Source organism: Paenibacillus sp. Y660, from assembly GCF_057221575.1.
The window spans coordinates 57672-108451 of record NZ_JBXBBJ010000017.1; the positions used below are offsets into that span (position 1 = coordinate 57672).

47 protein-coding genes, 1 pseudogene and 3 riboswitches (1 of these 51 only partly in view) are annotated in these 50780 nt (G+C 45.7%); of the genes and pseudogenes, 36 read left to right on the forward strand and 12 right to left on the reverse strand.

Annotated elements, in window-relative coordinates:
- Both AC2TDN_RS18435 and AC2TDN_RS18440 read right to left on the reverse strand, forming a co-directional pair.
- Positions 1-416, reverse strand: the 5' portion of a protein-coding gene (locus tag AC2TDN_RS18435) for an alpha/beta hydrolase (protein WP_484689631.1). 409 nt of this gene lie to the left of the window's left edge; 416 of the gene's 825 nt are visible here — the first part of the coding sequence; it begins with the start codon at positions 414-416; the stop codon falls past the left edge of the window.
- A gap of 108 nt (positions 417-524) precedes the next feature.
- Positions 525-1421, reverse strand: a complete 897-nt coding sequence (locus AC2TDN_RS18440; protein ID WP_484689633.1) for a YihY/virulence factor BrkB family protein — start codon at positions 1419-1421, stop codon at positions 525-527.
- Between the two features lie 139 nt (positions 1422-1560).
- On the opposite strand from AC2TDN_RS18440, the gene AC2TDN_RS18445 reads away from it, so the two are divergent.
- The 4 genes from AC2TDN_RS18445 (at position 1561) to AC2TDN_RS18460 (ending at position 5315) form a co-directional block, all read left to right on the forward strand.
- The gene (locus tag AC2TDN_RS18445) at positions 1561-1968 is read left to right on the forward strand and encodes a TerB family tellurite resistance protein (RefSeq protein WP_482065936.1); all 408 of its coding nucleotides are present in this window, start codon (positions 1561-1563) and stop codon (positions 1966-1968) included.
- Between the two features lie 3 nt (positions 1969-1971).
- Positions 1972-2889, forward strand: coding sequence for a helix-turn-helix transcriptional regulator (locus AC2TDN_RS18450; RefSeq protein WP_482065937.1), 918 nt, complete (start codon positions 1972-1974; stop codon positions 2887-2889).
- 69 nt (positions 2890-2958) lie between these two features.
- Positions 2959-4500, forward strand: a complete 1542-nt coding sequence (locus AC2TDN_RS18455; protein ID WP_484689634.1) for an MDR family MFS transporter — start codon at positions 2959-2961, stop codon at positions 4498-4500.
- A gap of 173 nt (positions 4501-4673) precedes the next feature.
- Positions 4674-5315, forward strand: a complete 642-nt coding sequence (locus AC2TDN_RS18460) for a Bax inhibitor-1/YccA family protein (protein ID WP_484689636.1) — start codon at positions 4674-4676, stop codon at positions 5313-5315.
- 98 nt (positions 5316-5413) lie between these two features.
- On the opposite strand, the gene AC2TDN_RS18465 is transcribed toward AC2TDN_RS18460, so the two are convergent.
- On the reverse strand, positions 5414-5626 hold the full coding sequence (locus AC2TDN_RS18465) for a hypothetical protein (RefSeq protein WP_482065940.1): 213 nt from the start codon (positions 5624-5626) through the stop codon (positions 5414-5416).
- Positions 5627-5785: 159 nt separating this feature from the next.
- Between AC2TDN_RS18465 and AC2TDN_RS18470 the strand changes: the two genes are divergently transcribed.
- Positions 5786-7618 carry an ABC transporter substrate-binding protein gene (locus AC2TDN_RS18470; RefSeq protein ID WP_484689638.1) on the forward strand — a complete coding sequence of 611 codons (1833 nt, stop codon included), beginning with the start codon at positions 5786-5788 and terminating at the stop codon, positions 7616-7618.
- A gap of 116 nt (positions 7619-7734) precedes the next feature.
- On the opposite strand, the gene AC2TDN_RS18475 is transcribed toward AC2TDN_RS18470, so the two are convergent.
- Entirely contained in the window at positions 7735-8742 is a 1008-nt protein-coding gene (locus tag AC2TDN_RS18475; RefSeq protein WP_482065942.1) for a LacI family DNA-binding transcriptional regulator, read from the reverse strand.
- 91 nt (positions 8743-8833) lie between these two features.
- Entirely contained in the window at positions 8834-10738 is a 1905-nt protein-coding gene (locus AC2TDN_RS18480; protein ID WP_484689641.1) for a glycosyl hydrolase family 8, read from the reverse strand.
- Between the two features lie 286 nt (positions 10739-11024).
- On the opposite strand from AC2TDN_RS18480, the gene AC2TDN_RS18485 reads away from it, so the two are divergent.
- The 3 genes from AC2TDN_RS18485 to AC2TDN_RS18495 are packed head-to-tail and all read left to right on the forward strand — an operon-like array spanning position 11025 to position 14824.
- Positions 11025-12536: a spore germination protein gene (locus AC2TDN_RS18485; RefSeq protein ID WP_484689643.1), complete on the forward strand. Its 1512-nt coding sequence runs from the start codon at positions 11025-11027 to the stop codon at positions 12534-12536.
- Positions 12537-12554: 18 nt separating this feature from the next.
- On the forward strand, positions 12555-13661 hold the full coding sequence (locus tag AC2TDN_RS18490) for a GerAB/ArcD/ProY family transporter (protein WP_482065945.1): 1107 nt from the start codon (positions 12555-12557) through the stop codon (positions 13659-13661).
- The gene (locus tag AC2TDN_RS18495; RefSeq protein ID WP_484689644.1) at positions 13658-14824 is read left to right on the forward strand and encodes a Ger(x)C family spore germination protein; all 1167 of its coding nucleotides are present in this window, start codon (positions 13658-13660) and stop codon (positions 14822-14824) included. The genes AC2TDN_RS18490 and AC2TDN_RS18495 overlap by 4 nt, the downstream gene beginning before the upstream one ends.
- 148 nt (positions 14825-14972) lie before the next feature.
- Here the strand turns inward: AC2TDN_RS18495 and AC2TDN_RS18500 are convergent, their stop codons facing one another.
- Positions 14973-15746 (reverse strand): alpha/beta fold hydrolase, encoded by a 774-nt coding sequence (locus AC2TDN_RS18500; protein WP_484689646.1) that lies wholly within the window; start codon positions 15744-15746, stop codon positions 14973-14975.
- A 22-nt stretch (positions 15747-15768) separates the two neighbouring features.
- The gene (locus tag AC2TDN_RS18505; RefSeq protein WP_484689648.1) at positions 15769-16719 is read right to left on the reverse strand and encodes a substrate-binding domain-containing protein; all 951 of its coding nucleotides are present in this window, start codon (positions 16717-16719) and stop codon (positions 15769-15771) included.
- Positions 16720-16880: 161 nt separating this feature from the next.
- Between AC2TDN_RS18505 and modA the strand changes: the two genes are divergently transcribed.
- The 21 genes from modA to AC2TDN_RS18610 all read left to right on the forward strand — a co-directional run bounded on the left by modA (position 16881) and on the right by AC2TDN_RS18610 (position 40128).
- A complete protein-coding gene (modA, locus tag AC2TDN_RS18510) occupies positions 16881-17726 on the forward strand; it encodes a molybdate ABC transporter substrate-binding protein (protein WP_484689649.1) in 846 nt (281 codons plus the stop codon).
- A gap of 327 nt (positions 17727-18053) precedes the next feature.
- Complete coding sequence (locus AC2TDN_RS18515; protein ID WP_484689651.1) at positions 18054-18923, forward strand: helix-turn-helix transcriptional regulator; 870 nt, start codon at positions 18054-18056, stop codon at positions 18921-18923.
- Positions 18924-19102: 179 nt separating this feature from the next.
- Positions 19103-20170, forward strand: a complete 1068-nt coding sequence (locus tag AC2TDN_RS18520) for a right-handed parallel beta-helix repeat-containing protein (protein WP_484689653.1) — start codon at positions 19103-19105, stop codon at positions 20168-20170.
- 311 nt (positions 20171-20481) lie between these two features.
- On the forward strand, positions 20482-21513 hold the full coding sequence (locus tag AC2TDN_RS18525; RefSeq protein WP_484689655.1) for an ABC transporter ATP-binding protein: 1032 nt from the start codon (positions 20482-20484) through the stop codon (positions 21511-21513).
- Complete coding sequence (locus AC2TDN_RS18530; protein ID WP_484689657.1) at positions 21488-22489, forward strand: ABC transporter ATP-binding protein; 1002 nt, start codon at positions 21488-21490, stop codon at positions 22487-22489. The genes AC2TDN_RS18525 and AC2TDN_RS18530 overlap by 26 nt, the downstream gene beginning before the upstream one ends.
- 29 nt (positions 22490-22518) lie before the next feature.
- A complete protein-coding gene (locus AC2TDN_RS18535; protein ID WP_484689658.1) occupies positions 22519-23469 on the forward strand; it encodes an ABC transporter permease in 951 nt (316 codons plus the stop codon).
- A gap of 97 nt (positions 23470-23566) precedes the next feature.
- On the forward strand, positions 23567-24406 hold the full coding sequence (opp4C, locus tag AC2TDN_RS18540; protein ID WP_484689659.1) for an oligopeptide ABC transporter permease: 840 nt from the start codon (positions 23567-23569) through the stop codon (positions 24404-24406).
- 62 nt (positions 24407-24468) lie between these two features.
- Complete coding sequence (locus tag AC2TDN_RS18545) at positions 24469-26133, forward strand: ABC transporter substrate-binding protein (RefSeq protein ID WP_484689661.1); 1665 nt, start codon at positions 24469-24471, stop codon at positions 26131-26133.
- A gap of 108 nt (positions 26134-26241) precedes the next feature.
- A complete protein-coding gene (locus AC2TDN_RS18550; RefSeq protein ID WP_484689663.1) occupies positions 26242-26415 on the forward strand; it encodes a lysine biosynthesis protein LysW in 174 nt (57 codons plus the stop codon).
- 11 nt (positions 26416-26426) lie between these two features.
- Positions 26427-27323, forward strand: a complete 897-nt coding sequence (locus tag AC2TDN_RS18555; protein WP_484689664.1) for a RimK family alpha-L-glutamate ligase — start codon at positions 26427-26429, stop codon at positions 27321-27323.
- A 19-nt stretch (positions 27324-27342) separates the two neighbouring features.
- Complete coding sequence (locus AC2TDN_RS18560) at positions 27343-28005, forward strand: degT/DnrJ/EryC1/StrS aminotransferase (RefSeq protein WP_482065959.1); 663 nt, start codon at positions 27343-27345, stop codon at positions 28003-28005.
- Positions 28002-29327 carry a DegT/DnrJ/EryC1/StrS aminotransferase family protein gene (locus AC2TDN_RS18565; protein WP_484689665.1) on the forward strand — a complete coding sequence of 442 codons (1326 nt, stop codon included), beginning with the start codon at positions 28002-28004 and terminating at the stop codon, positions 29325-29327. The genes AC2TDN_RS18560 and AC2TDN_RS18565 overlap by 4 nt, the downstream gene beginning before the upstream one ends.
- Positions 29324-30376, forward strand: a complete 1053-nt coding sequence (argC, locus tag AC2TDN_RS18570; protein WP_484689667.1) for an N-acetyl-gamma-glutamyl-phosphate reductase — start codon at positions 29324-29326, stop codon at positions 30374-30376. The genes AC2TDN_RS18565 and argC overlap by 4 nt, the downstream gene beginning before the upstream one ends.
- Positions 30376-32223: a M20/M25/M40 family metallo-hydrolase gene (locus tag AC2TDN_RS18575; protein WP_484689669.1), complete on the forward strand. Its 1848-nt coding sequence runs from the start codon at positions 30376-30378 to the stop codon at positions 32221-32223. The genes argC and AC2TDN_RS18575 overlap by 1 nt, the downstream gene beginning before the upstream one ends.
- Positions 32224-33033, forward strand: coding sequence for a 1-deoxy-D-xylulose-5-phosphate synthase N-terminal domain-containing protein (locus AC2TDN_RS18580; RefSeq protein WP_484689671.1), 810 nt, complete (start codon positions 32224-32226; stop codon positions 33031-33033).
- A complete protein-coding gene (locus tag AC2TDN_RS18585) occupies positions 33030-33965 on the forward strand; it encodes a transketolase family protein (protein WP_484689673.1) in 936 nt (311 codons plus the stop codon). The genes AC2TDN_RS18580 and AC2TDN_RS18585 overlap by 4 nt, the downstream gene beginning before the upstream one ends.
- Positions 33955-35169 carry an MFS transporter gene (locus AC2TDN_RS18590; RefSeq protein ID WP_484689674.1) on the forward strand — a complete coding sequence of 405 codons (1215 nt, stop codon included), beginning with the start codon at positions 33955-33957 and terminating at the stop codon, positions 35167-35169. The genes AC2TDN_RS18585 and AC2TDN_RS18590 overlap by 11 nt, the downstream gene beginning before the upstream one ends.
- A gap of 51 nt (positions 35170-35220) precedes the next feature.
- Positions 35221-36483 carry an ATP-grasp domain-containing protein gene (locus AC2TDN_RS18595; protein WP_484689675.1) on the forward strand — a complete coding sequence of 421 codons (1263 nt, stop codon included), beginning with the start codon at positions 35221-35223 and terminating at the stop codon, positions 36481-36483.
- 35 nt (positions 36484-36518) lie between these two features.
- Entirely contained in the window at positions 36519-37091 is a 573-nt protein-coding gene (locus AC2TDN_RS18600; protein WP_484689677.1) for a flavodoxin family protein, read from the forward strand.
- A gap of 440 nt (positions 37092-37531) precedes the next feature.
- Positions 37532-39010, forward strand: coding sequence for an Lsa family ABC-F type ribosomal protection protein (locus AC2TDN_RS18605; protein ID WP_484689678.1), 1479 nt, complete (start codon positions 37532-37534; stop codon positions 39008-39010).
- A gap of 329 nt (positions 39011-39339) precedes the next feature.
- The gene (locus tag AC2TDN_RS18610) at positions 39340-40128 is read left to right on the forward strand and encodes a TerC family protein (protein ID WP_484689679.1); all 789 of its coding nucleotides are present in this window, start codon (positions 39340-39342) and stop codon (positions 40126-40128) included.
- Between the two features lie 207 nt (positions 40129-40335).
- On the opposite strand, the gene AC2TDN_RS18615 is transcribed toward AC2TDN_RS18610, so the two are convergent.
- Positions 40336-40545: a hypothetical protein gene (locus AC2TDN_RS18615; RefSeq protein WP_482069589.1), complete on the reverse strand. Its 210-nt coding sequence runs from the start codon at positions 40543-40545 to the stop codon at positions 40336-40338.
- A gap of 216 nt (positions 40546-40761) precedes the next feature.
- Between AC2TDN_RS18615 and AC2TDN_RS18620 the strand changes: the two genes are divergently transcribed.
- Complete coding sequence (locus AC2TDN_RS18620) at positions 40762-40911, forward strand: hypothetical protein (RefSeq protein ID WP_484689681.1); 150 nt, start codon at positions 40762-40764, stop codon at positions 40909-40911.
- A 20-nt stretch (positions 40912-40931) separates the two neighbouring features.
- On the opposite strand, the pseudogene AC2TDN_RS18625 reads toward AC2TDN_RS18620, so the two are convergent.
- A pseudogene (locus AC2TDN_RS18625) lies at positions 40932-42106 on the reverse strand (MFS transporter).
- 113 nt (positions 42107-42219) lie between these two features.
- On the opposite strand from AC2TDN_RS18625, the gene AC2TDN_RS18630 reads away from it, so the two are divergent.
- Together AC2TDN_RS18630 and AC2TDN_RS18635 are read left to right on the forward strand one after the other, a co-directional pair.
- Entirely contained in the window at positions 42220-43119 is a 900-nt protein-coding gene (locus AC2TDN_RS18630) for a LysR family transcriptional regulator (protein ID WP_484689682.1), read from the forward strand.
- A 163-nt stretch (positions 43120-43282) separates the two neighbouring features.
- Positions 43283-43717, forward strand: a complete 435-nt coding sequence (locus AC2TDN_RS18635) for an SRPBCC family protein (protein WP_482069593.1) — start codon at positions 43283-43285, stop codon at positions 43715-43717.
- Positions 43718-44248: 531 nt separating this feature from the next.
- Here the strand turns inward: AC2TDN_RS18635 and gcvPB are convergent.
- Genes gcvPB through gcvT form a run of 3 tightly spaced genes read right to left on the reverse strand, consistent with a single transcriptional unit; the run spans position 44249 to position 48182 of the window.
- Positions 44249-45718, reverse strand: coding sequence for an aminomethyl-transferring glycine dehydrogenase subunit GcvPB (gene gcvPB / locus AC2TDN_RS18640; protein WP_484689683.1), 1470 nt, complete (start codon positions 45716-45718; stop codon positions 44249-44251).
- Positions 45715-47073: an aminomethyl-transferring glycine dehydrogenase subunit GcvPA gene (gcvPA, locus tag AC2TDN_RS18645; protein ID WP_484689685.1), complete on the reverse strand. Its 1359-nt coding sequence runs from the start codon at positions 47071-47073 to the stop codon at positions 45715-45717. Before gcvPA ends, gcvPB begins: the two co-directional genes overlap by 4 nt.
- Before the next feature lie 5 nt (positions 47074-47078).
- Positions 47079-48182, reverse strand: coding sequence for a glycine cleavage system aminomethyltransferase GcvT (gene gcvT, locus AC2TDN_RS18650; protein WP_484689686.1), 1104 nt, complete (start codon positions 48180-48182; stop codon positions 47079-47081).
- Positions 48183-48288: 106 nt separating this feature from the next.
- Positions 48289-48393, reverse strand: a riboswitch (glycine riboswitch).
- A 3-nt stretch (positions 48394-48396) separates the two neighbouring features.
- A riboswitch (glycine riboswitch) is annotated at positions 48397-48498 on the reverse strand.
- A gap of 145 nt (positions 48499-48643) precedes the next feature.
- Positions 48644-48760, forward strand: a riboswitch (glycine riboswitch).
- 231 nt (positions 48761-48991) lie between these two features.
- Between gcvT and gcvH the strand changes: the two genes are divergently transcribed.
- From gcvH to tnpB, 4 genes are all read left to right on the forward strand, one after another.
- Positions 48992-49384: a glycine cleavage system protein GcvH gene (gcvH, locus tag AC2TDN_RS18655; protein ID WP_484689687.1), complete on the forward strand. Its 393-nt coding sequence runs from the start codon at positions 48992-48994 to the stop codon at positions 49382-49384.
- A 223-nt stretch (positions 49385-49607) separates the two neighbouring features.
- The gene (locus AC2TDN_RS18660) at positions 49608-50147 is read left to right on the forward strand and encodes a phosphotransferase enzyme family protein (protein WP_484689689.1); all 540 of its coding nucleotides are present in this window, start codon (positions 49608-49610) and stop codon (positions 50145-50147) included.
- Positions 50148-50160: 13 nt separating this feature from the next.
- Complete coding sequence (gene tnpA / locus AC2TDN_RS18665; protein ID WP_484689691.1) at positions 50161-50496, forward strand: IS66 family insertion sequence element accessory protein TnpA; 336 nt, start codon at positions 50161-50163, stop codon at positions 50494-50496.
- A partial coding sequence (tnpB, locus tag AC2TDN_RS18670; RefSeq protein WP_484689692.1) for an IS66 family insertion sequence element accessory protein TnpB occupies positions 50490-50780 on the forward strand: 291 nt, incomplete at its 3' end. The genes tnpA and tnpB, both read left to right, overlap by 7 nt.

Here is a 50780-nt window from a genome sequence, read left to right on the forward strand (position 1 = left end):
GCTGCCGATTCACCGTCATTCAGTACAAATGCATCCCAGAAGACGAGCCGTTTTATGCGATTCGGAACAAGCTCCGCTACCTTTTGAACGACAGTGCCGCCAAAACTGTGTCCTACCAAAATAATTTGCTCAAGATTGCGGGCGATGATAAAATCAGCGACTGATCTGCTCAACATCGCATGGGTAACATTTTTGTTAGGGTCCGCACCGTGGCCTGGATACTCAGGCGCATACACGATGTGGCCCATTTGACGCAGTACGGCCGCCGTTTCATCCCAAAAGCTTGCATCTGCCCAAGCGCCGTGTACAAGTACAAAAGTAAGCTGCGGAAGATAACTAGGCATATAACGTTCATAGGTTGGATACGCGTTAACGTATGGATAATTCCAGTTAATCCCATTTTTGTTCATAGGCATACATGTATAATTTCCCCTCTAGATCAGATATATCAGCATATGCCTAATTTTCTGTGAGGTTCTTTACTTGGTATTTTAAAAAATTGTGTGCGGATTGCGATACCACCGCTATGAATGAATCGTTTTGCTTTTATTCGGCTGCAGCCGAAAGCTATGACGTGCAGATTTCAAATGGGGGATTCGAGATTTTGCTGAGGCAAGCGTGGCATTGATCTCACCGCCGAGCATAATGATATTCGAGCTGATATAGAGCCAGATCAATAGAATGATCATGCCTCCCAGGCTGCCGTAGGTTTTCGAATAGTTGCCGAAGCTGTTCATATAAAACTGGAATAGCAGCGATGTCACAATCCAGCCGAAGGTTGCAAAGACAGCACCCGGCAGCACCTCTCTGAAGCTGAGACGCCTGCTTGGTACAATCCAGTAAAGCAAAGTAAACGCGCCGATCATAGCTGCAATAGGAATCACATATTTTAGAACGCTCCATGACCATTGAAAGCCTCCAGGATAACCCAGCCATTCGAACAAATAGTGTCCGATTGCCTTTCCGAAAATAAGCATTACCATGACGAGTACGATCACGACAACTAGAAAAATCGTCGATATGACCGAGATGCCGCGAACCTTCCAGAAAGGACGCTGCTCTTCAATGTCGTATGCCTTGTTCAGCCCTTTAATCATCGCGTTTATGCCGTTTGACGCCGACCAGATCGTAGCAAACATACCGAATGAGAGAAGCGTCCCGCTGCTGTTATCCACGACCTCCGCCAATATGCCGGCAATCGTATCGCTTGCATCGGAAGGGAGCAGGCGAATCAGCTCTCCTACAACGCTATCCCCTGACAGCTCAATAAAGCTAAGCAGGCTAACCATAAAAATAAGAAACGGAAAAAACGATAATATCAAATAATAGGTCAGCTGTGCGCCTAGCGCAGGAACATCATCCTCGCGAAATCGGCTGTATAGACATTTTATAAACTGGAGCGTTTGAGACATTCGCGTCATACGCAGTCACCATCCTTTTATTTTAAAATTAAACAAAAAGGTAAGATTACTAAACAAGTTGATCGAAAATGTAGGAAAAATCCCCAACCTGTCGAATAAGAATATAGTCAAACATATTTGAAACTAGGGAGTGGACCGATTGTTTTTACATTTTCTACAATCCAAGGAACATAAAGAATCTTTTCTGGAACTCGCGCATCTCGTAGCGAATGCCGATGGTTTTGTCCACAAAAAAGAAAGAGGATACTTGCAATCGTTTATGGAAGAAATGGACTACCAGCAAACCGATTTCAACTTCTCTAATGAGAAGAAGCTTTCGGATATTATCGGCGGCCTGAAGGATGAGCATGTGAAAAAAATCTTTTTCGCAGAAATTTTGCTGCTTATATTTGCGGATGGAGACTACAACGATGATGAGAAAAAAATTACGCATGACATGAAGCAGCTGCTTGGTTTTTCTGATGAAACCTTTGAGACATTGAAGAGCTGGGTCATTCGAATGGATCAATTGAAAATCGAAGGCTTAAAGCTCATCTTGAACCCATAACCGATGAAGCTGGAGCGATTAATCTCGATGATTTATATGCTGCTGAATAATGAGGTGCTTTCGGCATCCGCTTTGGCAGACAAATACAAAGTGTCTCAACGAACGATCTACCGCGATATCGATGCTATTTGTGCAGCAGGAATTCCTGTCGTATCCTATCAGGGCGTAAATGGCGGGTATGGCATCATCGAATCGTATAAAATGGACAAAAGCTTGCTCGGCTCGTACGATGTGAGCTCGCTTATTACGATTCTTCACAGCATGTCGACCGTCTTCGATGACGAACGAGCTTTGGAAACGATCCATAAGCTGCAAACTCTTCAACACAGTGATGCATCGCCAAGCTTGACGATGGACATTGGAGGGAGCGGAGCCTACAAGGATTCACTCCGTACGCTCAGGGTAGCGATCACGGAATGCCGAATCGTCCGTTTCGAGTATGTCAATGCGCAGAGCGAGAGGAAGGAGCGCTGCGTAGAACCGATCAGCCTGCTGTATAAGTTTGACTCCTGGTATTTATACGGATTTTGCAGAGAACGCAAAGACTATCGTGAATTTAAGCTGCCGCGAATGGCAAATTTGCTTGTCTCAACGGAATACTTTCAGAAGCATAGTCAGCTTCCCGATAGAAATCTCCCCTTTGATCGACAACAGCAAGAAAATAAAATAAATGCGACGCTTCATTTTTCAGTTGAATGCTTGGCACGGGCAATGGACTTCTTCTATAGCGCCGAGAAAAGCTTCAATGATGATGGCACGCTTACCATGACGCTCGAAGTGGATGCATGGTCCGTGAAGCGTTGGCTCATTCCGAGCCTGTTGAGCTTCGGTGACGGCGTTGTTGTCGCTCAGCCGGCCGAGCTTCGAGATATGGTAAAAACGGCAATTGAAGAAATGTTAAAACGGTATACCGAAGTATGACACTCAGCTGTCATACTTTTTTTATTACACTGATAACAAGCTAAATGAAATCAAAAGGAGTGTTTATCAGTGAAGCAAAATCAAAAAAGCAGCCTTTCCATCGTAATCGGAGGCTTGCTGCTCGGAATTCTCATGGCGTCCATGGACAACACGATTGTTGCGACGGCAATGGGCAATATCGTCGGTGAGCTTGGAGGCATGGACAAATTTATTTGGGTCACATCGGCCTATATGGTTGCAGAGATGGCGGGAATGCCTATTTTCGGCAAGCTGTCTGATATGTATGGGCGCAAGAAGTTTTTCGTATTCGGGATTATCGTATTTATGCTTGGATCGGTATTGTGCGGCCTAGCCGATTCAATAACCGAGCTCGCTATTTTCAGAGCTATTCAAGGCATCGGAGGAGGCGCACTTATTCCGATTGCGTTCACGATCATGTTTGATGCTGTACCCATAGAGAAGCGCGGGCAATTAGGCGGACTATTCGGAGCCGTCTTTGGCTTATCGAGTATTTTCGGTCCATTGCTCGGGGCCTATATTACGGACCATATCGCTTGGCAATGGATTTTCTATATTAATCTTCCACTAGGATTGCTCTCCTTCCTGATGGTCACTTTTTTCTACAAGGAATCGCATGAGCATTCCAAGCAGCCTATCGATTGGCTAGGCGCATTTACGCTAATTGGAGCGATTGTCTGTCTCATGTTCGCGCTAGAGCTTGGCGGCAAGCAATTCGCATGGCAATCGCCAATCATTTTAACCTTATTCGCCGGCTTTGCCGTCCTTCTAATCGCATTTCTTATGGCGGAGAAGAGAGCAGAGGAGCCCATCATCTCATTTGATCTGTTCAAGAACAGATTGTACACGACAAGTATTCTAGTAGCTCTATTTAGTGGAGCGGCATTTATTGCGGCATCGGTTTACATTCCAATCTTCATTCAACGAGTGCTTGGCGGCTCTGCTACAAATTCGGGTCTTGTGCTGCTGCCTATGATGGTCGGATCAGTCATTACCGCAACGCTTGGGGGAAGCCTCATGAACAAATTTTCGTACCGAAACATTATGATACCAACACTCGCTATTTTAGCACTCGGGATCGCGCTTGTTGCCACCATTTCCGCTGAAACATCTCGATTGACGGTCACCATCTATATGGTGCTTATCGGTTTAGGCATCGGCGCATCATTCTCCGTACTTAGCAATGCAGCCATTCATGGCTTATCGTACCGCCAGAGAGGAACTGCAGGCGCAACGCTTAATTTTATCCGCTCGCTTGGCATGACCATTGGCATTACAGCGTTTGGTCTCATTCAGAGCCAGTTTTTCACGAATAAAATGACTAAGCTATATTCCGCTGAAGGCAGCGAGGGCGGAGGATTGCCGGAAGGACTTGATTTCAAGGACCCTCATGCGCTGCTTTCTCCGGATACTCGGGCGCTCATTCCATCTGGCCTGCTTGATAGCTTCTCCAGCATGCTCTCAGGCTCAATCGCTTACACTTTTGCCTGGGCAATTGTGCCGGTCGTGCTCGCATTGCTCTCAGCGTTCTTCATGGGTCGCAAGAAGCTTGACGCAACGGCGGAAACAGCCGAATATTCATCCGCGCATTAGAGCATTGTGGTATTAATAGCTGCTTTTGCAAGAAACCTTCTTCTTCCAAATGGATGAATGGAGGTTTTTTTGTTTAAATCGCAAACATATTATGTAAAAAATTACTTTTTTATAAACGTCGTTTATGCTATTATTGGGTCTATAAAAAAACTTATGCTGGGGAGATAAAGAAGATGATTAATAGTCAATCAAGCGGGTATAGAAAGCCCATGCAAAAATTAATGCTCACATTTTTCTTTGCACTGCTCGTATCGGTGATTGGGATGTTTATTGGAACGATGCTGCCGAGCGTTGCTCGAATTCCGCTTTTCATTTTGGAGATCGGCCTTATTCTTGCCATCGTATTTCTTCGCAAATCGAAAGCGATCGGCTATTCTCTAATGTATGCATTTATGGTGGTATCGGGAGCTGCCTTGCAATTTAGTTTAAGCTATTATATCGCCTCGATGGGTACGACCACTGTCATCCAGACCGTCGCGGTAGCGGTTATCGTCTATGCCGGTCTTGCGATCTATGCAACCTACACGAAAGAGGATTTCAGATTTTTAGGCGGATTTCTATTCGCATCGTTGATTGGACTTCTCGTAATCGGGCTTATGCAATTTATATTTCCTTTCGATGGGATGATGGAAACGCTATTCGCGGGCTTCGGCTTGCTTATCTTCATCGGTTATACGTTGTATGACTTTAACCGGATGTCCAAGGAAGGGTTCGATGATAGTGATATTCCATTGATGGTTGTGAACATTTATCTGGATTTGGTCAACATCATCATTTTTGCTCTTCGATTCGTAAAATCACTGCTGGACGATTAAGCTGCTATTGCTGAATTCGTTCACAACGATACAAAAAGGTTAATCTTCTTCCATAAAGATTAACCTTTTTTATTGGTCAAAAGTTTAGCCTGGTTCATTTATTCCTCCATTGTTTCTTGGTGGCTGCAGCCTGAGGGATTCTGTTTTTTGGATGAGCCATACCTACCCACTCTACGACTTGAGAATAATCTTCTGAAAAAAGAGACTTTCGGCGTACCATATTCGATAAAATCTCCTCGGCGAATTTTTCTTTCCAATTCCCGCTCACGTTCATTCCATAATTGTTCAGCGACATATTGATCAATCATCATACTCCACATCCTCCTTAGAACCATTCCCGTTTTATTTTTGTGTGGGGTGTTGGTCCTTTTATTATGCAGTCGTTAAAAGGGGATAAAAAGTGTATAATCGTTTTCGTATATTTCCCCTTTTATTTAACCGTCCACTCAGACGTTAAGGAGGATTGCCTTTTGTTGACTCATGAACGTTATTTGTTGTTATATTCGAAGTTTGCCGGTGCTGATGGGGCTGGCAAAGCAATAGAGGTGTCATTGGAACAGCTGGCAGACGCCTTGTACTGTTCCTCACGCAACGTGAAGCTGATCCTCCGAAAGCTTGAAGAGGAGGGCTTCATCGAATGGATAGCAGGCCGCGGGCGAGGCAACCGATCACAAATAACCTTCCTGCTTGCAAAAGAAAAAAAGCTGCTTGAGCTAGCGCAGCTTCTTGCAACTAAAGGCGAGTATAAGCAAGCGTTTGAACTTATTGATAGCTATGGAGACGGGACAGCCGCAAGAAGCTTATTCGCGGAATGGTTGAATGGACATTTCGGTTACCGCACGATGCAGCTTAATGATATTGAATCCGACATCCTTCGGCTTCCCGTACATCGACCGATTTTGACGCTCGATCCGAAAGATCTTTATTATGCATTCAGTGCTCATATGATCAAGCAGCTGTTCGACTGCCTCGTCCAATATAACCGTGATGCTTGCAAAGTCGTTCCGTCGCTCGCACATGCGTGGGAGCATGATGGCAGCGGCAAGGTGTGGACCTTTCATCTGCGCAAAGGAGTCATGTTTCACCATGGTAGAGAGCTAATTGCCGAGGATGTCGTATATACACTCAATCGTTTGCACGGAAGCAGCGCTTCCGGTTGGTTCGTTCGAACAATCGAACAAGTCGAAGCAATTGGCCAGAGAACGGTAAAAATAAAACTTTCGAATCCAAACTGGCTATTCCCGAGATTTCTCTGTGCACCCGGATTATCCATTGTTCCTCATGAACTGGTGGAACAGGATGAATTATTTTGGACTCGGCCGGTTGGTACGGGACCTTTCCGGTTCACCGATTGGACTGCTGATCGATTCACGATGCAGGCGAATGCAGGCTATTTTCAAGGAAGAGCCCATTTGGACGGCGTCGAAATCGTCATCATGCCAGAGGATACGGTCGTTTATACAAAGAGCTGGGAACAGCTGCTCATTGATCACGATATAAGAGATATCCAGCCGGAACAAGGGTGGAAGAAAATAGTGTCAATTTGCAACGGATGCAGCTTGCTTACATGGAATATGGGGAAGGAAGGTCCACAGCAATCCGCAAAGTTCCGGAAAGCGATTGATTTACTCGTAGATCGGACTCAAATGATAAAGGAGCTGGGAGAGGACCGCATTTATCCTGCTCAAGGGTTTCATCCAAATGAGGCTACTTACGAATGGCAGGATCAATGCGAATCCGAGCAAGCAATCGAGCTGCTTAAAGAGTCTGGCTATAACGGAGAGGCAATCCGAATAAGTACTTATGGCATACATGAGCAGGATGGTTTATGGCTTCAGCGCCATTTGTCTGCATTCGGAATTGAGGTTGTTGTACAAGTAGAGACCTGGAAGAGCATCAGAGAGCCTGAAGTTCTTCAAAACGCTGATTGTCTATTGTATTGCGTCGTGTTTGCGGAGGATGAAGTATGCTTAATTGAGCTTTATGAGCAGACAGGCAATTTCCTCAGAGAGCATCTGGACCCTCGCTTGCGTGGCTGGGTGAAAGAGAAGGTTGATTCTGCATTGGCATGCGAACGAGCAGTGGATCGTTGGAATCATCTATTTGAAATCGAAAAGAAGCTGAAGGATGAAACACATGTCCTCTTTTTGCTTCACAAAAAGCTTAACACCTTTTACAATCCAAATATTAAAGGGGTAGGCGTGAACTCCCTTGGCTGGATCGATTTTAAGGATATATGGCTAGAGCGAACCGAAGATGTTTCTCAAATCATCGAGTCGAGTCCTATGGCGAATTTGCAGTAATCAGGTGTAAAACATCTGGAAGAAGGTTCAGTCGCGATTGATGATAATCCATAGAAATTGCAAAAGAAGGAGGGCTTAAAGCCGCTCCTTCTTTTGCTTCATTCGTTTTTTTGCGATTATTTCCTAGCAGCTGGCGGACAGGTTGACTGTCTAATAATGAGCTCAGGCTGCAGCTTCAAAGGCTCTTGAGAAACAGGAGCGTCTGGGTTTTCCATTCGTTTGAGGAGCAGATCAATAGCATGGCTTCCGATAAGCTCGACCGGTTGACGAACGGTAGTCAGCGCAGGACGGAACTGGTCTGCGAAGAGTTGATCGTCAAAGCCAATTACCGAAAGATCTTGAGGGAGACGGTAGCCCTTATTTTTAAGTGCATCCATAACGCCAAATGCGATCAAATCGTCCGCAACGAATACGGCTGTAGGAAGAGTACCGGATTCGATCCATCGATCGGTTATCTCATAGCCGGAATTAATATCGAAATTACCCTGCTCGATACGTGTTGAAAGCCCCGCCGATTCCATTGCCGATAGGTATCCCCGAATACGCTCCTTACTACTTAGAAACAGCGAAGGCCCGCTTATATGGACGATATCCGTATGTCCTAGATCGATTAGATGCTTGGTTGCCTCATACCCGCCTTGATAATTATCGACTTGAACTGAAGGTGCGGACGAATTTTCCTGTTGATTATCAATCATGACAAATGGAATATTTTTTCGTGTGAGCTCCTCTACATAACGCTCCTCATGAATGGGTGACAGGATAAACATGCCATCCACACGATCCTCCTGAAATATAGCGCTATGAAGATCCGTTTCGTCTTCATTGGATATGAACAAGGCAAGGAGATAGTGGTGACCCTCTAACATATCGTTGATTTCTTTAACAACAGCATCAAGGAAGGAGTCATTCAGCGTTATAATGATAAGGCCGATGACTCCGGTTTTTCCTCTAGCTAGACTTCGGGCGGCAGCATTAGGATGATAGTCGAGCTCTTTCATCGCTTGCAGCACCTTATTTCGATTTTTTTCACGCACCGTATCCGCATTATTGATCACTCTTGAGACGGTAACGACTGATAATCCGGATCTGCGTGCCACATCAAAAATACTAACTTTCATCATCGCTTCGCTCCTTGGAACATAACTGCATTGTTCTACCATACCACATTTTGTGGCAAGTTGGCAGTATGCAACGCTTAGGAGCGCAATGGAATTAATTGCCAGAGAGACTACGCAAAATTGTAATAGCTTCCGCTCTAGTTAAATTCGCATTCGGCATGAATGGCGCGTCTTGCGCTTTAAATAATTGGATTCCAGCAATACCCAATGCTTTGACTGCTGGTTTCGCCCAATCTGGAATGGAGGCGTCATCAGAGAAGCCGGTATTTGATGCTTGCTCCTCAAGCGGCAGCTTTAATGCTGCTGCAACGAGTATCGCCGCTTCAGAACGAGTAACCTCGGTAGAAGGGAGGAAGCTTTCTTTAATCCAACCTTTTAATAAATCAGCTTGAACCAGCTGGGCAACCGATTGCTTGGCCCATGGCGCGATAGATGGATTGTCGTTATATGCGAGTGCGGCTCCTTCGCCAGACAGCTTCAGCGCATTTGCTGTCATGACAGCGAATTCAGCGCGTTTCACGCCTGCATCCGGTTTGAAGGCTCCATTAGGATACCCGGCAGCAATGCCTTCAGATAAAGAGATGATAATATCATTTTCAGCCCAGTGGCCGGAAATATCAGTAGCTGCGATTCCCGTTGGCGACCACCAGTTGCCTGATACAACAATCATACTGAGCAAGCGGATGGTATTGCCATAGTAATAACGCCATTCTTCTGCTGTAGGATTGACTGCATCCGTATGATAATCCCACAAGTCGTTAAGCCATTGTTGATTAGAAGAGTCGATCATAGCACTGACCATAAATGGTGCGGTGAAATCCATCCCGCCATCCCATTCGCTCAGCTTCGTCTTGCCATCCAACGTGTAGCCCGACCATATTTTATCTGGCGTTTTATGCTTGTCCTTTATGAATTTGTTTAGAACGGATAATTGATTATACGCTCTTTTGTCGCCTGTAAGCAGGTAGTCTGTCGTGATGCGCCAAGGCGTGCGGCAGGAGTTGTAGTTATAGGCACCATCAAACTCCGATTCCAAAAAGTGACCGCTTTCCGTATCCCATTTGAATTCGTTGACTGGCTTATATTTTCCGTCTGCTGCATCCTTATAAAGGAAATCCGGCAGAAGACCTGTTTTAGCGCTATAGTTCTCATGCACATCTTTAATAATTCCGTATGTTGTCGAGAGAACCTTATCCCAGCGTGCATCGCCGGTTGCTTTTCCATATTCCTTCATATGCTGAAGCATGAAGTCGGATGGGCGAGTGGAGGGCTTGAAGCTAGGCTCGCTATCCGAGTTCTTCACCCAGTCACCCAATTGGAGGTGAAAATCTTCAGGGTGAACCTCGTTTTCCATAATGGCGTTTATGACCTTGATGCCTTCAGCACGATAATTAATCGCACCTGTGCTTCCCCATTGCTTATCAGCAAGCAATAGGGAGTAGGCGATATCCATATCGCCGTCAATTGCAGAATCCGAGCCGTTGACGTCGATGATCTTGCCACCGCGATCCGCTTGCTGCCAAGCCATTAGATCTGGGTTGAGCTGGCTTGGATGAGCACGGAAATAACGATACATGCCATCGAATATTTTTTTCGCTTCCGGATCAGCACCTGCCATGATCGCAGTAATCAGCATCCCATAGCCATGTGCCTCCGACACGGTTACTGCGTCGTCATTCCAACCGCCATCGTTATACCAAACATAATATTGGCTGGCATCATATGGATTTACTTTCATATATTTTTTCTTCCATTCCTTGTAGAGCAGCTTAACCTCCTTATTCATCTGATTCTGACTGACATGGTTCGGTTTAATCGTACCTTTTGTGTAAGTCATCTGTTGTGGAAAAGGCTTTTGAGGCTTCGATGCTGCGGCAGATCTTTCTTCCGCGAATACTGCTGGCATAGAAGCAAGCAGCAAAACAAGGGACAGGGCAACCGACATTACTGTTCTTAAATGAAAGAATGAATGCGGTTTCATGACATAGCTGTTTTTCATAATCCAACACGACCTTTCATTGATAATAGGATCTTAATGTGTAAATCATGTAAATAAAATGACTGTCACTTCTGTATTGTAGGATGACAAAACAGGGATGTCAATTAAAATTAAAGCGCTTAAACTTTTGAGTTTTAATTGTGCAAATGGAAGCCGATTCTAGATGCAAGAAAAGAATGAATTTGAAAATTAACTTTGAACAGAACAATCATTTGATCTGATTTGGAATACTATTTCCCACTTTGTGGGGATACTGAAACAAAACGAACCAGAAAGGGAGATTTCTATGTTTTTCCGTACTAAATATAGATCTCGTCCGAACAGAAACAAGAAGCCGCAGCTTCCTATCTTGCTAACACAGCTCTCCTCCAGCTTAGCTGATAATATTCATGCCTTTAAAGCCTTATATAGCGACTGTTCAGATGTTGTTTTCCGTTCGTTTACCTTTGGAAACAGCACTGAAGCGTGTCTTATTTATATGGATGGCATGTCGAGTATTGCAGAACTGGACAAAAATGTGCTTACTCCGCTCATGAATGATACCGAAAATGAAATTTTGTCGCTGACGGAATTGATTAAGAAGAAAATACCTGTCACCGTGGTAAAGAACATCAACAACATTGAAGAATGCATTGAGCATATTTCTATTGGAAATCCGGTCTTGCTTGTGGATGGGTTAAACCAAGGGATTGCACTGGGACTTGCCAAATGGGAAAAACGTTCCATTGAAGAGCCGGTTGCCGAAACGGTCATTAGAGGACCTCGTGATGCATTTACAGAAATGCTGTCAACGAATACAACACTATTGCGCAGAAGAATAAGAACGCCCAAATTCAAAACAAAAAGGTTGGATCTCGGCCGCTACACCCAAACCGGAGTCGTTGTGGCCTATATAGAAGGAGTCGCAAAGCCGGCGATCGTTGAAGAAGTACTATCACGTCTGCAAAAGATCGAAATCGACGGTATCCTTGAGAGCGGCTATATTGAAGAACTGATTGAGGACAACCCAATCTCGCCTTTCCCGCAAATTATGAATACCGAACGACCAGACGTGGCTGTAGCTGGTCTGCTCGAAGGACGGGTCGTCATTTTAGTCGATCATACACCGTTCGTACTTGTTGCACCGATCACTTTATTTTCGCTGTTTCAATCAAGCGAGGATTATTACACCCGTTATTTTCTCAGCATTATGATTCGTTGGCTGCGTTATTTATTCGTCATCATTTCACTTCTGCTGCCATCGTTTTATATTGCCGTTCTTACATTCCATCAAGAGATGGTGCCAACGACACTGCTTGAGAGCATGGCTACCGCCCGGGAGCGTGTACCATTTCCAGCATTAGTTGAAGCCTTTATTATGGAGATCACATTCGAGGCTCTGAGAGAGGCAGGCTTGCGTTTGCCGAAGCAGGTCGGTGCTGCGGTAAGCATCGTCGGCGCATTAGTAATCGGTCAAGCTGCTGTTGAAGCAGGAATCGTGTCTACGCCGATGGTCATTGTCGTTTCCCTCACCGGTATTGCATCGTTTGCTATCCCTCGTTATGTTGTCGGAATGGCCTTCAGCATGCTTCGCTTTCCCGTTATGATTTTGGCGGGAACGCTTGGATTGCTTGGACTCATTCTCGGTGTTCTGCTGCTGCTGGTACACTTATGCGGATTGAAATCGTTCGGCGTACCTTATATGTCACCACTAGGTCCAATGAACGGAAAGCAAATGCATGATGTTCTATTGCGAAAGCCATGGTGGATGCTGCGTAAAGGCCCTAAATTAGGCGGACCGCCAAATGAAAATTTATAAGTAGAAGGTGAGGACCAAATGGTTGAAAAAGGTAAAATAACCGCATTGCAGATGGGCATTATGATGTACCCCACCATTATCGCGACCGCCATTCTCATTGTGCCTGGCATCACAGCGGAGAAGGCTCATCTTGATCTATGGCTTTCACCCATATGGGCGTCGATTGTAGGATGCACAACAGTCTTGGTCATGTGCGCGTTGAATCGAATATATCCGGAAGAGACCATAATCCAATATATTAATCGTATCATCGGCCGTATTCCTGGCAAAGCCATCGCACTTCTCATGCTGGTATTTTATATGCATGTAACAGGGGTGATTATCAAGGAGTACGCAGAGTTTATCTCCGGCCTATTTTTGACGCGTACGCCTCTACTTGTCATTATTTCGAGCCTTACGCTTGTATGCGCATTTGCTGTCAGGTCAGGGATTGAAGTGGTTGCAAGATTGTCGGAGTTAATCGTCCCCATTATCATATTCATTGTTGTGCTTCTCGTCATACTCTTGCTTCCGGACCTTCAAATAAGGAGAATGTTTCCGATGTTTGAGAATGGGATCATGCCTTCCATTAAAGGAGCTTTAGCTCCTATGGGCTGGTTTAGTGAATATGCATTAATCACCTTTATGCTTCCTTTCCTTGTCAATCGAAAGAAAGGGCAGAAGTCTGCCTTGATGTCAATGTTTATCGTTGCTTTTACTTTAGTTTTTGTAAATTTTGTACTCCTGTTCCTCGTAGGCGGAGGTGTTGCCAATATTTTATATCCATTCATGTCTGCGGTTCGGTATATCAGCATTGCCGATTTCTTCGAGCATGTTGAATCACTCGTTATGGCCATTTGGGTGATGGGTGCCTTTCTTAAAATATCAGTATTTTATTATTCGGTAACACTTGGAACGGCTCAATGGCTAAACTTGTCAAGCATACGAAATGTTGTTTTTCCCGTTGGCTTTTTGCTGGTGCTGTTTACATACTGGATACCGCCGACATTGCCTGGGCTATCACATTATCTTGGTACACAGCTGCCCTATATTTTAATGGGATTCCAAACGGGATTCCCGCTGCTTCTGTTAATTATCACTTCGCTGCGCAGGCGAAGCATGAAGAAAAGGGTTGTGGACCAATGATTCGTATCCTGTATTCCTTGATGATATGCATATGTCTGCTTCTCATTACAGGCTGCTGGGACCGTACAGAAATAAACGATATTACATTGATTGAAGGAATCGCGATTGATAAAAATAAAGGACGCTGGATGATTAGCGCTCAAATTAACATCCCTAAATTGTCGGGAGGCAGTCAAGGTATCAACGGGGACAAAAATGTGGAGAACTTGGTAAGGTACGGCGAGGCAAAAACATTGGCTGAGGCCTTTGTAAGTCTTCAAAACAAGCTGCCTCGCAAAGTGTTTTGGGGGCATACCAAAGTAGTAATCTTTAGTAAAAAAGTAGGGTTGGAAGGTATTCGTGAAGGTGTTGATTTCTTGGCTCGCCATCCTCAGCCCAGGCCCAGAGCCTACATCTATATTAGTGAAGGAAAAGCCAAAGAGATTTTAGAAATACATCCAGCATTGGAGCGAAGCACGACAGAGGTACTGAGAGAATTAAGCAAGCAGAAGCAAGGAATAGAGATTACATTGTTGGAATTGGTCGGATTAATGCCGCAGCCTCCGTTCAATTCAGCTATTCCTATCATCGATATGCTGAATGAGGAGGAGAGAAAAAGAGACAACTCCGCCTATACAAAGAGTACGGCTCTTTTCCATAAAGACAAAATGGTCGGAGAGATTAATGACAAGGTAACGCGAGGCGTACAATGGATCCGCAACGAAATTCGCGATGACTTGTTCACAGTTGAGCCTCCAGATGCCGGAGGTGCTCTGATTGTTAGACTCCTAAGGAGCAATACAAAGCTTAAACCTGCATACGTTAACGGACAATGGAAAATGACGGTGAAAACAAAGGCTCAATTTGATGTAATCCAAAACGGAAGCCATCTAAAAGTTAGCGATCCGAAAATACTGAAGCGTGTGGATAAGGAGTTAAAGAAGGATCTGATCGATCGGATGAATTACGCTCTAAAAGTGGTGCAGAAAGAAAAGAAAATAGATATTTTAGGATTTGCTCAGGAATACCATCGGAGCTTTCCGAAGCAATGGAAGAAGGCCTCTAAGGAATGGGACCAAATATTTCCAACCGTAGACGTTTCCTATGATGTCAAGGTAACGATTCTGAGACAAGGGAAAACAAATGCTCCACAGGGTCTTCCACAGGACGAAGTAATAAAATAATAACGGACCTAACATAAGCGAGCAACAAACCTCCATATCGAGGAAGAGACCATTTTTGCTTTAAGAGAATTTCTTCTCCTTCCTTGCAACTAACAATGAGAATGGACATCCGTTTATCGAAGACGAATGTCCATTCTTTTATTTTGCTTTAATTGTTGCAGCTGTTAATGGATTGAATACATGCCTTCACAGCTTTTATTACGATTTCGGGTTCCGTCATTTGAGGAAAATGTCCGCTGTTTGGGGCTATTATTTGAGTTGCTTGATTGCTTAGACCCAGAAAATCTTTTTGGTTATCCATACGCTGCTTATGTACTTCTGCAGGCATGAACCATTTATGCGGTTGTTTGCCCCCAGTAACGACAACTAAAGGAATATTCGGGAAGGGGTTTGAACGTTGAATTTGCTCGACCGTTTCCTTAACGTGATTTACTTCTTTGAATGCATTCGTTTTTGAGAAAGAATCGAACATGCCGAGCATCTTGTTTATCGTCTGGACGAACCTCCCTTGGTGCTGATTGAGGAGCAAGTCGCTTGGATGGCTGGCTTCCAACAAAACTACGCCCATTACGTCTTCGGAGCAAAGTCTTGCGAATAAATTGGCATAATAGCCGCCTAAGGAGTGACCGACTAATAGGTAGGGCGGCTTTATTTGCAAAGCATTTAACATTTCCTTTAAAGATTCAACAATAGCGATTCCGTGCTGAGGCCCAGATGGCTTATCGCTGCCGCCGATTCCGAACCGATTATAGGCAACAACTGAGCTGACCTCTGCAAGCTTTGGCATAATTTTATACCAGCCTTCCAGCGGCCCTCCACCTCCATTGATCAAAATAATAGGAGGACCGCCATTTCCGGTCGTTATGTATTCCAATTGGCCGCTTTGAACTCGAATTTTTTGTTTACGTGGTAATCCTTGCACATCCAATCCTCCTCAGTATCCACTACGTTTCTAATAAAATTTCGCCAGTTCGCGTCAGATCATAGCCTGAAATCGTTTGAAGCTCCTTCTTGAAATCATCGGATCTGAGAATATGGAGCAAGGACTGAATCCAAGCTTGATTGCTTGCAGTTTTTAGCATGACGAGATCGTAGCGTTCTTGAATTAATGGAATAAACGTTATATTTCCAACAATAGATGCGGCTTTCTCTATACCGATGCCAACGTCAGCTTCACCGGATGCCACTTTGGAGGCTACGCCAAGATGATTGCTTTGTTCTTGCTCGTATCCGATAAGCTGATTGGACTTTAAGCCATGTAGACGAAGCTGTTCGTCTAGCAAAACGCGTGCGCCGGAGCCTTTCTCTCGATTTGCAATCCGCAAGCCTGGAGTGCCCAAATCAGACCAGCCCTTCAACGATAAAGGATTGCCTTGCTTGACATAGAAGCCTGCATTTCTGGAAAGTAAATGGACGACGATGTAAGAGGAGCCTATAAGCAGCTTTCTAATATAAGGGAGGTTGTACTCGCCTGTATCACCATCGAGAAGATGAGTGCTGACGATGTCGGATTCACCGCGGTACATCGAGATCAGGCTGTCAAGGCTCCCGACATACGCGCGCAGTGGACGTATACCGTCCATCTTTTTTTCCATATACTTCGCTAAAATGTCAAGGCTGAGATCCTGGCCTGTAATAACGAGGGAACGGAGCCCGGTATGGGAAACTTGCGCATGTGATTGTGCAGGAACGTCTGCCATGATTGGACGCTCGTTCATTTGCATGCCTTTGGCGCGCTGTTTGTAGGCTTCTAAATCAGCGGGGTCGACTCGCATCTGTTTGCCTACACGGTATGAGGGCAGCTCGCCTTTTTTTATAAGATCATAAACGGTGAGTTTGGATATTTTCAACAGCTTGGCAATTTCTTCGGTCGTATACGAGACATCGCTGGACATGATGCTCCTCCTTAATTTCTGTACAAGCCATTTACTATTTTTTTCATTGTACCATATTAGGATGTGTACGTTCGTTAAACGCATTTACAAATAAGATGAACGGTATATAATATATTTAGATATAGTTAATTATAACTAAACATAACTAAGGAGTGTAGATTTTGTTAAAAATGATTAAAGATTATATGTTTTTATCTATTATAATAATCATGGCAGTGGTGTTTGCAGCCTGTAGCACAGCACCAAAAACGAATTTGAATACGAATGCTCCGGCTGAAAGTACAATAGAGCCCAGCCAGGAGCCGCTCGAAGCGGTAGAGCTGACAATCTCGGCAGCTGCAAGCCTGACCGACGCTTTAACAGAAATTCAAAAGGCATATGAAGCTGATCACACTCACATTAAACTTAGCTTTAACTTCGGCTCTTCCGGTGCGCTGCAGCAGCAAATTGAGCAAGGGGCGCCAGTCGATTTGTTTCTGTCTGCGGCCGTTAAGAACATGACGGCACTTGTAGACAAGCAGCTGATTGATCCGAACCAACAAATCAATTTATTGAAAAATGAGCTTGTAGTTGTCGTTCCTGTTGACGATAAAACACCGATTGAAAGGGTAACCGACCTAACCAAGGCGGAAGTGAAAACAGTTGCAATTGGCATTCCGGAAAGCGTGCCTGCTGGCAGCTATGCCAAGGAAGCGCTGACGAACGCGAAGCTATGGGCTGCGTTGCAGGCCAAATCCGTACAAGCGAAGGATGTAAGACAAGTATTGCAATATGTAGAAACCGGAAATGCGGATGCAGGTTTTGTCTATAAAACAGATGCGCAGACAACTGATAAGGTAAAGGTCGCTTTTGCGGTTGATGCAGCATCGTATAAAACGATTCACTATCCGATTGGCATCGTAAAAGCAACTAAACATGCCAAGGAGGCCGAGGAGTTTTACTCGTATTTACAAACGCAAGAAGCGCTTGATGTATTTGTTAAATATGGCTTTTCGGTTCTGAATTAAGCAGCACCTGCTGGACGATCGTTAGAGGCAGTCAGGTTAGGAAGAAGTCATGAGCTGCTTTTTTACAGCGGCTATTTGGCATTTGAAATTAATCTACCAGATTGCCGCTGTATTATTGAAAAGCAATCCTCTCTTCCACAAAAAAAAGGAAAACGCTTTCATCTAAAGAATATTATTAAGAGCATTCAACGCTGTTCGATTTGGATGATTAAACGAAAGGAATCAATTAATATGACGGAAGGATCAAACAGTTCATCCATGCAAATGTTGCAGTCGGAACTATATTCCTGTTTCTGAATGTCGGATCATTCATGTGGGAGGTATGCTATGAAAATTCATAAGTCGATCGATTGGAGGGACAATTTATATCTCTTTAATTATCTAAGGGTAAATACGGAGCCTGTTGAATACTTCCATGCCCACGACGGATTGGAGATCTTGTATATTCATGAAGGGGCCGGCAGCTACAACATTGGAAATCAAATGTATTCGCTTAAGCCTGGCACCTTAATTCTTATCAAACCTTTCCAAGTACACGAAATAAAAGTCATTGTTCCTCCGAATTACATTCGCAGCCTATTAAAAATTAAAACGTCGGTCATCGATCGTTTCCTCACGGTGCTGCCGCAATTAACATCTGCTTTTATGCAATTGATGGAACTGAAGCTGCCAACTCAGGTTTTCCATTTGTCCTACAAGGATGCTTCTTATATTGAAAATCAATTTTTACAATTGCATGAAATGCTTACAATCGGTCCATCAAAGCTTCAGAAGGAAGTAGTCACTTTGTTTTTATTTCATTTTTTCAACTACTTTAATAGCCATATCTTTTCGCTGGACAAAAGTGCAGCACCCATGCATCCTGAGGCACCGTGCTCGAACGAGCCTATCGGCGCTATTGTGAAATGGATTGAAAGACATTATAATCTGTCGTTCACCATTAACGATATGGCATCAGAGCTTCATTTTTCCCCTAATTATTTATCCAAGCTCTTCAAGGAGCAGATGGGTGTGACGATTATTGAATATACAAATGAAAAACGGTTGGAGGAAGCGAGAAGTCTTCTTGCCATGCATTTTTTGACCATTGAAGAGATTAGCCGGGAAACCGGATTCAATTATCCTTCGTATTTTATCGCTATGTTCAAAAAAAAGTATGGGATGACACCGCATCGTTATCGAATGTGGATGGAATAATGATATTTTCGAACAGAAAACTGTTATTAAAATTGTTTTATAATTAAAGCGCTTAAACTTTGTATTTGATTGAATTCGAAAGAGGTGGTGGCTTTACGAGTATGACGGGGATGGACCTCATCGGTAACGAATGATAAGTCTCTAATCGAAAGTGTATGAAAAACTAGGGAGGTTTGAAAATGAATAAACAATCATTAAAGCTAACCGTATTATCTCTACTTTGCTTCATGCTTGTATTCGCGTTTTACCCAAGTCATACCGTTGAAGCAGCAACAAAAACAGTACCAGCCGGCAATGTTGCCACTCTGCGCAGCTATTTAGCCAGTGCTCAGCCCGGCGATATTATTCAAGTATCAGGAACGTACAACATATCGGATGGAACGATTGCCACATCCAAAAGCGGTTCTGCAGGCAATTATATCACGATCAGGGGAACGGGAAGCGGCGCTACGTTTAATTTCACTGCATCTGCAGGCAATGCGGCAGTTCATATCAAGCATAATTATTACAAGCTGGAAAATGTGACGATTAACGCGAATTCCAAATCAAACAAAGTATTGCTAATTGAGGCTTCGCATGGTTTCATAACCAATGTGACGGGCAAAAACTCGTTGTCGGAAGCCGTTAAGATTAGAAAAAACAGCCAATATTGGCTGATCTCGAACACCACTGTGCAAAATGCGGGGACAAGCGGCAAATTTGGAGAAGGCTTCTATGTAGGTGATGCGGATCAAAACTGGACGACTAGTCCTAATGCGGACAAAAGCGGCTATATTACCTTTCTGAATTGCAGCGCTATAAAAACAAAAAACGACGGCTTTGACTTCAAAGAAGGCACACATCATATAAAAGTGATTGGCAGCACTGTTGACTTCCAAAATACGGTGCCTGAATCTACTGTAGGCAACAACGGGATCTTCATGAGAGCCAATTATGTACAGATCATAAATACAACGGTTAAAAACAACAAAGCGACTGGTCAAGCATATAGAACAAGCAAAACGACGGCTTCTGACGGCGTGTCTTACGGTAACAATTTGGAGCTTAAGAATGTCAAGGCAACCAATATTTCAGGTGCAATGATTTATACAAACTATAGCTCAAATAAACTATTTACCGACTATACGATGTCCGGCGTTGCTGGAGGCCTCTATGCATCCGGCTCCAAAACCGCAACTTCTGCTAATCCGTCTACATTCGTCGAAATGACTTGGAGCGGTGAAGGCGGAGCGAAGTACGGTTCCTAAAAATGAAGCGCAGCTTGCAAAATAATTGGTAGATTCAGAAGCAGCTCATTCCTCAATTGAGGGAGAGCTGCTTTTTCTATGCCACAGCCTAAATCCTCTAAAGATCACCACTTTTCCTCATCCCCCTCTAATTTGTATCCTCCTATCAGCTATTGATAGTTATGTATTCATTGGTACAATTTTCTATTTGTTTATAGAATTGTTCTATTATTCAATCAATTTACATTTTGGTATGCTGAGTGTAGTTAAAGTTAATAAACCTCATAGGAATTGTATGAATTGAATATGCCCTTGTGGAAGTAGGTGAATGAGTGGGGCAGCTGCTGGAAGTCGATCGATTACAGGTAGCTTTTCGTACCGATCAGGGAGAAATGATTTCGGTTGATGAAGTAAGCTTTGAGCTCGGGCATGGAGAGACCATCGCGATTGTAGGTGAATCGGGTTGCGGAAAGAGTGTAACTTCTCTTTCTATTATGGGATTGCTCGGAACAAATGGTTCTGTTCGTAGAGGAGAGATCCGGTTCGATAGTTCAGCGTTAACCCATTGCACGGAATCACAGCTGCGCAAGCTTCGAGGCAAAGAGATTTCAATGATTTTTCAGGATCCGATGACGTCACTGAATCCGGTCTTCTCGATCGGAGAGCAGATGGAAGAAACGATCCGCCTGCATCTGAACTTAACGCGTAAAGAAGCGAAGGTCGTTGCGGTAGATATGTTAAGAAAGGTGGGGATTCCTAGGGCTGAAGCGATCTTAAAGGAGTATCCTCACGCTTTGTCAGGGGGCATGCGTCAACGTGTCATGATTGCAATGGCGCTCGTGTGCAAACCCAAGCTGCTCATTGCAGATGAGCCGACGACGGCACTTGATGTCACCATTCAAGCGCAAATTCTCGAGTTAATGAAGCAGTTGCAGTCAGAAAGCGGTGCGGCGATCTTGCTAGTCACGCATGATTTAGGCGTAGTTGCCGAAATGGCGGATCATGTGATCGTCATGTACGCAGGGCAGGTGGTCGAAGCGGCGGATGTATTTACTCTATTCCGAGGGCCACAGCATCCTTATACGCAAGGATTAATGAAGTCGATCCCGCGCCTTGATCAAGAGAACAAGGAGCGATTGCATGCGATCCCAGGTGTGGTTCCTTCGTTGCAGCATATGCCTGCAGGATGTCGATTCCACCCTCGCTGTTCGCATGCTGTCGAGCGTTGCCGACAAGCACAGCCTGAGCTTATACCAGCAGGACATGGGCATAGCGTGCGATGCTGGTTGGCGAGCGCTGCGGAAATAACGATTGCAGACCAAGTACAAGGGGGATCGCATGGCATTCCAGAGCTCGCTCGATAACCGGCAACTGAAGCAACCCCTTTTGCAGGTCGAAGGATTGAAGACGTATTACCCTATTCGAAGTGGATTATTTTCGCATACGGCGAGTCATGTCAAGGCTGTTGATGATGTTAGCTTTGCCTTGTATGAGGGAGAAACCGTTGGCCTTGTTGGCGAATCGGGCTGCGGTAAATCGACGATTGGGCGCACCATCGTTAAGCTGGAAAATCCTCGATCGGGTCGCATCCTATTTAATAATGAAGATATTACGCACTATTCGCAGCGACAGCTGAAGCCTGTGCGCACACAGCTGCAAATGATATTTCAAGACCCTTATGCCTCTTTAAATCCAAAAATTCGGATTTACGACACGCTTGCGGAGCCTTTAATAGCTCACAAGCTGGTGAAGCGGAGCGAGGTGCAGCGTGAGGTAGACAATTTGCTTCAACTGGTAGGACTGCCTCGTTCGGCTAGCAATCGCTATCCGCATGAATTTTCTGGTGGGCAGCGTCAGCGAATCGGTATCGCCAGAGCGATTTCGTTCAGACCTAAGCTGATCGTATGCGATGAGCCCGTGTCTGCGCTCGACGTTTCGATCAAAGCGCAAATTCTCAATTTGCTTCAGGATTTGCAGGATGAGCTGAAGCTTACCTATCTGTTTATCGCCCATGGCATTGGTGAAGTGAAGCAGATGAGTACCCGGATTGCTGTCATGTATTTGGGTAAAATTGTGGAACTAGCTCCCGCAAACGATTTATTTCGCAAGCCAAGGCATCCGTATACGCAATTGCTGTTGAACGCGTATCCTCCACCGGACCCGACGCTAAGAAAGCAAAAGAGCGTTCTCCTTCACGGCGATGTGCCTAGTCCCGCCCATCCACCGGCTGGCTGTCGGTTTCATACCCGCTGTCCTTACGTGCAGGAGTTATGTACGCAAGTGGAACCTGTGCTTGCAGTAGACGACCATGCTGTGGCATGCCATTATCCACTTGCATAACGCGAAGGCGAGAAAAGGAGAGGGCTTGGATGGGAACATACATTGTTCGTAGACTGTTGATTGCCATTCCCGTATTTTTCGGGATTACGATTTTGAATTTTCTCATCATGAACATGGCTCCCGGTAATCCCGTAGATATGCTGATCAATCCAAATATCCCGAAAGAAATGCTGGAGCTGAGGAAGGAGCTGCTCGGACTGAATGATCCGCTCTATATTCAATATGTGAAATGGCTCGGCGGTTTCTTTAGCGGAGAACTTGGCTATTCCTTCAGCAGCTTCGCCCCCGTATCACAATTAATAGGAGAACGGATTGGGCCAACCTTGCTGCTCGCAGCCTCATCGATGCTGGTAGCGATATTGATCGCCATTCCAGTAGGGATAATAAGCGCAGTCAGACAGAATTCGAAGCTCGATTATATGATGACGGGTTTATCCTTTCTCGGCACGTCGATTCCTCAATTTTTTCTAGGACTAGGATTAATCTATCTGGCAGGCATTCAGCTGAAATGGCTTCCTACAGGAGGGATGTCGACACTTGGAGGAACAGGTGGGGCCGGAGATGTCCTCATACATATGATTCTGCCTGTCTTAGTACTGGGTGTAACGATCGCGGGTAAAAAGGTTCGGTACGTTCGCGCCAGCATGCTCGATGTACTCAACCAGGATTATTTGCGAACGGCTCGTGCGAAGGGGCTAAGTGAATTTATGGTGACGAATAAGCATGCACTTCGCAATGCATTAATCCCAATTATAACCGTTGTCGGAACGGAAATTCCTCTGCTGCTTGGCGGAAGCATTATTATTGAGCAAGTATTTCAGTGGCCGGGAATCGGGCAATTAACGATGGAGTCGATCCTATCGCGGGACTACCCAACGTTAATGGGGTTAAATATTATAGCTGCTTGCGTCGTACTCTCGACAAATTTCTTCACGGACATCATTTATTCGATCGTCGATCCACGGATTAAATACAGCTGACAGGAGGCCTGAGAAAATGTCCATACCGGAGATTCCATGGAGGAAAGACGTTTTCGCCTCCGGTGTGGGGAATGAGGACGAGCAACCAGCTAGCAAAATGGAGAGCTACACTAAGCAAGTGACGCGCAAGTTCTTCAAGCACAAGCTAGCGGTGTGGGGACTTGTGACGACCCTTCTGCTGCTGAGTATCGCTATCTTGGCGCCATGGCTAGCCCCGCATAATCCCGATGAAATCACGGACGTTTTCTCGGCTCGTCCATCGCTTTCGCACTGGTTAGGTACCGATCAAGTGGGCAGGGATGTGTTAAGCCGATTACTTTACGGAACAAGGGTTTCCTTGTTGATTGGTTTTTCCACGGTTGCTTTGTATGTGACATTTGGTACTTTCATCGGAATGATGGCCGGTTATTATGGCAAGTGGCTGGATATGGGACTAATGCGAATCACTGATATCTTTTTGAGCTTTCCCTATATGATGGTTGTTCTCGTCATCGTTAGTGTACTTGGCGCAAACGTATCGACCATTATGATCGTCCTCGCGCTATTCAAATGGCCAACAATTGCGATGCTGGTCCGTGGAAGTGTTCTGTCCTATAAGCAAATGGATTTTGTCCGAGCAGGCATAGCACTTGGATATAGTACGCCACGCATTCTGCTGCGGCATATTTTGCCCAATGCCCTCGGTCCTATCATTGTAAATGCAACCTTTGGGGTGGCCAGTACCATTCTTAGCGAAGCCGGCCTGAGTTTTCTGGGAATGGGGGTCAAAGCCCCCCAGGCGAGCCTCGGCAACATGCTGTACGATGCACAGTCATTAACCGTATTGACCGAGCAGCAGTGGCTTTGGGTACCAGCCGGCTTTGTCATACTCATTACCGTTCTAGCGATTAACTTTGTTGGCGACGGACTGCGCGACGCATTGGATGCGAGACCTTAGCAAACGAATCATGCATTTGATTTTTTTTAAAAAAAGCAAACAGACAATAGGGAGAGATACCAATGAAAAGAATGCTGCGATTACAAGGGATTATATTATTAACGATATTAATGATTTTGCTATCGGCGTGCAGCAAAGCAGCACCAACAGATGCTGAAGCAACAAACGAGCCTGCTTCGGAAGCGACAAATGCACAGGAGCCAACCTCTGACGTCATAGCTAAGAAAACCTTGTACATCGGAATCGTCAATGCTCCTGTCACCTTAAATCAGATCAATACGCAGGATAATTCGGCTTCCCTCGCCCCTATCAACTTACTCAATGATTCCCTGCTCGATGTAACCGATTCGGCAGCGTTTTTGCCTAAGCTCGCAGAATCCATCGAGTCGAAGGATAATCAGACGTTTCAGATCAAACTGAGGCCAAATGCCAAATGGAATGATGGAACGCCATTTACGACGGCAGATGTCGCTTTTACGTTAAAGCTTGCGCTTCACCCTAAAGTCGATACTTCATTCCAGCTCAATTTCATAGAAGGATTAAATGATGCAGGGAAGCTAGAAGAAGGGACGACGGAAATTTCAGGTCTCAAAATTATTGATCCGACCACCTTTGAGATCAAGACCAAAACCCCAATTGATCCACTAGTGTTCAATGAACGATTCGGAGTTAAGGTTAATTTCTTGCCGGCGCATATTCTCAAAGACGCTAATCCGGAGCAGCTATCAACAAATCCCTATTTTCAGGAGCCGAAGGTGACGATTGGTCCATATAAATATGCAAACTATGAGAAGGGCCAATTCGTTGAGGTTGCAAAAAACGAGAATTACTATCTCGACGTACCTAAGATTGACAGCATATTCATAAAGGTGCTTCCAGCCGCTAATCTTGTAGCACAGCTGCAAACAGGAGAAATTCAAATGAACTCTTTACCGGTCGGGCTTGTCCCGATTACCGATTACGATAAAGTGAAGGGCTTTGAGAATGTGAACGTAACATCAGCTACTGCCTCCGAGCCGGCTGAAATCTTCTTTAATACGGAGAAGCTGTCTGATAAGAAAATCCGTCAAGCGATCGCACATGCCTTGAATCGTCCGCTCATCGTCGATCAGCTCTTGAAGGGACAGGCAGAAATTATTGACGGCGGAGTTCCAAGCTCGCACCCCTACTTTAATAAGAACATTACAAATTACGATTACAATCCGGAAAAATCAAAGCAGCTGCTGCAAGAAGCTGGCTGGGACTCTAAACGCAAGCTTACGTTTTTGATCCCGGTAGGGAATAAGGTTCGCGAGCAAGCGGCTGATATTTTGGTACAAAACCTAGAAGCTGTTGGCATTAAGATAGACGTCCAAAAATTCGATTTCCCTACGTTGATCGATAAAGTCGAGAAAGGCGAGCATGACCTTACCATTTTCACAAGAGATTACTATATCGAGCCAAGCCTCTATTTTACAACCTATAAAAGCAATGATCCCGAAAGTGTAATTCGATATAACAATCCATTAGTCGACGAACTCATCAAAAAAGGGGAACAAGAAATCGTAGAGGCGAAGCGTCACGAGATCTATAACCAATTGCAAGAGGTGCTGCATGAAGATGTCCCAACGCTCGCTGTCTATTCCGAGAAACGTTTGCAGGTCGTATCAAAAAGCGTTCTCGTAGGCAAGCCGCTCAATCTGGGTACGTTCAACAATGTGAACCAGTGGGATTTAGAAACGAAATAGATGCAGCTAGCATCAGAAGTAGAAGCCTTGCCGTCATAAATCGGTTATAAGGAATTTATTCCTTTATAATAAACAGTTCTATCAAAAATTGCAGGAGGTGCAAGAAAAATGGCAAATTTAAATTGTTTAGTTTGCAAGTCGGATATCGATGTGGAAGAACAAGCAACTACGGGTGAAATCGTGGAATGCGAAGCTTGCGGACAAGAACATGAAGTTCAAGTAGCATCCAACCTCGTCACGATTGCTCTGGCTCCAGAAATTGAAGAAACTTGGGGAGAGTAGGTAACGAATATATGGACCAAAATAGCGCTATTTTATTGTGTGTGACGAAGCTTCGGGAGGAAGAGCAGCGCATTATCGAACATCTCAAAAATTTACGAATTCACGTACAAGTGAATCTGGATTCAATGGAATTGCCGCTAGGGGGCTCTGATGTAGAGCCCTTCGGGCTCGCACTGATCCGCTGCCTTTCTCAGAAAAACGCGTTGAATCGAGCACATCTGCTTGAGCTGGCCGGTCTTGAAACGCTGAATTCGGTCAAAGCGATTACGATTTGCACCAATAAAATACATCAAGCAATTGTGTTTCAGAAGCACGGCATTCCTCAGCCGCATTTTAAAATAGCTTTTACGCCTGAGAAGCTGTTTGATGCGCTACGTTCATTTGGAGATCTTTGCGTCATTAAACCAGCAACTTCATCGTGGGGCAGAGGAATTGCTAGAATCACTGGGAAAGAATGCTTGGATGGCTGGATTGCAGCGCGAGAATCCGTCGACCCTGGGCATCAATCATTTCCGGTATTAGTGCAACAATTTGTAGAGAAGGGGGATTATGATATACGCGTTGTCATTGTCGGCCGTAAACCAATCGTAGCGTTTCGGCGGGTTTCAGCTGATAACTGGAAGACGAATACACATTTAGGTGCGGAAATCGACCCAATCGCAATTAATGACGAGATTGCATCTATTTGCAGGCGATTGACTGAGGTATTAGGGGAAGGCATTTATGGCGCAGACTTATTTTTTGATTATAAGGAACAGCGCTACGTCGTATGTGAAGTGAATCAAAACCCGGAATTTGCGAAGTCGTGGAAAATCCATGGCGTCGATGTGGCTTATCATATCGCACAATATGTGAAGGAAACGATAGAACTGAAAAACAGGGAAAACCTCGCGGTTATTTCCAAGTAGATAGGGAGGCTATATAGGAATGGGAGAGGCTACGTTAACGAAGTCAGAAGCTGTCATACAGAAAGAAAACTATTTTTCACTTTCATTTGTGTTATCGAGAGTGCTGAATTCAGGCGTCATTATGAGTATTGAAAAGAATGATCATGAATTAAAGGGGCTTGAGAAAAGTATAGCCAAGCTCACTAAAACAAAATATGTCTCCTTATTTAATAGCTATACGGGTGCGATTCATGGTGCGCTATGGGGACAGGAGCTTGGCTATCATTCGACTACGCGACTAGCTCATCCTACTGATCAAGAAAGGAAGTTTATTCATTGGTTAGGGATTACGCTCGTATCAGAGCCGCATGTGAAGCAAGCTTATGAGTTGATTGCTGTAAATCAGGAAAATATCAACCACTTGAATCAGATTGTACAGGGGGCAAGCGGCCAAGCGCCTGTACTTATCTTGGATTTTACAGGATTAGGCTTTGGACCTGTTGCTGCCATCGCAGCAAATGATGAGCTTATTTGGAAAAGAGCTGAACGATTAAAAATATTTGGCGCCTTTGATCTGCAAACGATGTGGACGCAGGAAGAGAGCGAGCCGAATCTGCAGCCAGCCGTTCAGTTTAACTACAGGCTTAGCCCGCTCGTGGCGGCATGTGTGAAAGTATCTCTACTCAGGAGGAATCCTTCATGATCAAGACAGACTTTATTCGCAAGCCGCTCCAGCTGCCTTCGGATGATTGGCTCCAAGATCCATTAGCCTTTCATGGCGGGCCAGCGATCATTCCAGAGGATGTAAGAAAGACCAATTTTCCGATCATTACGAAGGAAGACGTCATTCAAATGCTCGTCTCCATCCAGCAGGATGGCGATCAAGTCGTTGATGAGTTCAAGGAAGCGTATCGCAATTATGTAGGGGCCAATTACGCAATTGCAACGGCAAGCGGCACGTCGAGCTTGCACCTCGCTTTAGTAGGCGTGGGTGTACAGCCCGGTGATGAGGTCATCGTGCCTGCATTTACGTTCATTGCAACCGCTCAGGCGGTCGTAGCGGCGAAAGCGATCCCGATTTTCGTTGATATCGACCCGATTACGTATTGCCTAGATCCGGTACAAGCGGAACGAGCAATAACGAGCAAGACGAAGGCTATTATGCCTGTACATGTGCATGGCTTGCCGGCTGATTTGCCAGCGCTAAGACGTCTAACGGATAAATATTCGCTGCGTCTCGTAGAAGATGCCTCTCATGCGCATTCTGCTTCCATACACCAGCAGCTGGCAGGTTCAATTGGCGATGCCGCGGGTCAAAGTTTGATGGCGGACAAGAACTTTCCGGTTGGCGGGGAAGGGGGCATCGCTTTCTTCAAAGAGAAGGAGGATTATGAGCGTGCGCTGGCATTTCTAGCCTCCTCGGGCATTGATTACCGAATGTCGTGGATTGCAGCTGCATTCGGACTGAGCCAACTCGACCGCCTTCCGTATTATGATGCGATTCGTGCACGAAATGCCGCGTATTTAACGAATGCACTTTCCGAGACGAAGCTGTTCAGCGGACCATTCGTACCAGAAGGCTACAACCACAGCTATAACATGTATCGTGTCAAGCTGTCGCCAGAGCGTCTAGGATTAGGTGATCTAGAAGACTTTCGGGTGAAGGATGCCGTTCAGCAGCTCATTAATCACGAAGGAGTCTACGCACGCGAATGGCAAAATGTGCCGATCCCTGGTCATCTCCCGTTCAAAAATCGGATCGGCTTTGGAAATGGTTATCCGTTCACCTTATCGGATCGAAATGATTTTGGATATGATCTGAATCATTTTCCGGAAACGTTAAAAATGCTGCGCAGCAGCTTGACGATTTGCAGAGAGCTGAGAACTCCGGTTGAGTATGAGCGCATTCAAGCCTATGCATTGGCATTCAAAAAAATTGATGCGAACCCGCATATCATTCGTGAACTCGCAGAGCAAGGCAGCGATCTAAAGGTGCTGTATGAAAGGGATGCTAGACTCGGATGAGCATAACGGAGACAGGAAAAAAACGAGTAGCCATACTTGGCGGCAGCGGGTTCACTGGCGCTGAATTATATAGGCTGCTGCGCAAGCATCCTTACTTTGAAGTTGAATTTGTATCCTCCGAATCGAAGTCTGGCTATCCGGTGGATAAGTTCTATATCGGATCGATTCATAAGAAAAAGATTAGCTCGCTAAAGTTCAACAAAGCAGCTGAGCTGAACGGTCATTACGATGCAATATTCTCATGCTTGCCTACAGGTTCCCTGCCTAAAATCATCCAGCAGGTGGCAGAGCATACGGATTATATCTTCAATGTAAGCGGCGATTATCGCATAACAGATACTGATCTATTGAACCAGCATTATCCCGAGACCTTGAAGCATGAGTTCGAAGGCGGATGGCATTACTATATTCCGGAGTTCAGTCCAATCAATCCTGCGGTGAAGGTGGTCAATCTTCCGGGCTGTATGGCGGTAGCGACTCTATATACGCTCTATCCGCTCGTAGCGCATGATTTAATTGAAGGCCGTGTGGTCACGGATGCCAAGACAGGCTCAAGCGGCGGCGGAAAATCGACGACAGAGCATCATGCGGAACGCTCCCATAACTTTAGAGCCTATAAAGTTCATGGTCATCGGCATAAGCCCGAGGTGGAGCATGCGCTGACGTCTCACTTGGATCGGTCCGTGAATCTGCAATTTTCCGTCTTCAGTCTCGATCTACCGAGAGGGATTATGGCGACCTCCTATTCCGTGCTCAAAGAGCATGTGACAGACGTAGATGTGAAAAAAGCATTTTACAGCACCTATGCATCCAAGCCTTTTCTCCATTATTTCAACTCAGGCAGTGGTTCGCCCATGATTAAGACCGTCGTAGGTACGAACTATGCCGAGATTGGTGCATATGTAGAAGGACGGAATTGTGTATCCATTGCTACCATCGATAATTTGATAAAAGGAGCCGCGGGGCAAGCCATTCAGGCAGCCAATCTTTATTTCAACTTCCCTGAGGAGGAAGGTCTGCAATTTGAATTTGAAGGAGCGTGGCCTTGATGAGCAAAGGCAGTCTATATGTCATCAAGCTCGGCAGCAGCACGATTGTGAACCATCCTAAAGTATTTGAGGAAATCAATCGCATCGTGAAGCGAGGGAACCAAGTCCTGCTTGTGGCAGGCGGGGCGGAAGCGATTAAACAAAAATATGAATCGATTCAGCGTGAAATGCCTTTTCTCACATTGCCATCAGGTGATGAGGTGCGGTACTGCGCTCCCGAGGAGATGCCTTTTATCCGCGCTGCCTATCACGAGAACATCCTGTCGACGATTCAAACGCATTTGAAGGGATTCGGACTATCCGTATTCGCTCAGCTAGGCGGTGATCAAGGGCTAGTGTTTGGACAGAAAGCCAAACCGTTGAAGGCAATCAAGGATCAGCGAACGGTGATCGTGCGGGATTCCTTGTTTGGTCATTTTGTCGGCAGTCATGCGGCATTTCTGAAATCGGCTTTATCTGCCTTTGATGTAGTATGTCTCACGCCGCCGATCCTTGATCCCGAGCTGGATGCCTATATAAACATCGATGCGGATGTACTGGCAGCTCATTTAGCCGTCGATTTAGAAGCACATCACTTGCGCTTTGTTACTGGTACGGCTGGACTGCTTGAAGATATACAAGATCCGTATTCAACGATCGCGAATGTCTATACGGATGATGAATTAAGCTCCGTACAAGGGCGTATGAAGCAAAAGGTGCGAGCTGCTAAACTTGCGATCCGCGAAGGCGTCTGCGATGTGAATATATCGGGACCTCATACGCTAGAGAACACGAGCAAGACTTGGTTCTGGAATGTGGACCGGGAGCTTGGCGCATTTGATCTGCTGAATAAAGTCGCGCGCATTCCTTCGGTTTCCGAAGACGAGCATGAGCTTGCAAAATACTTATTAGAAACGATTAATTACCCATCGGTGTCGGGGAAGATCGACGAGGCGGGGAACATCGTATTCCGAAAAGGGAATGGTCCCCATACGCTGCTGCTGTTAGGACATATCGATACTGTTCCGCATGTATGGCCGGTTCGCACCGATACGAACGGCATCACAGGCAGAGGAATCGTGGATGCCAAAGGCTGCTTCGTTAATTTTATTCATATGCTGCAGGAGGTTGATGTTCCTGAGCAGGGATCTTTGCTCGTCATCGGCGCTGTAGAAGAGGAAATCTCATCTTCCAAAGGAGCACATTTCATTCGCGACAATTACTTGGCGGATGCGGTTATCATTGGCGAGCCTAGCGGCGAAGAGAGCTTAACTCTCGGATACTACGGACTGTTCAAGCTGCAAATTACGATTCATCGTGCGCAGGAGCATACCGCGGCCAAGGATAGTACAAGTGTCATCGACGAGCTGTATTACGTGGTGGCGGATATCCGCCACCTTGTACGGGAAGTTGATCCACAGTCTTTATCCTCTCTTATCGATATTGAGCATCGTAATGAGCATGGCTTTCTAACAGTTAAAGGGACGCTGAATTTCAGAATATCGCCAGCGGCAGGCAACGATTACAGAAATAAGATTGACTTTTCATTTGGTGACGGTGTGACCGTTGAAGTATTGCGTGCAACACCGGGATTCGCCAATCCACGTTCGGACAAATTGGTCAAAGCGTTTGTTCGCAGCTTCGCGAAGCAAGGGAAATCCATTCACTACATCAAAAAACGCGGAACGAGCGACATGAACACGCTTGCGACAACATGGCAATCCGTTCCGATGGTGGCCTATGGCCCAGGGGATTCCAGCTTGGATCATACGAATGAAGAGTATCTTCACAATAATGAGGTGGAAACGACAAGAACGATTTTGAAGGAAGCCGTAAACGAATGGTTTCGGCTGCGATTGGAGGAATAGATGGAGCAAACGATACAAGCGCAAAGGGAGCATAGAGATGCGATTCCACTGCTTATCGACCGAGCCAAAGAAGCGAGAAAATTGATAATCGATATGGCGGCTACCTCTACAGGCTGTCATATTGGAGGAAGCCTTTCGGCCATCGATCTATTGATAGGCGCGTATTCCAGGTATGTTGATGATCCCGATACCGTCATCATTCTTAGCAAGGGCCACGCAGCAGCGGCATTATATGCCGCTCTGCATGTGTATGGCATCATACCGGATAATCCGGCGGAGAGCTACGGACAGAAGGGCTCTTTGTTTACGGGCCATCCCAACCATAAGCTTCCGGGCATTCCTTTCGCTACAGGGAGCTTGGGACATGGCATTCCATACGCAGCCGGCTGGGCGCTCGCTCAGAAGATGAAACGAACGAATGGATTAGGCATTGTCATTGGCGGGGATGGAGAATTGCAGGAAGGGCTGTGCTGGGAAACCGCTCAGATCGTGCAAGCCCAAGCGATCACGAATTTTGTCTATATCGTCGATTGCAACGGAGGCCAGAATGATGGTTATGTCCATGATATTTCGCCTATCCGCAACCTGCGTGAACGATTTGAAGCGTTTGGCTTCGCTGTCAAAGAAATTGACGGACATCATTTCGAGGAAATCGTTGCCGCGATTGAACCAGTACCTGATAGACCGGTCGCCATCCTAGCTAACACGATTAAAGGAAAAGGCGTGCCTGCGATTGAGGGAAATCCGGATGCGCATTATGCGAAAATCCCTTTGAAGCTGGCTCAAAAATGGAAGGTGAGTATTTCATGACGAAGTCCGGGAGAGATACGTATAAGGATGAGCTCGCCAAGCTCGCTGCAAGCAATGACCAGATTATATGTATGGAAGCTGATTTAGGCGGCAAAAATCATCCTTTTGGACAGCAGCATCCCGATCGTTTTTTTAACCTAGGCATTGCAGAACTAGCTGGTATTGATATCGCCGCAGGACTTGCCGAGGCAGGTTATGTTCCATTCTTCTCGACCTTTGCCTCTTTTGCAGCTTTGCGTGCTTCCGAAAGCATCAAGCTGACAATGGGGTATATGGGCAAAAATGTGAAGGTCGTTGCTTCATACGGGGGTGTTTCAGGCGGATGGTTCGGCACGACGCATCATGCGCTCGAGGACATTGCTGTCATTCAATCGTTTCAAAATATCCGAATCGCTTGCCCGCATGGCGAACAGGAAACGAGAAAAGTGATACAAGAAGCAGCAGCTTCGGAGGAGCCATACTATATCCGGCTATCTAGAAATGATGCATTTGACAGCTTGCACCGAGATGATGCGTTGAGCTGTAGAGGCATGATTGTGGAGGGAGAGGCGACCCTCGGCAGATCGCGATTATGCTTGATTTCTGTCGGAGAACAAGCGACGGAGCTGTGCAAGCAAATCGTTCAAGAAGACGATTCCATTGTGCATGCACATTTATGTTATGTCGATATTCAAAGCTTGAAATCGTATAGCAAGCAATTACGCGAATTGTCCGATCGATTTCTAGTTGTAGAGGAGCATCGTGCAACCGGCAGTACAGCGTCCTACCTTGCGCTTTTATTGCCTAAGCTTCAAGTATATGGCCATCATTGCGGCGAGCATTGGCCGATTTATGGCGGTACACATACGGAGGTTCTGGATTATCTAGGCTTTGGTCTCGAGCCTTTGAAACAACAAATTCAGGAAATCGCAGGTGGTATCGATGGTTTTTAGCGTACTAAAACCAAGAAGCTTTCGCCATTATTTTATCGCTGATATTGTTTCTGGGTTTGGCGTAGGGATGAGTACGATTGGCGCGAACTGGTATCTCATGGATCAAACGAAATCGATAACCTCCATCGGGTTTATGCTTTCCTTAAATGTCATCGCAGGCTTTCTTATTTCTGCATTTGCAGGCACCTTGATTGACAAGTGGAATCGGAAAACGATTATTCTATGGGCCAATATCATTCGAGCCGTTTTATTGCTTATCATTACGGGTGCTTTTGTATGGACGGGTTTTCGAATTGAATACCTTTATGCGTTTGCCATTATTAACGGGATGGGATGGGCCTTGTATATGTCTGCCTCGCGCAGCTTGGTGCAAGAGCTTCTTCCCGAGAAGGATCTCATTCATGGCAACTCCTTAATCGAGATCAGCTTGCAAGTGGGCATGTTCATGGCCGGAGCCTTATCAGGCATTTTATACAAATATGTAGGTTTTGAGGTTATTCTCCTTCTGAATGCGCTCGCCTTTATCGTAAGCAGCTTCTTTCTGAGCCGAGTACAATATACACCCATTCCTACCGAGAATGATGAGGAATCCTTTTACGGCACGTTTAAAAATGGCATTCGCTACTTGGCGGAACGTCCTTATATTTTCCTATTAGGAATCGTATCGATTATTCCACTCGTTTGTACGATGGTATACAACGTCGTTCTTCCTGGCTATGTCAGCACTGCAGTCAAAGGAGATTCGGTCGTCTTTGGATTATCGGATATGTTCTACGGCATTGGAGGGCTATTGTCTGGCTTTATTGCGGCACCCTTGGCGAGGAAATTATCGCAAAACGGAACGATTCTACTATTTTTCCTCATCTCCGTATTGAACTTAGTGGCTGTTGCTTTTAACTCCACAATACTATTGTTGTATGCTGGCAGCGTGTTGATCGGCTTAACGAACTCTTCGCTGCGGATCTTAATGACAACGACATTGATGGAATCCGTCTCCAAATCCTATATGGGTAGGGCTACATCGGTCTGGATGGCGATATCCTTGCTTTTGCAGACCGTCTCAGCAACGGGGCTTGGCGTTATCATTGATCGCTATTCTCCAGGCGTAGGCTTTATCTGCATGAGCGGTTTAATGGCCATCGGATTTGTCGTGTATTACGTGCTAAATAGTAGAGTAACCCAAAAGAAAGCGCTAGAAGCGTGAGCTCATGCTTGAATCAGGTCAGTTCCACAAACCTTTAAGGAGGAAAATGATATGACGAGGACCAAAACAGTCGCTTTTGTTGAACCGAGTTTCTATGGCGTTAGCTTCGCTAGAGTTGCTTTTGAGCAGGGACATAGAGTCATTTCTATCGTCTCTTCCACAGAAAATCCGCAAAAATATGGCTATGAAGGCATTTATCATGATCTCATCGTGGCTGATATTCGTGACGAAGAATCGCTCTATCAAGCTATAATCAATTCAGCCTATGTAGATCAGCTCGATGCGTTAATTCCTGCTACCGATTACGCGTCCCATTTGACGGCGAAGGTGGCTGAGCGGCTTGGCCTAAGAGGAGTCCCCTATGAGGCTGCGCTGAGATCCAGAAATAAGGATTTGGCTCGAGAGGCATACGCCGAACACGGTGTTCCGAGTGCAAAATTCAAGAAGATCAGAACCTACGAAGAAGCCGCTGCGGCAGCGGAGGAAATAGGGTATCCCGTGGTGTTAAAACCGACGAATTGCGCGAGCAGCCAAAATGTTTACTTCATCAATAACTTAACTGAGCTGCAGAATGCGATGGATATCATCGTTGCGTTCAAAGTAACCTATATGGATTTTAAAGTCCGCGAAGAGTATTTAATTGAACAATATTTGGATGGACCGGAATTTAGCGTGGAGCTGTTCGTGAAGGATGGCGAGGCGATTTTTTCGACCGTTACGGAAAAGATTACGTCGCCATTGCCTTATTTTGTTGAAACTCTTCATACGCTGCCTACATCCGTATATGCGGAGCGTGAGGATGAAATCGTTCGTACCGCCGCCGACGCGTTAAAGGCCATTGGCATTACGAATGGTCCAAGTCATGTGGAAGTGAAGCTCACGAGCACGGGTCCGCGCATTATTGAGGTGAACGGGAGACCGGGTGGCGACAACATTTCCTCAGACTTACTCGTGCAGGCGTTCGGGATCGATATTTTCGAAGCGACTGTGAACTACTACTTGGATAACGCTATTGATATTCAGAAAAAGCATAATCGAGCAGCTGCAATTGCTTATGTGACTGCGGATCGCGATGGTATTTTCGAAGGGATTGAAGGGATTGAAGTTCTGCAGCAGCATGCGAATGTTGTCCGCTCACATTTCTCGGTATCTGCTGGCGATGCCGTTACAGTAGCAAAAAGCTCGGATGATCGGCTGGGTTACCTCATTACCGTAGGCGATACTCCGCTAGAAGCGAAAGAACTGGCCCTTTCGCTTATTGGAAGCTTGAAAGTGATTTATCAGCAGCAAGAGGCAGAAATAGCGAAGGCATAACTGAAAGCACAGAGTAGAGGAGATGAGGTTTACTAATGGGAATCGCCGTAATCTATGGAAGCTCGCGTAAAAATGGCAACTCGGAGCAATTAGCCAAACGATTAGTTGAAGGGTTTGAAGCAGATCACATCTATTTGTCTGACTATACAATTGAACCTATCACAGACTACCGCCATTCTGAGAAGGGCCTTTATCCGGATGACGATTATCATCATGTGATCGAACGGGTATTGGCACAGGATGTTCTTGTATTTTCGACTCCGATTTATTGGTATGGCGCATCCGGGCTGACGAAAACGTTCATCGATCGTTGGTCCCAGTCATTACGTGAAAATAAAGCGGAATTTCTAGCTAAATTAGCGACGAAAACAGCGTACGTGATCGGCATTGGCGATGATGAGCCTCATCTAAAAGGGCTTCCGCTTGTTCAGCAATTTCAATATATTTTTAACTTTACCGGCACGAATTTTGCTGGCTATATTCTAGGCAAGGGCAACAAGCCGGGAGATATATTGCAGGATGCGGTATCCTTGGCGACGGTGGAGGAAATCCGGAAGAAGTGGGGAGCGGTTGCAGCTAAAGACGCTCAAGACGAAATCATTTTATAATAGTTTGGAAAGGGATAGGAATAGCAAATCAATTTGCCGGAATAAGTATCTGCTCATGCAAAGCCTAATATAAGGGCGATACTTTGCATGGAGCTTGCATCGCCTGATTACTACAAAGCGATTGGCAATTAAATGTGCGTGAGTAGCGATGCTTGCAACAAAAGGATGGGTATGATAAGATGCGGTTAATTTAAAGATTGGAGTTGAAAAGTCTAATGTAATATTTCTTGCGCTCTATATAAAATAATAAAACACTAAAAGCGGTTTTTTTCGCATGTTTTATTCTTTATATGCAAGAAAGTTACTTTTTCTTTTCACTCAAACAATATATCCTAATCTAACTCCGCCGTAGTTGGGGGTTGGATTAACTGTATTTATTTGAGCTACAAGAAAGTAACTTTCTTGTAGCTTTTATATTTTCCATACAGGAGGATTATTTCATGTCATTAATAAATGTTACCAACCTGACTTTTGCCTATGAGGGCAGTTACGATAACATATTTGAAAACGTAAATTTTCAAATCGATACCGATTGGAAATTAGGATTCACGGGAAGAAACGGAAGAGGGAAGACAACATTTTTGAGCTTGCTGCTTGGTAAATATGAGTACAGCGGAAATATTTCTGCTCATGTCAGTTTCGAATATTTCCCTTTCCCTGTTGAGAACAAGGAAAACAATACCATTGATGTGATCAACGATATTTTCCCAGACTATCTGCACTGGAAATTAATGCGCGAGCTTTCCTTGCTAAAGGTTTCAGAGGATGTTTTATATCGGCCCTTTGATTCATTGTCGAGCGGAGAGCAAACGAAAGTGCTGCTGGCTACTTTATTTATTAAGGAAAACAGTTTTCTGTTGATTGATGAACCAACCAACCATCTTGACATGCATGCAAGAAAACTTGTCAGCGATTATCTCAAAACCAAAAGCGGATTTATTTTGGTTTCGCACGACAGATCATTTCTTGATAACTGCGTAGACCACATCCTTTCAATCAATAAAACAAATATTGAGATTCAAAAAGGAAATTTTTCCAGCTGGTGGGAAAATAAAAGGAGACAAGATAACTTTGAGCTTGCCGTGAACGACAAGCTTAGAAAAGACATTAGTCGCTTGTCGGATTCTGCCAAACGAACGGGAAACTGGTCGCACGAAGTGGAAAAATCAAAAAACGGAACAAGAAACTCAGGTTCCAAGGTAGATAAAGGATATGTTGGCCACAAGGCTGCAAAAATGATGAAACGCTCTAAAGCAATTGAGCACAGACAGCAATCTGCCATTGAAGAAAAGTCGAAGCTTCTTAAAAACATTGAAAACGCTGAGAGCTTGGAGATTTCGCAACTTGCTCATCATAAAAACGAGCTTGCTAAACTGGATCATGTCTCGATTTTTTACGAAGAGAAGAGGGTTTGTACAGATTTAAGTTTTACTATTGAGCAAGGGGAGCGAATTGCTCTTTCGGGAAAAAATGGTTCCGGAAAATCAAGTATCATTAAGCTTATTTGTGGTGAGGATATAAACTATAAAGGCACCTTCATTAAGGATGGTCAATTGAAAATTTCCTATGTATCGCAGGACACATCCCATCTTCAAGGCCATTTATCTGACTTTGCTGCGGACCATGGAATTGATGAAAGCCTGTTTAAAGCGATTTTAAGAAAGCTTGATTTTTCCAGAGTTCAATTTGAAAAGGATATATCAGCTTTCAGCGGAGGACAAAAGAAGAAAGTTCTGATCGCAAAAAGCCTTAGCGAGAAGGTTCATTTGCATATTTGGGATGAACCGCTAAATTTTATAGATATTATTTCTCGCATGCAAATTGAAGAGTTATTGCTTGAATACGCTCCAACCATTCTTTTTGTAGAGCATGACAAGGAATTTTGCAACAATGTTGCAACAAAGATCATTGAGCTCTAATGGAAATCTAGGAATGGCCGGTAGAATAAATCTGCCGGCTATAATTATATGTTCGTTAGCAAAAAGGGATGGAAAATATTACATTTAAAGTAAAAACACACTTAGAAATCCGCATAAATCGCTGTTTTTTTTAGAGCAAAGAAAAGAACTTATTTTTATGGTTTTACAGAATCTAAAATATATCTATGAATCATGAAACCAATGTTGTCCGCATCCCGTATCACCTTTTAATATGAAAGACGCTATATCGCAATTTATTAGTTATCCATACGCAAAGGAGAGAAGACACTAGTCGGTAAGCTTAACAATTAATTTTAGGAGGATATAGAATGGATTTCGGAATATTATTAGAGTATGGCTGGGTACTGTTTGTATTGATTGCGCTAGAGGGGCTGCTTGCAGCTGACAATGCTCTCGTCCTTGCGATTATGGTTAAGCATTTGCCTCCAGTTGAACGTAAAAAGGCATTGTTCTATGGCTTGGCAGGCGCGTTTGTTTTCCGCTTTGCTTCGTTGTTCGCAATTTCGTTTTTGGTCGATGTCTGGCAGGTGCAGGCCATCGGGGCGCTCTATCTACTGTTTATCGCGCTCAACCATATATTACGTAAGGTCATCGTGAAGAAAGGCGAAGAAACAGCAGCCAAGAATACAGGAAAAGAACCAAAGAAAAGTAGTTTCTGGATGACTGTTCTCAAAGTTGAAGTGGCGGACATCGCTTTCGCGATTGACTCTATTCTAGCGGCTGTTGCGCTCGCCGTCGCATTGCCGACAACGAACTTGCCGAAAATCGGAGGTATGGATGGCGGTCACTTTATCGTCATTTTCCTAGGTGGCTTTATTGGACTTGTCATCATGCGCTTTGCAGCGAATATGTTCGTAAAGCTGTTGGAGAGCAGACCAGCTCTGGAAGTTGCCGCATTCTGTATCGTCGGCTGGGTCGGTGTTAAGTTAGCGGTTCATACCCTTGCACATCCATCGCTGCACGTCATCCCGCATGATTTTGCAGAATCGGCAGGCTGGAAAGTTACGTTCTACGTCGTGCTTATTCTTATCGCGGTAAGCGGTTGGTTCCTTTCAGGAGGCAAGGAGAAGGAAAAACACGAATCAAGAGCGGCTTAATCGGATTATATATGCAATGGAAGCAGCAGCCTGTTGAGTAACCTCAACAGGCTGTTTTAATTGTGCCTATAATATCGGAATACAGGGTGAGCCGCATGACGATGATGTATCGTTTGGGGGCTGCTTCTTTTTGGCAACTGGCTATGGCTGTCGGCTCGAAATTAATAAAAAAGACCGATAGTTATATCGGTCATGTCGAAGCTCTCTTTAGACGAAAAATGAATTTGCTGCTCTATGGATAATGCTTCCATCAGACATACGAACGGAATCATCGTTATATCCAATAATTGTTGAGGCTGGTCTAATCTGCATTCCGTTTTGCATCGGTTTGATTATAGTTTTTTCAGAAATCGCTATCTCAAAATCTTTGTTCGTAATTAGTCTTTGACCTTCTTGAAGTTTAATTTTCTGTTGCATTTAAACATACCCTCCACGGTTCTATTTGTTTATTATCCTAAATCAAAATACTACACTAATAACATCATACAAAGCAATGGCAGAGAATACAAATGAAGACATCTCATCGATTTTTTCGTCTTCGAAGGTAACATCTGGTACTTGAAGTTATGAATAGTTAGAGATTTATCTCGCTGAAAATGATGCTGTTGAATGTTATTGGAGGGTGGAAGTAAGATGAGAATTGGCGATCAGACGTATTTCTCGAGCGAGATTTTGGAAGCGGTTGCAGATCGGATGATTCCGGAAGATGCATGGCCGTCGGCGACCGAAGGAGGAGTCATGACATACCTGAAACGTAGAACTGCTCAGGATGCACATCTGTAACCTAAATAGGATGACAGATGTTATGCCTCCATTTCCCCTGACTCTCGGCGCCTCCAACTCATGAATACGAAGGACAATGCAATGACCGAGAGGATAGCCCCAAGAAATCGAACTCCCCCGGCGCTGAACTTATCTCCCATTACGATGCCCAGCAACAATGATGAGAGAATGGTTCCCAAATATCTCGATGTCATAAATACTCCAGATGCTACACTCCTGCTATTGGCGAAACAGCAAGCGAGCACAAACCCAGGCTTAACATGAGAATTCCTGTATGGAATTCGTTGACATGACGTACCATTTGCAAGTAGGACGGAAGCCCGAAAAAGAGCGAGTAATAAAGTACATTCACGAGGATGAATTCAACATTGAGCCAAACCATCGCAGGATATTTTGCGAATGTGCGCAAGGGAATAAAGGGTGATGTCGATTTAAACTCATGTCGTACGAAAGCCACCAGTGAAACGAGGCCTATCAATCCGACAATGACATGCAAAAATGAAACATGCCCAGTTGATATTGCTGACAGTATTCCAACGAGCAGGGCAACCAGCCCCACTGTGAAAAGCAGAACCCCTGACGCATCTATCAAATCAAACCATTTACGAAAGGACATGCCCTGTGCAGAGGTTGTTGGCGGTTCGTCTTTAGGAATATTCCTCCAAGCTAATAGAAAGCTCGTCACCACAATCGGTATATTGACAAAAAAGATAGCAGGCCAATCCCACCAGTGAATCAAGACCCCGCCAATAAAGGGTCCAACTGCTGCCGCTCCAGATAGGAATATGGATAAAACGGACAGCGCAGTCGCTTGTTTCTCCGTAATATGAATTCGCACAAGGGCCATTCCAACTGAAACGATCATGCTTGTTCCGATGGATTGCACAATGCGGAGCACGATAAGCCAGCCAAAGCTTGGTGATAGTGGAGCTAATAATGATGCAACGAAGGCTACAACAAGTCCGGTAAGAAATATCTTCTTGCGACCGAATAAATCACTGGCTTTTCCCATAACAGGCTGAGCGATACTGCTTGCAATGTAGAAAGAAAAAATAATCCATGAAACTACTGTAAAGTCAAGGCCATACACATTTTGCAGCCGTGCAATAGCAACAGAAATCATCGAAGAATTTAATGGATTTAACAATACCCCTGTTCCGACGGAAAACATCAACCACTTGCTGCGAACACTCATTTTTGGTCCCCCCAAAAGCGTATTAATGTCATCGTACTTGACTTCGCTTATTCATACCAACGCATTTTATGTTATGATAACATTGACTCGAGGGAATGAAGGGAGGACATGATATGGAACTTCTTCAACTGCAATATTTTCTCACCGTAGCTCGTCTGGAACATGTGACCGAAGCTGCACGAAGTCTGCATGTATCTCAATCGTCACTAAGCAAAACGATTCAACGCTTGGAAGAGGATTTAGGGGTCCCTCTATTCGATCGAATAGGGAGAAAGCTGAGATTGAATGAGTTCGGAAGCAGATTCCTACGCCGTGCAGAACGGGCTTTGTTTGAATTGGAACAAGGGAAGCAGGAGATTAGCGATTTTTCCAGACCGGAACATGGCACAATCGAATTGGCAGTAACCACCGCTAGCACGTTACCAAATATCCTTAGAGAGTTTCGGTATAAGCGTCCCCATATCCAATTTCACGTACAAATGCTAACCACGAAAGAAATGGTTACGCTTTTACATAGAGGAGAGGTCGATATCTGCTTATCCTCACCTCCAATACAAGGGGATGACATCGAATGTCAAATTGTATACATAGACCCGATCCTTGTAGCTGTTCCAAAAGGACATCGGCTGGCAGAACGAAGCAGCGTATCTTTTTCAGAACTAAAGGATGAATGGTTTGTCGGTGTAAAGAGAGGCTACGGCACTCGCGATCTAGTGGATTCTATATGCCAATCGGTTGGATTTGTACCTAAATACGTGTATGAGGGTGATGAACCGGCAAGGCTAATCACTCTTGTGGAGGCAGAAATTGGCATAGCCTTTATCCCAAGTACGGCAAGGTTTTCACGGGAATCTATTAAATATCTCGAAGTAGAGAATCACGAATTGGTGCGAGAAATTGCTTTATTATGGAACAGGAATCGGTACATTTCGCGGGCTGCTCTTGAATTCCGTGAGGTTGTTGTACAATATTTTGAGGGGATATCCAAACAGACAATAGCAATGGAGACATAGAGATGCGCACTGCGTGCGGTCATCGACCGCTGTTATCCGCTGACAGATTGGTCTGCGGTCAAGTTGAAAGAAGCGTAACACAGTTGATGAGTACATATCGACTATCAGTGAATGTTCATGGTATTATTTGAGATATAATATATTCATATTAGGAGGCTATGTTATGGGAACAGGTAATCCGGTAATTATAACAGTAGAAACGATCGTTCATTCTCCCATCGAAAGCGTGTGGAAATATTGGACGGAACCGAAGCATATCACACAATGGAATAAGGCTTCCGATGACTGGCACACGCCATTCGCCGAGAACGATCTGAAGGTCGGCGGTAAATTCGTGTCGAGAATGGAAGCTAAAGACGGCAGCTTTGGATTTGATTTCGGCGGCGTTTACGACGAGGTGAGCATTAACGAAAGCATCTCCTATACGATTGCTGACGGCAGGAAAGTGAAGATCACGTTTATCAGCCAAGACAATGATACAAAAATCATCGAATCGTTCGAAGCGGAAGAGACTAATGCCGCCGAGATGCAACAAGCTGGATGGCAGGCGATTTTAGATAATTTCAAGAAATATGCAGAAACGGCTACAATAGAATAAAATATTTTCGCACCTTAGAAGCGCATGCCAACCTCGGCATGCGCTTTGCTGTGTACGATCGAGGAAAATAATACGGTCAGAAAGAAAGGCAGTCTCAAGATGACTAAACTCGCCGCTAAGAAATAGCTCGCTTTGAACTAAAGTGAAGAGTGGCGGTGCAGGGGCTATTCCTGTACCGCCATCTTACTATTTTGAGCGGTTTGCAGCCAAATGGAGTAAATGATGAGCAAACGAAAGAGACGCTTAAAAGTGATAGACGCTCCCAAATTCTTCGCTATTAACTAATCAGTCAAGTGACGGTGGTGTAAACGAGATCTTCAGCCGGACAGAGAAACCTTTATTTTTCTAATTCAGCGAGTATTGTGGCGTACGCGGACTCAGATTCCGCTAATCACTTAAAAAAATCATTTTTACCCTCGTTTAAATGGTGATAACGGATCTCATGTCCGCATAATACGCAAAAATGGTCAAAACACAAATATAACGGAACTTCAATCCTCTCATCACAAATTCATGTGTTGAAGTCAGCGATCAGCCGCAAGTACAGTTCAGCACCGGCTTGCGCGCTGCCGTCGTTTCGTCGAGCCTGCGTACGACTGTATTATACGGGGCATTGATGACGATTTCCGGATTCGTTCTGGCCTCTTCGGCGATTTGAATCATCGTGTCGATGAAGCTATCAAGCGTTTCTTTGCTTTCCGTCTCGGTCGGTTCAATCATGATACACTCCTCAACGTTAAGCGGGAAGTAAATCGTCGGCGGATGATAGCCGAAATCGAGCAGCCGCTTAGCGACGTCTAACGTCCGGACACCGTACTGTTTTAGTCCGCGGCCCGACATTACGAACTCATGCTTGCAAACGCCAGGATACGGAATTTCGTAGTGGGATGCGAGGCGGTGCATCATATAGTTGGCGTTCAGCACTGCGCATTCGGATACGTATCGCAGCCCTTCCGGACCGTAGGTCCGAATATACGTATAGGCCCGCACAAGAATACCAAAGTTGCCGTAAAAAGCTTTGACCCTGCCAATTGACATGGGACGATCGTAGTCGAAGAAGTACGTTCCGTCTTCGCGGCGTCCAACGATCGGCTTCGGCAAATAGGGTATAAGCTTGCTCTTTACGCCGACGGGTCCGGAACCTGGACCGCCTCCGCCATGCGGGGTGCTCATCGTCTTGTGCAAATTGAGATGGACAACGTCAAAGCCCATGTCGCCAGGGCGGGAAATGCCCATGATCGCATTGGAGTTCGCTCCATCATAGTAGAGCAGGCCGCCAGCATCGTGTATGATTTGCGCGATCTCAACGATCTGCTCCTCGAACAGACCGAGCGTGCTCGGATTGGTGAGCATAAGCGCGGAGGTGTCGCTGCCAACAGCTGCGCGCAAGGCTTCAAGATCGACCATGCCCCGCTCGTTCGACTTGATTGTAACCGTCTCGAAGCCGGCAACGGTTGCGCTGGCTGGGTTCGTTCCGTGGGAGGAATCCGGTACGACTACCTTCGTGCGTTTCTCGCCGCGGCTCTCGTGATAGGCGCGAATCATCATAAGTCCTGTCCATTCGCCATGTGCGCCGGCGGCGGGTTGAAGCGTCACCTGGTCCATTCCGGTGAGAGCGGCCAGATCATTCTGGAGCGTATTGAGCAGCTCAAGGGCACCTTGAATACTTTCTTCAGGCTGGTAGGGATGGATTTTCGCAAAACCATTGAAGCGTGCTGTATCCTCGTTGATCTTGGGATTGTACTTCATCGTGCAGGAGCCAAGCGGATAGAAGCCGTTGTCGACACCGAAGTTGCGGCGGGACAGCTCGGTATAGTGACGGATAACGTCTACTTCATACACTTCCGGGAGCTGAGCCTGTGATTCTCTCAGCATCGCTGCTGGAATATATTCACCGGGCGCAGCCTCGGGAACGTCGCAGGCTGGAAGCGAGTAGGCCACGCGGCCAGGCTTGCTCAATTCAAAAATAAGTGCTTTTTCCGGTTTGGTTGTCATCGTCATGCCAATTCCCCCAGTCTGCTGGCGAAGCTATCGATTTCAGTGCGCGTGCGTTTCTCCGTGACGGCAACGAGCATGTGGCCGGTCAGCTCCGGATAGGCCGACCCAAGGTCAAAACCGCCAAGGAATCCGGCATTCAACAGCTTCAGATTCATGACTTTCACCGACGTTCCTTCAGGCAGCTGGATTACGAATTCGTTGAAGAAAGGCGCGGAGAATGGAAGCTTGATTCCGCTCTGGGCGATGAGCTGGCGGGAGGCGTAGTGGGCCTTCTGCAGGTTCAGGTTAGCTGCATCGTAAAGTCCTTGTTTACCCATGGTCGACAAGTATATCGAAGCGCAGAGGGCAAGCAAGGCTTGGTTGGAGCAAATGTTGGATGTCGCTTTCTCGCGGCGGATGTGCTGCTCGCGGGCTTGCAGTGTCAATACGAAGCCGCGCCTGCCATCGAGGTCGGTCGTCTGGCCGACAATACGGCCGGGCATCCGGCGCATTAGCGGCTCTTTGACAGCAAAGAAGCCGCAGGTTGGTCCGCCGAGTGATTGCGAAATGCCAAGCGGCTGCGCATCGCCTACGACGATGTCGGCACCAAGCTTGCCCGGGGTCTCAAGCAGTCCCAGTGACATCGGATTCGTGCTGACGACGAGCAATCCTTTTACGCCGTGAATGATGGGCTCAATGGCAGCGATATCCTCAATACAGCCGAAGAAGTTGGGGGATTGGATAAGCACGGCAGCAGTTTCGGTACTCACGGCTGCCTTAAATGCATCGAGATCTGTCACCCCATTTGAATAGCCGACTTCTACGATCTCCAGGTTCAAGCCATGAGCCATCGTTTGCACCATTTCCCGGGCTTCCGGATGTACGGTGCGGGAGATGATAAGCTGCTTGCGCTTCGTCGCTCCGGTCGCAAGAGCGCCAGCCTCTGACAGCGCTGTTACTCCGTCATACATGCTTGCATTGGAAACAGACATGCCGGTCAATTCGCAGATATAGGACTGAAATTCGAAGATAGCTTGAAGCTCGCCTTGGCTGATCTCCGGTTGATAAGGGGTGTAGGCTGTGTAAAATTCGGATCGCGAAATCATATGATTGATAACGACGGGAAGGTGATGGTCGTAAATGCCCGCGCCAAGAAAGCTGGTGTAGCGGTCAGTGTCAGCGTTGCGGCCGGCAAGTGTCTTCATATGCTCAAGCAGCGAGAACTCGTCAAGAGCAGGGGACATTGGTAAAATGCCTTGATAGCGAATCGCTTTCGGGATATCACGAAATAGCTCTTCCGTCGACTCTACGCCGATCGACTTCAGCATGTCGGCTTGGTCCTGATCGGTCATCGGGATATAGCGGTGTTTGTTGGGCACGAGGCTCACTCCTTAGGCAGTCTTTTGTAAAATGGGGTCTTAATAACGACGGCTTTTAATCGTTTTCCGCGAACTTCCACCCAAAGCTCAGTTCCGAGCTCCGCATAATCGGCGTCGATTAAGGCGAGTCCGAGGTTGCGCTTCAGCGTCGGGGACTGCGTTCCTGTCGTTACTTCTCCGATTTTAGTTCCGTGAGCAAATACGGAATAGTGGGGGCGCGGAATGCCGCGGTCAATCATTTCGATGCCAACCAGCTTTCGCGGCACACCGTCCTTTTTTTGCTGCTGCAGCGCTTCTTGTCCAATGAATTTATCCTTGGTCAGCTTGACGAAGAAGCCTAAGCCAGCCTCAAGCGGAGTAATCGTATTCGACAGCTCCTGGCCGTAAAGCGGCAGGCGAGCCTCGAAGCGGAGCGTGTCGCGAGCGTCTAGACCGGCAGGAATAAGTCCAAACGGATTGCCCACCGAAAGCAGCGCATTCCATACCTCTTTCGCCTGACCGGCAGAGACGTATATTTCAAAGCCGTCCTCCCCGGTGTAACCCGTTCGCGAGACGAGCGCCCGAGCGCCGCCAAGGGATACGTCAGTGGCAAAATGGAAAGGAGCCAGCTTGTCGCAATTTTCCGTCACCAAAGCCATAATCGCGGCAGCGTTAGGACCTTGAAGAGCGAGCAGCGCCAGCTCATCGGACCTATTTTCAAGCGTAACGTCGCCGATTAAATGCTCGCGCATCCAATCGAAGTCCTTGTCGATATTGGAAGCATTTACGACGACAAGAAATTGATCAGCTGTGATCCTGTAGACGAGCAGATCGTCGACAACGCCTCCGTCCGGATAGCACATCAGCGTGTATTGGGCTTGGCCGTTGGTGAGTTTGGACACATCGTTCGTCGTCAATTGCTGCAGGAAGGCTTCTGCGAAGCTCCCGGTCACCATAAATTCCCCCATATGGGATACGTCGAACAGGCCAGCCTGTTGACGGACGGCATCGTGTTCCTTCTGAATGCCGGAGAATTGAACGGGGAGTTCCCAACCGCCGAAATCGATACAGCGTACGCCAGGAAAATCGGCATAGAGCGGGTATAGCGGTGTTTTCTTAAGTTCGTTCATCTTACTCAGTCCTCCTCGGATTCGTAATAGCCGAACAATGCAAATAAGGACAGCAGCAAAAAAGCTAACGTCCGCAGCAAATATGCCGCTTTGCGTTTTCTCTTTGCTCTGTCCTTTGTACCTGAGAGTTGCCCCGAACAAGAATCTTGTTCAGGTTTCCCCTTGGGCGACAACGCGCACGCTCTAAGCGCACCGTATGTTCTCTCCAGAGGTGCGTCCGATAAAGGTCCTTTTGCCTGAGAGATTCACCCATATTAGGTTTACTCCTTCGGCGCCGCCGCTGTCTGTTCTGGGCGATCTCTCCCTTTACCATCATCCGCATATTTGGTTTTATAGTCTACTTATACACGACCCTTGAATGGAGTGTCAACGATAATTTCATGCAGTAAAAAAATATGTGAGGTATATTGACATGTTCTTGCGTTCTACATTAAGCTATAAGCATTAAATGGCATAAGCGGATGACGATGGTGGGAGAGACCCAAGGCGAGGTAATAATCGCAGGGCACCGAAGGAGCAAGTCGACGGCCAGTCAGCCGGATGATTAATCTCTCAGGTAAAAGAACCGCCATCTGACGCGACTCTGGAGAGCGCGAATAGCCACCAAAGGGGTAAGCGCAGTCGAAAGACTGCTTAAACTCTCAGGTACCCAGGACAGAGAACACGGCACCAAGCCGGCTCTCTGTCCTTTTTTGTGTTTTTATCATGATATGGAGGTGTCTCCCGTGAGCTTACAAACGGTGATGTTCTTATAATTTTTTTTAAAAAAGTAAGCAAACTATAAAAAAACGAATGAAAGGATGTTGAGCATGAGCGAGGTTAAAGCAGGTTTGGGATATTCGGAGGAGCATGAGTGGGCGAAGGCTAACGGAACAGTGATTCGAATCGGCATTACCGATTTTGCTCAAAGCCAACTTGGAGATATCGTATTTGTCGAGTTTCCTGAAATAGGTGCCGAGCTTGAAGCGAATCAACCAATGGGGACGATTGAATCGGTCAAAACCGTATCGGACCTGTTCAGTCCAGTTAACGGAATTGTCACCAAGGTCAACGAGACGCTGCTCGATTCGCCGGAGCTGGTGAACTCAGAGCCTTATGGAGAAGGTTGGATTATAGAGGTCGAGGTAAACGGAGATGCTGAGGAAATTGTGAAGGCGCTGCTGAGCTCTGAGCAATACGAAGCCTTTATTTCAACAAAATAAGAAGGACGGTTCGATGCAGCAGGCTAGAGAACGCAAGCCGACAGTTATTATCATCCGACGGAGTTCGCAGAGCTGAAAAATGCATGACGATCAGATTGGCGTTCTGGTGAATTTAGTTATAATCAAAGTCAACCAATCCTCAATTCTTTGCTGTGTTAAGATATTCTGCAGTATTGTTCTTGTACCATGGGAATTCAAGGGATAAGGGGATGTCATGACGAAGGTGTCTAAGCTGGATTCTGAAAAAGAAATTAAGCGGATTATTGCACAATCAAAGCAAGCAGCTTTGATGGCGCTTCAAAACTATAATTTGGAATGGGAAAAAATACGTTTCAACCAATTATCCGGTACATCAACATTTGTAATAGAAACGAGTAACGAAGGGAATTTTTTACTCCGTATTTTTCATGCAGGAATAAGTAGAGAAGAAATAGAATCTGAACTCGTTTGGCTTGATGCTTTGAATGAAAAGATGGATATTCCCCTCCCTAAGGGGATATTAGACCGAAATGGATCCAAAACTGTACAAATTAATTTGGAGAATGGGTACATCGGTTACGCTTCATTGATGCGTTGGGTAGAAGGCGTGCAAGCGAGTGGCGATCTTACTGAAGATCAAATTTTTAGAGAGGGAATCCTCTTGGCAAAGCTTCATCAGGTATCACAAAATTTCGAATTGACCTCTAGCTTCATACGTAAGCGTCAAATCCAGCCCACCTTCAACGTCCAAACCATTCATGAGAAAATGAAGGCAACCCAATGAAGGAGGTTGCCACATGACCACGAGAGAACAACGTCGTCAAGCATGGATTGAACGTATCACAGATTACAAATCGAGTGGCCTTACCATGTCAGCATGGTGTACCGCCAATTACTTTAAACTAGATCAACTCAAATATTGGCTCCGCAAAACGAAAGAAACCTCTTCCTCCGTTTCAGCAACTCCTTCTACACACTGGATGCCGCTCACGGTTGTGAGTCAACCAGACACAATGGTCTCCACATCCTCACTTGTTGTACGTATTGGACAAGCCAATATTGAGCTTCGTGCAGGATTCGATCCGCAGTTGCTCCGTGAAATCGTCCATGCATTGGAAGTAGCGTCATGCTAACGCTACCCAGTACCCACCCTGTCTACCTCGCTTGCGGGTCAACCGATCTTCGCAAGTCGATCGACGGTTTAGCCGCACTCGTTCAAGAATGTTTTGGGCTCGATCCGTTCTCTCCTTGCTTGTTCGTGTTCTGCAATCGCGATCGCAACAAGCTTAAAATTCTGTACTGGGAGTACAATGGCTTTTGGCTGTTTTATCGCCGGCTGGAACGCGGTACGTTTGAGTGGCCAAAGGGACGCGAAGGTGCCGTCACCGTCTCTTCCCGCGAACTTCGCTGGCTGCTA

Coding starts and splice junctions, on each gene's coding strand:
- AC2TDN_RS18440 (WP_484689633.1), bottom strand. CDS start 1,421: ATGACGCGAATGTCTCAAACGCTCCAGTTTATAAAATGTCTATACAGC.
- AC2TDN_RS18450 (WP_482065937.1), top strand. CDS start 1,972: ATGAAGCTGGAGCGATTAATCTCGATGATTTATATGCTGCTGAATAAT.
- AC2TDN_RS18460 (WP_484689636.1), top strand. CDS start 4,674: ATGATTAATAGTCAATCAAGCGGGTATAGAAAGCCCATGCAAAAATTA.
- AC2TDN_RS18465 (WP_482065940.1), bottom strand. CDS start 5,626: ATGATGATTGATCAATATGTCGCTGAACAATTATGGAATGAACGTGAG.
- AC2TDN_RS18475 (WP_482065942.1), bottom strand. CDS start 8,742: ATGATGAAAGTTAGTATTTTTGATGTGGCACGCAGATCCGGATTATCA.
- AC2TDN_RS18480 (WP_484689641.1), bottom strand. CDS start 10,738: ATGAAAAACAGCTATGTCATGAAACCGCATTCATTCTTTCATTTAAGA.
- AC2TDN_RS18485 (WP_484689643.1), top strand. CDS start 11,025: ATGTTTTTCCGTACTAAATATAGATCTCGTCCGAACAGAAACAAGAAG.
- AC2TDN_RS18490 (WP_482065945.1), top strand. CDS start 12,555: ATGGTTGAAAAAGGTAAAATAACCGCATTGCAGATGGGCATTATGATG.
- AC2TDN_RS18495 (WP_484689644.1), top strand. CDS start 13,658: ATGATTCGTATCCTGTATTCCTTGATGATATGCATATGTCTGCTTCTC.
- AC2TDN_RS18505 (WP_484689648.1), bottom strand. CDS start 16,719: ATGTCCAGCGATGTCTCGTATACGACCGAAGAAATTGCCAAGCTGTTG.
- AC2TDN_RS18515 (WP_484689651.1), top strand. CDS start 18,054: ATGAAAATTCATAAGTCGATCGATTGGAGGGACAATTTATATCTCTTT.
- AC2TDN_RS18520 (WP_484689653.1), top strand. CDS start 19,103: ATGAATAAACAATCATTAAAGCTAACCGTATTATCTCTACTTTGCTTC.
- AC2TDN_RS18530 (WP_484689657.1), top strand. CDS start 21,488: ATGGCATTCCAGAGCTCGCTCGATAACCGGCAACTGAAGCAACCCCTT.
- AC2TDN_RS18535 (WP_484689658.1), top strand. CDS start 22,519: ATGGGAACATACATTGTTCGTAGACTGTTGATTGCCATTCCCGTATTT.
- opp4C (WP_484689659.1), top strand. CDS start 23,567: ATGGAGAGCTACACTAAGCAAGTGACGCGCAAGTTCTTCAAGCACAAG.
- AC2TDN_RS18545 (WP_484689661.1), top strand. CDS start 24,469: ATGAAAAGAATGCTGCGATTACAAGGGATTATATTATTAACGATATTA.
- AC2TDN_RS18550 (WP_484689663.1), top strand. CDS start 26,242: ATGGCAAATTTAAATTGTTTAGTTTGCAAGTCGGATATCGATGTGGAA.
- AC2TDN_RS18555 (WP_484689664.1), top strand. CDS start 26,427: ATGGACCAAAATAGCGCTATTTTATTGTGTGTGACGAAGCTTCGGGAG.
- AC2TDN_RS18560 (WP_482065959.1), top strand. CDS start 27,343: ATGGGAGAGGCTACGTTAACGAAGTCAGAAGCTGTCATACAGAAAGAA.
- AC2TDN_RS18565 (WP_484689665.1), top strand. CDS start 28,002: ATGATCAAGACAGACTTTATTCGCAAGCCGCTCCAGCTGCCTTCGGAT.
- argC (WP_484689667.1), top strand. CDS start 29,324: ATGAGCATAACGGAGACAGGAAAAAAACGAGTAGCCATACTTGGCGGC.
- AC2TDN_RS18575 (WP_484689669.1), top strand. CDS start 30,376: ATGAGCAAAGGCAGTCTATATGTCATCAAGCTCGGCAGCAGCACGATT.
- AC2TDN_RS18580 (WP_484689671.1), top strand. CDS start 32,224: ATGGAGCAAACGATACAAGCGCAAAGGGAGCATAGAGATGCGATTCCA.
- AC2TDN_RS18585 (WP_484689673.1), top strand. CDS start 33,030: ATGACGAAGTCCGGGAGAGATACGTATAAGGATGAGCTCGCCAAGCTC.
- AC2TDN_RS18590 (WP_484689674.1), top strand. CDS start 33,955: ATGGTTTTTAGCGTACTAAAACCAAGAAGCTTTCGCCATTATTTTATC.
- AC2TDN_RS18595 (WP_484689675.1), top strand. CDS start 35,221: ATGACGAGGACCAAAACAGTCGCTTTTGTTGAACCGAGTTTCTATGGC.
- AC2TDN_RS18600 (WP_484689677.1), top strand. CDS start 36,519: ATGGGAATCGCCGTAATCTATGGAAGCTCGCGTAAAAATGGCAACTCG.
- AC2TDN_RS18605 (WP_484689678.1), top strand. CDS start 37,532: ATGTCATTAATAAATGTTACCAACCTGACTTTTGCCTATGAGGGCAGT.
- AC2TDN_RS18610 (WP_484689679.1), top strand. CDS start 39,340: ATGGATTTCGGAATATTATTAGAGTATGGCTGGGTACTGTTTGTATTG.
- AC2TDN_RS18615 (WP_482069589.1), bottom strand. CDS start 40,545: ATGCAACAGAAAATTAAACTTCAAGAAGGTCAAAGACTAATTACGAAC.
- AC2TDN_RS18620 (WP_484689681.1), top strand. CDS start 40,762: ATGAGAATTGGCGATCAGACGTATTTCTCGAGCGAGATTTTGGAAGCG.
- AC2TDN_RS18630 (WP_484689682.1), top strand. CDS start 42,220: ATGGAACTTCTTCAACTGCAATATTTTCTCACCGTAGCTCGTCTGGAA.
- AC2TDN_RS18635 (WP_482069593.1), top strand. CDS start 43,283: ATGGGAACAGGTAATCCGGTAATTATAACAGTAGAAACGATCGTTCAT.
- gcvPB (WP_484689683.1), bottom strand. CDS start 45,718: ATGACGATGACAACCAAACCGGAAAAAGCACTTATTTTTGAATTGAGC.
- gcvT (WP_484689686.1), bottom strand. CDS start 48,182: ATGAACGAACTTAAGAAAACACCGCTATACCCGCTCTATGCCGATTTT.
- gcvH (WP_484689687.1), top strand. CDS start 48,992: ATGAGCGAGGTTAAAGCAGGTTTGGGATATTCGGAGGAGCATGAGTGG.
- tnpA (WP_484689691.1), top strand. CDS start 50,161: ATGACCACGAGAGAACAACGTCGTCAAGCATGGATTGAACGTATCACA.